The organism is Paenibacillus sp. Soil724D2 (assembly GCF_001427935.1).
GTDB lineage: Bacteria > Bacillota > Bacilli > Paenibacillales > NBRC-103111 > Paenibacillus_E.
Genome location: NZ_LMRY01000019.1, coordinates 1 through 57,671 on the forward strand (window position 1 = coordinate 1; position 57,671 = coordinate 57,671).

Genomic DNA, 57,671 nt, shown 5'->3' on the forward strand with positions numbered 1-57,671 from the left:
AATCCGCATGCTCATGATTGAAGAACATCGGAAAGCCGTATGAGGGAAAACTTCATGTACGGTTTGATGAGGAGGGGCTGAATATTCAGCCCTTTACTCTAGTTCATGTATGGGGTAGGATGCTTCAACGGATATGAATGATACAACGTATCAGGTAATTCGTGGGAATGTTGCTGAATGGAGGGGGAAGGCATCTGTTAGAGACTACGAATTCCGATCTGTTCTTCGCTTACCATCCATAATCGTTTTGTGGTGTCCAGGTTCTGAGCGGGATCAGACGGAATTGTTGTTTGCATGTCGGTGTAGTAATAACCATTATGACCAGTCATTTCGTCCGAGTCTGCTAACCACACCAAAGTTTCGGCACCTTTCTCCGGACTGCGAGAGAACATTTTCATCACGGCCATCGTCATACGGGCTAAAAGTCCGTTGTTCTGATTGAAGTTCGTAGAAACTAGACCTGGATCAAAGCAGTAGGCGCTGACTCCGGTCCCCTCTAGCCGCCTAGCCAATTCAGCGGTGAACTGGATATTGGCGAGCTTAGTCTCAGCGTAGCGAAATGTAGGACCACCAATAAAATTGTGGGGAAAGCTATAAAGGTGTTCCGCAGTGAGATCATCAAAGTTGATACCCTTCTTGGCCATCTTGTGACCATGAGATGCAGTTGTGATAACTCGGGCATGCTCGCTTTCCTTCATGCGATCAAGGAGAAGTGTAGTCAGAAGGAAAGGCGCCAGATGGTTTACAGCCCAAGTCATCTCCATACCATCGTCGGTTAATTGCCTCGTTTCGAACAAAGCGCCGGCATTATTGACCAGAACGTCCACTTTCGGGCATTTGGCCAAAATATCAGCCGCTACTTGACGTATAGACTTTTGTGAAGCCATATCAGCCAAGAATACGTCCACAGTGGTTTTTCCACCGGTAGATGCCATTATTTGGGCCGCTACTTCATTTGCTTTAGCTTGATTACGAGCTACGATTCCTAAGTTTGCCCCCCGAGCTGCGAGCTCTTTGGCCGCGGCCAATCCAATACCGCTTGTTGCCCCAGTAATTACTACATATTTGCCTTGTACTGTCCATTTACTATTCGTTATCATTTTCGTCATTTATATTCCACCTCTCGATTAATGAATGAATCGTTCATTTATTAAATATCATAATTTATACCCTGTGTATTGTCAATAGGGAATCAACTAACTACAGAAAAAGTTAAACATATTGCGATTCTTGACGCTAAGACTGATGCTTATATCAAAAACTTTGGCAACCAAGGCTTGTCACCGGAATCATCTTACGTGCTACGTCAAGAAGAATTCGTACTCGTTAACGCGTACGGAAACCGCGACGATGGCGAACTTCAAGACACAGACTCCGGCTTTACGAATATAACCCATGTTTATTCTACTGGACTTTTTGCGGGATGGATTTGCCATGCTGAATGATTTATCGCAGATGAACGATTGTATGGGATTAATGCTTGTCTTTTAGAAAAATTAGAGTTATTATGGATTCGTAAAATCGTTAATGGAGGTGCTGAATGAAATATTCTCAGGCGACCGACTATGCGCTTCATGCAATGCTTTATTTGGTAACGGCAGCTCCTGATAAGCCTGTTGGCGTGCAATTGCTTGCTGAAAAATTGGGCGTTTCGCAGACCTATTTGTCCAAGATGATGACCAAGCTTGTCAAGGCAGGATTGATTCAGTCCACGCCCGGCGCAAACGGTGGATATCGCCTCAGACGGAAACAGGAAGATATCTCCTTTCTCGATATCATCCATGCGATTGAAGGGACCGCTTCCTTGTTCGAATGCAGCCTGAATCACGGAAGTGAATGTCTGATCCAGCAGGTTGTGATCGACGCCGAACGTCAGATGGAGCAGTATCTGGAGAATAAAAAAATAGCGGATTTGTCGAAATTAATCAAGTGAAGAAGGCTTGGAATAAACCTGTTTAACGAACAGGTACGAAATCGCTGATACGGAAAGTGAGGACATATCAACAATCAAACGGCAGAGATGTCGTTTTTTATTTATATCTGTATAATAGAAATAACTTGAATTGATTGCGAAGAAAGAGGTTGTGGAATGTCTTCAGAAAACCCGAAAATCAATATACTCGGAGACTTTTTAAAATCCCGCCGGGAACGGATCAAGCCGGATCATGTCAGCACTGTCGGTCGCTTTGGAACAAGAAGAACGCCGGGATTACGCAGAGAAGAGGTTGCTCATCTTGCGGGTGTAAGCATCACCTGGTATACCTGGCTGGAACAAGGCAGGGCCGTCACCGCCTCAAGAGAAGTGATCGAGAGCGTAGGTAAAGCTTTACAACTATCTTCAGAAGAACATCTTCATTTGCTTCGTTTGGCAAATTATAGCGGTGAGGGGGAACCTTACCCGAACGCTAAGGAAGTAGATCCAGGGCTTCAGAACATTATCGACCAATTGAGCTATCCTGCAATCATCGCAAATAATCGAACTGAGGTGTTGGCCTTCAATCAGATGGCTTCTGAAATCATTGCGGATTTCCATGCGATTCCCGCAGAGAATCGCGTGATGTCACGGTTGGTATTTACCGATCCAAACCTGCGAAAGCAGTTGGCAAACTGGAAGGAATTTGCTGATTATACGATAGGGGTATTTCGTATGTATTTTGACCAAAAGGCCGGCGATCTTTGGTATGAAGATTTCGTGCGGCGGATGTGCGAGGAAAGCGAGGAGTTTCTAACGTTATGGCGTTTGCATGATGTGCATATTAAGAAAGCTATACTTTATACGTTTGATCATCTCGTCGCAGGGAGATTAAACTTTCAATTAAACACCTTTTCTAATATTAACGGCAACGAAAACCTACACTGCTGTGTATTTACACCCATTGCAGGTACCGACACTGAGCAAAAATTAGTACATATTCGCAAATAAGCCTGTTAGTCTGGATACCTGTATAACTGCAAACAGGTTGCCTCCTTGGTCGTCGAATATAATAGACTTATTCTCAATCAAGGAGGTTTCACAAATTGAAAGCTATCATAATTGACCGACCAGAAGGACCTGCAAATTTGCAGCTGCGAGAGAAGCCTGATCTGCAACCGGCCCCCGGTATGCTGACCATTGACGTTGCTTATGCTGGAGTAGGTTATTTCGAAGTTTTGCTTAGTCGTGGCGAATTCATTACCGCTTTTCCGATGCCGCTTACTCCAGGTTTGGAAGTGTCGGGATATGTACGCGCCATTGGAGAAGGAGTAGAGGGCTTCTACATTGGTCAACCCGTTGCCTCGATGACACTGCATGATCTTAACGGCTTTGCATCAATGGCGAATGTACGGCCAGATCTGACGGTTCCGTTAGATCAATTAGGAGCTGACCTCGACTTAGCGACAGCTGCAGCTTCCATTGTAAATCTGACAACCGCTTATTTGGCTATAAAAGATGTTTATCGAATGAAAACGGGTGACAACATACTCGTTCATGCAGCGGTTGGCGGGCTGGGCAGTTTTCTGGGGCAAATGGCGAATCGTCTGGGAGCAGGCAAGGTACTCGGAACCGTCGGAAGTGCTGAGAAAGTAAAGTTGGCCGAATCCCTCGGGTACGACGAATTATTTATTCGTTCCGATTTTGTGGAGCAAACCCTACGAGCAACCGGACGAAAAGGTGTTCATGCTGTCTTTGATCCTGTCGGAGGGAATATGCGCAAACAAAGCTTAGAGGTGCTTCGTCCGTTAGGGCAGCTGGTTGTAGTTGGAAACGCAAGCGGAGAAGAGGATGTTATGCATTCTTATAATCAAATTTGGTTTTCCAACAAACAGTTTGCTGGTTTTACATTAGGCGGATACAGCGACAGTAATCCTGTGGAGACAGGGAAAGCAGCCCGAGAAGCGTTAGGAATGCTGGCAAGAAAAGAAATACATGCGGAGATTCAAGGCGTGTATCCTTTGGAAAATGCCGCAGAAGCACTTGCTCTATTGGAAGAAAAGAACACGGTTGGAAAACTGGTTTTGCAAATATAAACCTGACCGCTGTCTCATTGAGAGACGTGCTGGTCGAGAAAACTTTTCTAAATGATTAAGAATTTCGAGGGGAATCCGTTCAGTCGGGAGAGTGCATCGCCGGAAGCGATGAGGTCAGGGGCTCAATCCCCGTCAAGCGGGCGAGGAGCAATTTTTTGCGGAGAACGGCGAAGGTATTCTGAATTTCACGAAGATTTCGAAGGTAGCGGAGGCAGTTGGGACTCAGTGACTTGTCGTGGAGCAGGATCAAAGCCGCCGAGATCCGTTCGAAAGCTTAGCGATAAGCTATAGGAATTTGCAACATTTTGACCTCATCATCGATGCCACAAATTAGGAACGGCAAGGTAGTACTCGACTACAATGGTACTTTAAAAGGCGCTGAAAAAGCGTCTTTTTTGAATTCTGTAGGAACAAACACATTATTACATTGCAGGTTGTGGAGACGTCGTTTTTTAATAAGATTCTTGTGATTGGGCGATGTCAATGTACGATGTCAATAACCTATTTAAATTGTATTAACGAAACTTGCCTTGTCGAAAGTAAAACACACCCATACAATTAACTTATCCTATATGAGAACGAGTGGATATATGAAAACATTAAAGAGATTGTACATACAATGATGATATACATAATTATAGGAGGTACTATTCTAATGATGAATCAAGTGAAGACGTGGTTAGAGCAAAATGAAAAGTCGATTCAATGGCTTACTAACGAGATTGGAGCGAGCAATTCATTGATGGGGAAAATTCTTAACGGAGAAAATGACTTGTCGCCGGAGCAAATGGTTCAAATCGCACGGGTAATAGGCATCACATTGGACGAATTAACTGCTGAAACGGATTCAGACATATCCACTTCGCAGATAAACACTAACAGGATGCATGACAACGAGTTGGAGATTGACGCATCACTCGTTAAGCGGTTACTCGCTGCGCAATTTCCGCAATGGGCAGAGTTACCGCTCAAACGGGTTAATTCAAGCGGGACGGATAACGCGATTTTCCGGCTCGGGGAGGATATGGCCGTACGAATGCCTCGCATTGAGGGGGCCACTGGACAGGCTGAGAGGGAACAGTTGTGGTTGCCAAAACTTGCACCACATCTACCCCTTGCCATTCCTTCCCCACTCGCGATAGGAGTGCCCGCCGAGGGCTATCCTTGGCAATGGGCTGTGTATCGGTGGTTCAATGGCGAGGACGCGATCATCGGTCGCATCGACGATCTAGGCCAAGCGGCGACCGTGATGGCTCAATTCGTAGCAGCCATGCAGCGGATCGATCTCGCCGATGTTACGCCCCCAGCATCTTCCCGAGGCATGTCGCTGGAAAAGAGAGATAACGTCGTCCGCAAAGCAATCGCAGAACTGCAAGACATGATCGATCAAGATACGGCAACCTTAGCGTGGGAAGCAGCCTTGAAAGCGCCAGAGTGGGATGGGCCGGCAGTCTGGATTCACGGAGACATCCATGCAGGAAACTTGTTGATCGAACAAGGGCGGATAAGTACCGTTATCGACTTTGGATGTATGGGTTTGGGTGATCCCGCATGGGACATGCTGTTTGCATGGAGCATCCTTAACGCAGAAACACGGGTAATATTCCGTAGAGAGCTGCGGCCTGATGACGCAACCTGGGCTCGTGGTCGCGGTTATGCGCTGTCAATGGGATTGATTGCCCTCCCTTACTACCAGGACACCAACCCAGTGTTCGCTGGCGTCGCAAGGCGTATAATCGATGAAGTTCTCACCGATTACCTGAAAGGTGCATGAGAGCGACCAATAAAAGGGATTTCTCCGGTTCCAAATTAAAAGCAGCCTCTGTGAAGAAGCTGCTTATTTGTATGGCAATATTCAGTGGTAATCACTCTAAACAATAATGTTATGCTTATCCGGCAGTTTCATCAAGGTCTTCGTTGTAAGCCATTATCCCTCGTTTAAAATAATGAAGCTTTTCGTCTGAGGTAGTTTCCATTAAATTGGTGATCAGCAGTTCAACACTTTCTTTGTAGTTTTGGCTATTGTACAGAGCCATGGCGAGAAATACTTGAATTGCCCGATTTTCTGGAAATTCCCTAACGCCTCTGCGCAACGTCTCAACTGCTTCTTTGTAGTACCCCAAGTAGCGGTATGTACTCCCCAGACCCATTAGGCATCTTTCTAGGTCAGGACCAGATAGCCCCAACTTAAGAGCCCGCTCATAGTATGGAATAGCCTCACGTCCAAGGCCGGAATTGTCATGCACTATTCCGGTTTGGTAGTTGATTTCCGCATCATCCGGGTAATCGGAAAGTAATGCTAATAACTGCTCGCGAACCTCTCTTAAGATCGCTTGATCTTGCTTGGCTCGCCCTTCTTCACGCCGTTTAATTATTTTGCTCAATTCGTTTCTTGTCATATTTTCACCATTCCCAAGTTTGGCAGTTTTTTTAGGATGAGACTATCTTAACATTAACATACAATGTCGAATATTAAATTCCCTTGTTCCGACCGGAACAAGGGAATTTTTTAACTATATTACGATTTATTGCAGAGACGCAGCCAAACGGATCAAGACGTCAGCCTGGTGGTTCGTCAGGCTTTTGTCGGTTTGCGCTTGCACTTCATTGATAAAAGCATCGTAATTACTGTGCTCAAGCTTTTTCACAAGCGAGTTCGTAACACCTTCTGCTCCCGGTCCTGTCACAAATGCACGGGTTACGTTCGCAAGGGAACTAACGGTCGTCTGCACCGTGTATGTAAACGATGCAGATGCTGCGTTGCCGGCGGCATCCTGAACGTCGATGGTTACGACGTGCGAGCCAAGACCGAGCTCATAGGCCGGAGCATCGACAAGGAGTGCGGTGCACGGATTATAGACGAGGCCCGAAACCGTATCGGAAGCGGTACATTTTATTTGAACGGTTTGGTCTACGGAGAAAGTGGACCCGCCGCCTATTTGAATCACTGGGGCTGAACGGTCGATGCGAATTTCCATGTTTTTCGCTATTTCCACGTTGCCGGCGGCATCCTCGGATCGGTAAAGAAGGGTGGTCACGCCGTCTGCCCCAACGGTAACAGGCCCGCCGTACGGCTGCCAGCTTGCGCCGTTGTCGGTACTGTATTGCGTTGAACTGACGCCGGTCAGGTCGTCCGTCGCCGTAAGCTTCACCGTCGCCTCCGAAACGTACCAGCCGTTACGCATCGTTCCTTCACCGGTTGCCGTCGTCACAGGTGCTGTCACATCAAGTACGTTCGTTATCGCAATCGCGTTGCTCGCCGCACTTTCGTTGTGGATTCGGTCCACAGCGGTAATGACATAAGTATACCGCGCACCGTCAACGGCAGTCCGGTCGACGAATGATCCCTTCGAGCCCTCCTGCTTGCGGACGGTAGCGACGATCTTCGACGCATCCTGCAAGCTTCCTGCCGTATCGCCCTCGAAACGGTAAACGACATAGTAGGCCGCGTCTGCTGTACCATTCGCCCAAGTCAGCTCAACGCCGGATGGTTTACTGATGGCGGAAGCGAGAACAGGGGAGCTTGGCGCTTGATGGTCGAGCCAAGGCATCGCAGGGACAAGTGCCGGGTAGCGGTAGAGATCGGTTTTTAACCGGTCCGTAAAGCCCAGCGGATTCGCCGGCAGCCATTTGGCACTGAAGAAGATGCTTCCTTTGACGTTGCCGAAATTGCGATTATAGCTTACTTGGTCCGGCATTTCGTTCGGGTTCAGCCAACCCGGATCATTTGAGCCGATGCGGTAGGTGGCCTGGCCGCTGTAAAGGTGAACGTTTTTACCGGCAACCGCGCCGTTCCACCATTCGATCAGCTTGTCGTACGCGGCCGGCGAATAGCCCATGTACCAATAGATTTGCGGTGTGATGTAATCGATCCACTGCTGATCAACCCATTTTTTGGAGTCCGCATAGATGGCGTCGTAGCTGCTGAGACCATTCGTATCGGAACCTGCTGGATCTTCGCCTTTATTTTTCCAGATGCCGAACGGACTGATACCGAATTTGACATAGCTTTTCTCCCGCTTGATTCTGGCGCCTATCTCCTGTACGAACGAATTGACGTTGTTACGTCTCCAGTCCGCCTTGTTTGCAAAGCCCGCGCCGTATTTCTGGAAAGCCTCCTGGTCGGGGAAGTCGACACCGCTGACCGGGTACGGATAGAAATAATCGTCAAAATGAACCGCGTCGATATCGTAATTTTTCACGACTTCCATAATGCCGTCCATGATGAACTGCTTCGCTTCCGGAATTCCCGGGTTGAAATATAACTTCCCGCCATACGAAACGACCCAGTCCGGATGCTGGCGTGCAGGGTGATCCGGCACCAGATTGTCTAAACGGTCCTGCAGGCTGATCCGGTACGGATTGAACCAAGCGTGGAACTCCATATTTCGCTTGTGCACTTCCTCCAACATGAACGCAAGCGGGTTATAGCCGGGATCTTTTCCTTGCACGCCCGTCAGCCATTCCGACCAAGGACCGAATTGGGAAGGGTAAAAGGAATCCGCAGTCGGCTTTACCTGCACGATGACTGCGTTGATACCCGTAGTTTGCAGGGGCTCCAGCAGCTTTGTGAAATCGCGCTTTTGCTGCTCCGGGTCCGTTACACCTTTGTCCGGCCAGTCTATATTATCGACTGTAGCGATCCATGCTGCTCTGAGCTCGGACTTTGGAAAGGCGGCCACTTTGTTCACCACCAAGTAGAAATCGCTTGTTTTCCCGCCATACGTTGCGGTAATCCGGGAGGTGCCGAAATTCAGCGCCGTGACAACACCGCTTGCACTCACCGCAGCGACCGCCGGGTTGCTGCTCGTATACGTAACGCCTCTAATCAGTTCGACTTGCTCCGGAAGCCATGTGTAGGTGCCAAGCACCTTCGCCTGTAAGGTATCGCTAACCGTCATCGTATGGAGCTCGGTAAGCTTGATGCTCTGCAATACCGGTACAGGGGCGTTTACATTCAGCGTATAAGCCGTTGAGACGCCTTTATAGGACATTGTGATCGTTGTCGTTCCGGGTTTTACGGCTTTCACCACGCCATCGGCATCGACGGTTGCAACATCAGGAGCACTGCTTTCAAACGTTGCTCCGCTCAGTACGCTAACGGGTTCGGTCATGTCCGTGTACACTGCGTACAGGCGTATTTTGTTCGTAGAGCCCGATTCCAGCTTCTCTAAGGAAGATTGCTCTAATCTAGAAGGCACGGCTGTGCTCGTTGAGACGGTCAGCACATAAGATGCTTCAGGAGCCGTCCCATAGGAGGCATAGATCGTGGCTGTGCCTGGCTGCAGTGCCCGGACTGTGCCGTTTGTGTCGACTATTGCGACCTGCTCGTTGCTACTGCGGAAGGATAGCCCGCTTGTAACAGGGACAGGCTCCACTGCGTTCTGGTAAGTCGCGAATACTTGCGCCTTCTTCGATTCCCCAACCTGAAGAAAAGGTAGATCTACCAAATCGAGCCCATAAACGGTCGAATCTGTGTAAAACGCCGTCAACTGGTCCAAATAAAGCGCACCTTTGTTTTTGTTGTTATCTTTTGTCTCCGCGACATAGATTTGATTCAGCTTAATCGGAGCTCTCAACGAGCTCGGAACGGATACTGTGATGTACTTCCAGCCGGTCCAGTTCAGTCCATTGCTGGTGGTGAAGTCAAGCGCGGAGACAGTTCCCGCCGAATCTTTGACTTGAACGCGCAGCCAATGGTTATTGCCGTCGCCGTACACCCAGAGGCCGAGTCTCTTCGGAAGTCCCTGCAGCGTTCTGCCTGTTGTGCCGTCCGCATCCTTGAAGTTGACGTAAGCCGCCGACGTTCCGGTCGTGCCTGTAAAATCGTAGGACAATTTTACAGTATGATAGCCGTAATAAATCGTTTCCGGTCGGCTGATAAGACCGATGCTTGCCGTCGCCCTCGCCGAGGAAGAGAAGAGATTAGCCGTTTGCTCAAAGCCTTCCACACCGACGGCAGCCTGCACGCCGGCTAACGCCTGCACATCTGCGCTCAAAGCAGCTTCCGTGTCCGCGCTAGCAATAGGTACACTAAACATGATTGTGCTCAAGAACAATAATAAGGCCATGGTAAAAGGGATTGATGCTGCACCGCTTTGAAAAGATTTCTTCAATGGGATTCACTTCCTTCTCGGAATGTATTCGCTTACATGAAAGCCGAATAAACGCTGGCCTCCTTTCTTCCTTTCTCTTGGCAAATGTTATAAAAAATTTCGGCTGCTTTTAGCATACAAAATAATATTTCAACATTCAATAACATATGTGAAATTTTATTTTATAAAACAAAAGTTTTTTCGGTGAGTTTAATCCGGCTTCCACAAAGAAGGCATCTCCAGAAGCAGCGTCAAGATGAATGGGGTGTGGGAGGGCAGTTATGAGTGGTAGGAAATAACTTTATGAGCAAGCTAAAGCTATCGTTCATGTTTATGGAAAATTGTGGTATTATCAAATGGTGTCTTCATTATGTTGAAAATTAAGGAGGATTGAAATCAACTTGAAAAAATCGATTATAACTCTTATTGGAGCTTCCCTTCTACTCAGTACTAGCGCAGGTGTTTATGCAGGTGCAAATTTGGAGGAAATCCAAGCTTATTTAAACAATGACCTAAAAGTAAAAGTAAATGGGAAACAGGTACAATTGTTAGATGCAGATGGAAATGTAGTTACTCCTATTACCTTTAACGGAAACACATACTTACCAGCCAGAGCCATTGCAAATTCTTTAAATGTCGCTGTCGATTATGATGCTGCAACTAGCAGCGTATTATTTGGTGAAAAAGTTGAGGGCACTCCTATTAACGCCGATCAAGTCTTTTATCAAGCTGTCAAAGATCCTAAATTAACACAATACAAAAGCAAGGATTATATCGAAGTTATTAGACAGATAGGGACATCAGACTCTAACTTCACGTTGAAACCTAAGAAAAAGTTCCAATCCCTTTACTTGCAAGTAGCTGCTATTGGAACTGATGTCGATATTAAAATTATAGATAGAGACTCAAGATTATTAAAACAAGATACTGTAACGGTTAATGATGGTTTGAAAGTAATAGAAGCTAATATCGCAGGACTAGATGAAGTTACTGTGCTCTATGCAACCGACAAGGATACAGCAGAAACTGGTGTTTTTATACCACTAACAACCTCATATTATAAGTAATCAATAAATAAGAATGCCTCTTAAAACGAGGCGTTTATTGTTTCTAAATCTATTTCTTAGTGTAAAAAGAAGATTAACATTGGAGTTGTTTTAAAGGTATAAAACTATTAAGTTTTAATAATCACAAGTAAATTATCCAGTATATTAGGAGGGAACTTATGTTCAGCGTTACACCCATTGCATATATCAGAAACAGTAGAGAAGTAATAGAAGATGATTATTGGGGCAATGTTGTATCCACTATTGAACTCACAAGCGAATTTAGCGAAGAAAGCGTAAAGGGGATCGAGGATTTTTCCCATCTAGAAGTCATTTTCTATTTTAATCAAGTGAAAGATGATAATATTCAATTCGATGCCAGACACCCTCGGAATAATAAAGAGTACCCTAAAGTAGGGATTTTTGCACAGCGGGGTAAAAATAGGCCGAACAAACTGGGGTTAACTACAGTAGAGGTTTTAAAGCGCGAGGGAAAAAATATTTACATAAAAGGTCTTGATGCAATAAACGGGACACCCGTGTTGGACTTGAAGCCTGTAATGAAGGAATTTGCCCCGAAAGGAGAGATCAAGCAACCATACTGGGTATCAGACCTTATGAAAGAATACTGGGAATAATCAAAGCTTAAACCTGCTGCACTCACTAGTCAGTGGTCGAATTGACATTAGGTTATTAATCCCGATTTCATTGGAGAGTAATGATGATAATATAGATTTTGATCAACATAAAAAAGACTACATTCACCAGTAGGAGGATAGGTGATTGGAGTCTTTTTGCACTTGATCCTACATCAAAGAATTAACGTTGAAAGCCTTGCAGTTGTTGTTCAGCCATTTGTACCAATCTTTTTGTAATACCGCCACCGATAGAGCCTGCGTCGCGTGTAGCGAGATTTCCATTGTAACCATCTGGTTGTAGAGGTATTCCTAATTGTTGAGCTACTTCAAATTTCATTTGATTTAAAGCCGCTCTTGCTTGAGGAACAACTAATGTGTTATTGTTTGCCATGGAAAAAATCACTCCTTTTTTTGGTGTACTCTTATAATGTGGAGTGGAAGGAACTATTATACATTCACATTTATTGCGGTTATGAAAAGGCAAAGTATCGAAAACATGTACATTAACGAATTTTGTTGAGCTAATGGAGAATATATGAATATGTAAGTAGCTAAAGGAGGCCTGTATGTATGAAGTCTCATACATCTGACCGTATTAAAATCCCGCCAGGATTTTGGGCAGGATTGCGTCAAATAGGGATTGCCGCCCACGACGTAGCTCGCAAAGCACGACTGCCGCTCACCATTATTACTGAACCAGTAGTCACCACTGCCCAATATTTCGCGATCTGGCAGGCTTATTCCGATCTCATTGGTGATACTGCCAAAGGAATCATCAAGCTTGCGACCGTCTTTGAAACAGCGAAGTACCCACCGACCGTCTTAGCGACTTACCACGCTCGTGACTACCGCGACGCTATAAACCGAATGGCTCGGTATAAACAACTGTGTCCCCCCGAAAGCTTACGTATTACCGAGGAGGGAGAGCACTGTATAATCGAACTGGAATGGCTGAATACTGAGCAACCCGTTCCGTCGTTGCTTGTTGGTATCACGCTGGCATTTCTTCTGGAGCTTGGCCGCCGGGGCACAGGTCAACCTTTGACGGCGCGGTTCGTCGAATTTTCGCACGCAATGGGAGATGTACAAGCCCTTGAAGATTATTTCGGATGCCGTGTCCGGATTGGTGCAAATTGTAACCGGTTGACGCTACATCGAAGCGATTTGGACCGCCCCTTTGTCTCGTACAATGAAGAGTTGCTGGAGATCCTGACTCCCGTTCTGGACCGATCGCTCGATGAACAGCAGCGCAGCCGCTCATTACCCGAGATGGTCAAATGGATCATGAAACGCAGCCTCACAGGAGGGCGCCCCGACATTCAGGCTGTCGCAAAGGAGCTCAGTATGAGCGATCGTACCTTGCAGCGCCGGCTTACTGACGAAAACACGAGCTTCAAGCATCTGTTGACACAAGCTAGACATGAGCAAGCACGAGAGTACCTGGCAGACCCCTCGCTCGATATTAAAGAAGTTTAAATTAAAAGGAGAAATTTATGATGGATATGGGATTAAACAATAAAACAGCCTTAGTTACAGGATCAACGAAAGGGATAGGTAAAGCAATTGCCATTGAACTTGCCAAAGAAGGTGTTCATGTACTAATTAATGGACGAAATTATGAAGAGGTGGAACGAACTGTAAATGAAATGAAGTCAGATTTCCCGGCTACTTCTCCTCAAAATGCAACAGCCGATATTGTGGATATTGGGCAAAGAGAAGCTTTATTTGATAAATACCCCAATATTGATATTTTAGTTAACAATATGGGTATTTATGAAATTAAGCAATATGATGACGTTGACGATGAAGTATGGGAAAAATACTTCCGTACTAATGTTCTTTCTGCAAATGGATTATCTAAATTTTATTTACCTAAAATGTTGAAAAATGATTATGGCCGCATTATCTTTATTGCGAGTGAAGAAGCAATTATGCCTTCAGGACTAATGCCTCAGTATTGTATGACAAAATCAATGCTATTATCTTTGTCAAAAAGCTTATCTAAATTAACAATAGGAACAGAAGTTACAGTCAATACGATCATGCCTGGACCAACACTTTCTGAAAATGTGCATCAAATAATTGCGGGTATGTACCCTAATGAAGATATGACTTTTTCAGAAAAAGAGAAAGAATTTATGACTACAAACCTGCCTCAATCTGAAATACAGCGATTTATCAAGCCTATTGAAATAGGTAGACTAACTGCATTTGTATGTAGTCCTTATGCATCCGCATTTAAAGGTTCTCCAATCCGTATGGATGGGGGAATGGTACCGACTATTTTTTAGTATTTAGTGGGCAAGTACCAAAAAGGGACTATATTTAGAACGTACGTTCTGATAGAATGATAAAAGTCACTGAAATCAGAAAGGAATGATACTCATGAACGCTATAGAAGTAATATTATTGAATTTTGAAGAAGTTCGACGTAGAAGTATAAAAGTGTGGGAAAGTATTCCTGAGAAAAGTCTAGAATGGAAACCAGACCTCAACGCTTTGAGTATTAAAGATAAGATCCGTCATGTTTTGGACAGTGAGCATTATTATCACCTTGCATTGCTTAATAAAGGAAGCTTGAGTTCTTACGATTCACCATTTGAAAAGCGGATATTTACAACAGTTAAAGATGAGCTAACTTTTGCTCAAACATATAGAAACCAATTTATAAATACGGTTAAATCGTTTTCTGAAGAAGATCTATCCAATGTAGAGATTAATCGAAGCGATGTGGGGTATGTTCGAACTTTAGGAGATATGTTGATGAGAATTGCTTACCACGAATCTGTTCACACTGGTCAACTATTGGATTATATGAGAACAGCAGGAATTGAACGTCCAAAGGTGTGGGACTAGGTTCTCGGCCTCACAAGCTAAAAAACAATATAAAAAAAGTATTTTCTTCCTTTGTCGATTTCACCATTGTTCACTCGTTGTATTCATAGAAGGACAATTTTGTGTTTCTATAGTTTTGTAATCAATAGTGAGTCAGTTAAAAGGAGAGATGGACGATGACAAGAACAATTTCTAAAGGCCGACTATGGACGGCAAGAGTGATGAGCGGAATAGCGATTTTGTTTATGCTGCTTGACAGTATCATGAAATTATTTAAACCTGCGTTTGTTGTTGATTCTACCGTATCACTTGGTTACCAGGAACATCATATTTTTTTGATTGGCATACTCGGACTTCTTTCTACTATTCTATATGCATTACCTCGTACAACGATCTTAGGTGCAATAATGTTGACCGGATATTTTGGCGGTGTGATTGCGACACAGGTTCGACTAGATGCCCCACTTTTTTCTACGATCCTTTTTCCCTGTTATCTTGCAGTGTTGGTTTGGGGAGGCCTTTGGTTGAGGAATGAGCAAGTGCGCAAATTGTTTTCTTTGCAAAAATAGTTGAGATACTTTTAGTGAAATCAAGTTGGAGCGAAACATTCGTCATTTATTTTGTATCATAATTAGTAGCGTTCACTCTATTGGGTGAACGTTTATTATTTTTGTGGGAATGCTGGAAGTGATTGTATAATAATAATAACTCACCAGATTTATTTATTGTCTCAGGTACAATGGATAGATGTAAACATTATCTGGAGTCAGGAATTTATAAAGTATTTAAGGCAATTGATGAAATTAACGAGCAAACTATTGGCTTTTTATCTTTGTGTGAAAGTTACTCTCTATATGCTCTTCCAGAGTTCGATAGAGCTGTATCGTTTTACGAAAATAATAATTTCGAAATTACCGGAGGAAGGAAAATGAAATTAACAATGGAGTGAGTTCATGTGGCTTAATAAGTGTAGAGAAGAGGGTGTTAGGGATGATTTTAATAACTGAATCGAATTTCCTAGAAGATTATTTGGTAGAAACGGAAGAAAGCCTATGAATTTGTTCGTGATGAAATATCTCATTCTGTAGTTTATACATAGCGTCTATTTTAGGCAATGTTTAGGAGGATTCGTGTGTTTAAGAAAATCCAAGGGAACGCTAGAGGCTGCTTAATATATGAACCGATGTTTATTTTACCGTACAGTATGCTTACAACGTATGCGACAGTATATATGTTTCAATTGGGAGTCAGTGAGAGACAAATCGGTTTAATTACTTCGGTGGGACTGATTATGCAGATCTTTACTTCTTTCATCAGTGGATACCTTACGGACCGGATGGGTAGGCGCCGGGCGCTTCTCTATTACGATCTTGTAAGTTGGAGTGCCGCCGCACTTATCTGGGCTGTATCGCAAAATTTCTGGTATTTTCTGATTGCCGCGGTATTTAACAGTTTCCTTAGGGTACCCAATACAGCATGGTACTGTTTGTTGGTGGAAGATACCGCTCAAAATGATCGATCTAATGTATTTAGAATTCTGCAACTCATCGGGGTGATCGGGGGATTGTTCGCTCCGCTAGGTGGACTGATGGTTAATCATTTCACACTTATCCCTGCAATGCGCATGATGTACGCCATTTTCTGCGTTAGCTTAACGGTGATGTTCTTCGCCCGAAACTTCGCCACTCATGAGACGGAGATTGGAATCCGAAAAAGAAAAGAGAGCGCATCTTATAATCTGAAGGACACCTTTCAAGCTTATATCGATACAGTTAAGACCATCCTGTCAAACCGGGCGTTGATGATTGTCTTTGGTGTATACATTTCCTTTAACTTTCAAGTAACTTTGCAAAATACATATCTCTCGATTTATCTTGTTGAAGCTTTGAATATTAGCGACGCACTCATTTCAATATTTCCAGCGGTATCTTCCTTAGCAATGCTCGCATTAATGTTCCTCGTTGTTCCGCGCTTAAAAGAGAATAAGGCACAAGGTTACATGATATGGGGATTTTCACTTGCAATCGTGTCAAAAATTATATTAATTGCCGTTGCCCCTGGGCAAATTACTCAGGTGATAATCAGTACAATGCTTGCCGCTGCTGGCAGCATTATTTCAAGTCCCTATCTGGAGGCGGTTGTAGCAAATTCCATAGATGACGAACAACGTGCCAAAATGTTTTCGATTCTGCAAGTTCTTGTCTTACTATGCATCTCTCCATCTGGCATAATCGGGGGGTGGACGTATACCATCGATCCCAGGCTGCCTTTCATCTTGATTATCATATCTTCCATCGTAAGCATCGTTTTGATGATCATGTTAATGCGTAGGGAAGCCAAAACATTGGTTGATCATTTAGATGTTCATACTGGGTGACTCCATGTAGGGATGTTAGCAACCTTAATAACGGAGTAGATGCAAAACATACTCGTTGACTTAAACAGCTGATGAAGTACCAAAAGATGAAGTTATTTAAACATAAATGAGTAAAGTTCAAATACGGTATTTAATACAATTTGAAAATGTGAATCAATTAATGGTTGGTGAATTAGATATTACTTGTCATACACCGCTGATTCAACCAACTCTACTTCTTTCTCTTTCGTCCGCTGTTCGGATAAGGGAGATTAACAGTCTCACGATCAAAAAAAATGCAATTAAGGTTACAAAAGAGTGCATCCAGGTCCAAGTATAGTACTTAATTAATTCGGTATATCTTTCTAAAATGAACTCCACTGTTGTCATTAGAGCACTATACAAAACAGCCTGTGCCAATACCCCGACAAGCTTCGATTGTTTCGTTGTTAGGTTGAAAAGAACATTTAACGTTGGAAATGCAAGATAATCGAACAAAACCGCTGATGAGAAGTATTGACTGAGAAATCGGACGGGATGTTCATAATAATGCTGTTCAATTAGAATTACGGGAATAAAACTGCTAAAAAATACGGTAATTAGATATACGATTAAAGAATCTCTGATAAGTGATTTCTTTAAGATTATGAGTAAAATAATTAAAGAAACAACAAAAACAAACCATTGAATAACTTGATTAAACATTTGGCTACCTCATTTCAAAAATATCACCTAATGAAAAAAAGATTCATGAACTATATATTTCCAAGAAGGGGAATGTTAATACGTGCACGAAGGGGTTATTAATCACTAACGATTTTGGGAATTACAACCAGTAGTGACGTAAAATATAGATGATAAGCGAATAACTATGCGTATAAGGGGGGGACGCCAATGGTTATCATCGGAAACCGCTATACGCTCAATCAACCGCTCAAGAGGATGGCGAACGGGTTGTGGATAAGTGGGATGGATCTGACCTTCAAACGCGATGTTCTTCTATATACTTGCCAAGAGACAGACGAATCAGCGCATCAGGAAACCTTAGGATGGATGAGAAAAGCATCCCAGTTGTCCGACGAGCACTTCATGCATATTCTCGACGCAGGTTCAGAAGACGGAACGTTGTTCGCTATTGTTCAAGCGTTAACGGGAAGTCCTTTGTCTGATCGACTGAGTGTCTTGGAGATTACGGGTCACAAGGCGCTTACGTATGTGTACGAGCTGGCCAAGGGCATTAGAGAAACTCGCCTCAATCGACTGCTTGAATGTTCGGTTGACGCGGAAAATTTATGGATTGAAGATAATGGCCGGTTGCGAATCATGAATTATTGGACGGAAGGGAAGAACGGACGACGCGGTGTGCCGGGGCTGGCTTTGCTTCTGTACCAGCTGTGTGCCAAAACGGATATTCCGACATCCTCTATTCGTGCATACGCATTCGATCTGAATCGGTCGTTTGCGGATTTCTCGGATGAAACTCGGGAACGTGCCGTAGATTTGGCCTGCAAGGCGTATGAAGGGACATGCACGCTTGCTGATTTTCAACAGGAACTGGAAGTAATACTCGGTATCAAAAACGAGAGGAAGACGCAACTTCTTACATCGGCATTACCGGCTAAAGATATGAAGTCATCAAACGGACGGAAGCGGAAAACCACCGTACATGAGTTTGTAGCGCCTAAAACCGGGGTGCGGAGGGCTGAGAAGCAAAAGGCAGAGGAGCATGAGCCCAGGGAGCTTCAGGCGCGCATAATTAAGGCTACTGACCGCAAAATAACGAAACTCAGCGAGCTGTTCCGCGAATCGATTCAGCTGCGCAAGTGGCATCTGCTTTCTACGGCCGTCTTCGGAGTATTCGTTCTACTGCTCTGGCTGTCACTGAGTCCAGACCCTAAGCCGCAGACAATTCCGACGCCCGCTTCTACAAAGACATCAATGAATCGTACCGAGGCTTCTAAGCCTGCAGCATCGGCATCCGGGATGCCGGCTCAAACAGGTGCGCCGACGCGGACGCCTATTGACGCCGAAGTTCAGCCGGCAGTCAATGACGAAGTACAAGCCAAGGCGGGCGTCGTTCCTGATTTGGTCACTTATACAAGGGAGGATGCCGAGAAGATGGCAATTGCCTCCGGGCTTCGATACCAGTTTTTCCTGGAATCGAATGTTGCCGCGGTTAAGGGAGTCGTGTTTAAGCAAGACCTAACTCCCGGCACTGTCGTCAAAAATGGCGACCGCATCACGTTCTGGGTGAGCAAAGGGAAATAAATAGGAGACGGTTGTAGGTTCTTCGAGTGTTGCGACTAATTCACACCGCCGCATTGGGTGAAATATCCATCATCTCCAATCAAGCTGCGGTGCATATTTTTTAAAACATTGCTGTCACGATATTTGAATAATAAAATAAGGGCTGCCCCCAAACAAGTTCATAAGCTTGAGTGGGCGGCCTTTTTGCTTATTTCCATAATGGGCGGCCTTTCTTGTGGATACGTTGCCAAATAGTTCCCTTTCAGAACAGTATGAATATACTGAATGAAGCATCGGCCTGCTGGAAGGGGAGACAGAATGAAGCGAAAGTCTTGGCACGTCTTGAAGCCTCGAGTCTATAAGCTAACACCCCGCATAATAGCAACTATTCCTGTAAAAAGCCCGGTCTCCAACATCGTCGTTAATCCAGTGACGAATCGCGTGTACTTTTTACAAGGCGAAAACGATTTGAGTGTTCTGGATGGGAACACAAACAAAATCATAGCAACATTGAAAACGGGACAATTGCCTTTCCAAATGGCAGTCAATACGAGAACGAACCGTATTTATCTTGTTAACTTCTTTGATGGTACTGTTTCCGTTATTAACGGCCGCACGAATCGGATCATCACAACAGTAAAAGTGGGAGAACGCTGTGATGAAATCGCGCTTAATTCCCGAACGAATCTGATCTATATAGCGACCATATCCTTATCGTCTAAAAAGGCCGATGTTGCAGTTCTAAACGGGAGTACCAACAAGATCCAACAAAGAATCCCTTTTATTGGACGTCCTTCAGAAATTACAATTGATGAAAGAACGAACCGAATTTATGTGACGAACACCAGCAAAGATACAGTATCAGTTATTGACGGAAGTACGAATAACATTCTGACATCTGTCAAAGTGGGGCGAAATCCAGTCATAGCTCCCGCCTTAAATACGAGGACAAACCGCCTTTATATTGCAAACAACCTAAGCCGATTCTGTTCTGTATTGGACCTGCGAACGAATCGAATACACAATATACAACTCGGCAGACTTCAAAGTGAAATTACACTTAACCCTGTGACGAACCGAATCTATGTATCAAGCGCGCAAATATCAATAAAGGGGCGGTTGTTTGTCATTGATGGCAGACTTGATCGTGTGATCAGAACCTTAACTATTCCTTCTTCAACAAATATGCTGATCAACCCGCGTACGAACCATTTATTCATTTCGGAGTTTCGGGAGACCGGAGCATCTCCGCTTAATGTCTATAACGGCAGCACTCTGAAGCGTATCGCAATTCTTCGCCTCACCAAGAGATCAGGTGCCACGGTGCTAAACCCGCGAACAAACCGAATCTATTCAGGCGGCGAATCTAACATTACCGTTATTCAGGATTAATCCATCACTTTTTATACGAAAAAGCAAAAAAACAACCCCCGCGATATCCGATATCGGTGGGGGTTGTTTTTTCGCTAATCTTCTAGTCACCTCTATTAATATTGGGTTTCATCTTTACTCGGATCATAGGTAACGAGAAATATTCCACTCACTTGATCGAACAAATTAATAAATACTTGTTGGGCATCCTTGTACGGCATGGGTTGACTAATGATTTTTCCATTAGAGAGTTGTACAACGAATTTCATTTGATCAGATGTGCACAATTTTTTCGCCTCCTACTAATCAATCAATGTCGGATCATTTCGATTGATTGTTCATACGTTATGTATCCTGATTAGATTAATTCTATCGGAACAGTAATTAATAACAATCCCCCATTCGGGGTAGATTTTGGGGGATCTTATCTGAATAATTCTAAAAATGGTAATGATTCTTAGAAAAAGAAAGAGTCTCAAGAGTAGTCTTTTGATCTTACGGAAAACGATAGTGCCATGACAACAGGCTGCCAGCATTATTGGCAGCCTGTTTAGGTTACGGGAAACTATGCGGATAGTAACCATTTATGGTAAAATTGCTATGTTTAGCAACAATGGGGGTTTTTCTCATTGTTGGAGTTAGTCATGTGAATTTTGCCAGTAAACTTATTTGGCTTCTCGGAGCAGATCCTGTTCTGACATAATTGTTACCCTTGCCGCGTCTATTCCATTTTCCGCCAATAACAGCCGCATCCTTCAATCAAATACATCGGGTCATTAATTCCGTGTATATTTCTGAAGTTGTTGACAGCGGCAGCGCAATTCGGCAGACAATAGTCATCAATGATAATAAATCCGCCTTTGGATACTCTCGGGTACAGATTATACAAGCAATCCATGGTCGAACCGTACATATCTCCGTCAAATCTCAACACCGCTATCTTATTAATCGGAGCGGAAGGTAAAGTGTCTTTAAACCACCCCTTTAGAAATCGGACTTGACCATCCAAGAGATCATATTTTCGAAAATTTTCTGTTACCTCTTCCAAAGAAACTTTCAAAAAATCAAAAGTATGGTGAATATCGCCGCTATCTTGCGCACATTCCGGTCTGGGCAATCCTTCGAAAGAGTCGACCACCCACACACTTCTATCCTGGATCCCGTTAACTTTGAGAAAACCTCGCATAAAAATGCAAGCTCCGCCTCTCCAGACCCCGGTTTCTACAAAATCGCCCTCTATATTGTCATTCAATACGGTCTGCATGCATTGCTGCAAATTTTCCATGCGAACTCTGCCGATCATGCTATGAGCGACAGGAGGCCAGTCAAAACCAATACGGCGCACATCACGGTTGGGATGAAAACGTTTAACAACCTCCAAATCCTGGGCACGCAGTTGAATCATTAATTCAGCAGGAAGATGAAGTTGTATATCCGGTGTCAAAGGCTGATATCGTTCGGCATCTTCATGCCAGATCTCAAATAAAATCGCTTTTTTTAGGAGTTCCAAATACATATCTTTAGTCAGATTGTAAAGCGTATGTTCGACTTTTTGTCCAGAATTCCCTAACGCCTGATTGTCTTCCACCGGTAACTCCCACCTTTCGACTAATGAATCATCTTATTCAATGTATGATTCATTCCTCCGATAGATTGGACGAATATTCCTCCACAACTCACCATTTTCAATCTTGCAAGTTTCAAACGGGGCGTACTGTTTTGCTCATACAAAAAAACCTCCAAGTTATCATGAAGGTTTCTTACGCAACATTGCTGGTTATAGGGTGACTCTTTTGAAATTCGGAAACGGCTTGTCCGCTTCAGGCAACGATGAAAGGCTTACCAACTCGGCAACTTTCATCATGTTTTCCCATATCGGCCATACTTTCGGAGATGTATGCGCTTTGTCCTTGGCTTCCTCGGACAACCATTCGAATATTTCAATCAGCGTACCGTCTACAGACTGCAGCGTTACTGGCGTAAAATCCGTGATTCGGGACGTGTCCTTTGACAATCTCGGCTAGTTCGCCTTCTTTACCCGGATGGGGGCGGTACATCGCCATGGTAAACATACTGGAATTAGACATGTGAAGCCTCCATTGAAAAGAAATATATTTCACTTGTGAGATTAAGTATATCAAATTGTTCGTCTCGCCGCGACTATAGTACAACCTATAAGAAAGCTGTGAAGTAAAACAATTTTTGAATGACATATGTATGTGAAGGTTTAGATATCTGTATTTGAGATGCCCGACATCATTATTCTGTATTATGCAGGATAATAGAATCATTGTATATTGAATGAGCAGATTAGAAGATCTGATATTTTTTTAAATACAAACTACCTATTAATAGGTAGATAACAAAGGAGAATGGTGAAATGAATATTCAAGATAAAGTAGTAGTGATTACAGGTGGAAGCAGCGGTATTGGAAAAGCAGCAGCAATTGAACTGGTGAAACAAGGAGCCAATGTAGTCATCAATGGCCGCCGCGAACAAGCGTTGGTTGATGCTGCAAATGAAATCGATTCGACAGGCGCGCATGTAGCTTATGTTGCCGGCGACATCTCAGATCCCCAAGTAGCAGAACGCTTAATCGGCGAAGCACTTTCGCGCTTTGGACGTATTGACACGCTGGTGAACAATGCCGGCATTTTTATAGCGAAACCATTCACAGACTACACTGAAGCGGATTTTGAATCGGTACTGTCCATCAATATGGCAGGATTTTTCCAAGTTACTCAGCGTGCGGTGAGCGAGATGTTGAAGGCGGGTTCCGGCCACATCGTCAACATCACGGCAAGTGGAACCACAGAGCAGCCCCTTAAAGCCGTACCATCCGTACTTGCCGCACTGACCAAAGGAGGCTTGAACGCGGCAACAAAATCGCTGGCGATCGAGTATGCGGACAAGGGTATTCGCGTGAACGCAGTCGCGCCAGGCATCACCAAAACGCCAATGCATTCGGTAGAGACACACGACTTTTTGGCTAAATTGCACCCAATGAGCCGAATGGGCGAGGCTCAGGATATCGTTAACGCCATTGTGTATCTAGAATCCGCACAATTCGTGACTGGAGAGATTCTTCATGTCGATGGCGGTCAAAATGCCGGACAGTGGTAAGCCGTAAGTAATCTTTGGAATACGGACAAATACTGAAAATGGCTGGAGCTGAGCTATTCGCCTCACTAACACTTTGATATTACTGGCAAAGTTAAGTAGTAAACAAACATTTTTTTATAAATGGAGGAGGAAAGAGATGCTATATGAGCTGCGAGTATATGATGTAAATCCAGGTAAGATGAAGGTTATCCAAGACAGGTTCAGAGATCATGTTATTCAATTATTTATGAATCATGGTATGAAAGTGACGCATTTCTGGGAAGATTCAGATGAAGCGAATAACCGTCTTTATTATGTTGTTGAGCATGCCAATATGGAAATGCGTAACCTTAACTATGATCGTTTCCGCAACGATCCTGAATGGATTGAAGTAAAACGAATCTCAGAACTTGATGGACCCTTAGTTAAGAAGCAAGAAAGTATATTTATGCAAAACGTATCATTTTTCGCTAACAAATGAAAATCATACAGGAACCTGTTTGTAAATTAAAAATGATTTCTAAAAACAATAATGAAATGGAGCAAATAAAATGAAAACTTTAGTAATCGTTACTCACCCGAACATCGACGCATCCAACTGGAATAAAGCATGGGTGGAGGAATTGCAAAAGCATGACGATATCACGATTCATGAATTATATAAAGTGTACCCAGACGAAAATATTGATGTTGCTAGAGAGCAGCAATTGATTGAAGCGCACGACCGGATTATTTTTCAATATCCGCTTTATTGGTACAGCACACCGCCATTACTCAAAAAATGGTTTGATTCTGTCTTGCTATACGGCTGGGCTTATGGTCCGGATGGCACAAAAACAGCGGGTAAAGAAATCGGTGTTGCGATCTCGACCTATGGTACGGAAGAGTCGTATCAAGCAACTGGGTTCAATCGCTTTACCCTTCGAGAAATATTACGACCTATAGAAGCACTTGCTCATTTTATTAGTGCCTCTTATCTGCCTCACTTTTCACTGAACGACACTTCTATCGTTACGGATGAACGATTAGCACAGAGCAGCATCGATTACGTGAATCATATTAAAACGGTAAAGCCAGTTGTGGTGGACTAATGAAAGACTTGATCATTGATGTTTATATGGATACGATGTGTCCCTGGTGTCGTATGGGAACTAGCAGTCTGCGAACTGCTTTGAAACAATTGCCAGAAGGCACTAAGGCAACTGTTCGTTGGCATGCTTTTCAGATTAATCCTGGTATTCGTCCTGAAGGAGAAGATTATCGTCAGGTTATGATTGGCAGATTAGGCGGGGTTCCTCAATTCGAAGCAAGAATGAAGCAGTATAATGAAACCGGTGCACATTTCAACCTTATATATAACATGGATAGTGTGAAATATACACCGAATACTACCTTATCCCATCAGTTAATAGCTATTACGCCAGAGAACTTACAAGAACAATTGATCGAGAAAATATATACGGCTTATTTTGAAAATGGGATCGATATCGGTAATGTGGATGAACTTGTGGAAATAGCAAGAGCAAACGGGATCACTGACGATGCTGGTGAGCTCAAAAGGCGGCTTATTAAAGGCGATGGGATCGAAAAGGTGGAATTAGCACAGCGCAATGCGGAGAAGCTAGGTATCAGAGGGGTGCCTTATTTTGTTATCAACGAGAAGGTCAGCTTATCTGGTCTACAATCTCCTAATGATTTTATAAAAGCGTTTGAAAATAGTTAAGCTGCACGGTACAAGTTAATCTTGGATCAAGGAGAATGATAAAATGAAATTTCAAGGTAAAGTAGCAGTAATTACAGGTGGAAGCAGCGGTATTGGAAAAGCAGTGGCAATTGAATTGGTGAAACGAGGAGCCAATGTAGTCATCAGTGGGCGCCGCGAACAAGCGCTGGTAGAGGCTGCAAAAGAGATGGATCCGACAGGCGCGCGTGTCGCATATGTTGCCGGTGATATTTCAGATCCCCAAATAGCTGAACGCTTAATCGGCGAAGCACTTTCGCGTTTTGGACGTATCGACACACTGGTGAACAGTGCCGGTATTTTTATAGGGAAATCATTCACGGACTTCACTGAAGAGGATTTTGAATCGATACTGTCCATCAATGTGGTAGGATTCTTCCAAGTTACTCAGCGTGCGCTGACCGAGATGTTGAAGGCGGGTTCCGGTCATATCGTCAACATCACAGCAAGCGGAGGCGCAGAGCAGTCTCTTAAAGTCATGCCAGCCGTACTTACCGCATTGACCAAAGGGGGCTTGAATGCGGCAACGAAATCGCTGGCGATTGAGTATGCGGACAAGGGCATTCGTGTGAACGCAGTCGCACCAGGGGTTATTAAGACGCCGATGCATTCGGTTGAGACACACGACTTTTTGGCTAAATTGCACCCATTGGGCCGAATGGGCGAGGTTCAGGATATTGTTAATGCCATTGTGTATCTAGAATCCGCACAATTCGTGACTGGAGAGATTCTTCATGTCGATGGCGGTCAAAATGCCGGACAGTGGTAAGCCGTAAATAATCTTTGGAATGGGGACAAATACTGAATTAAGAAAAGGAGGATGGCGTTTATGCTGTATGAACTGCGGATTTACCAAGTTGTTCCCGGCCGCATGCAAGCGATACTGGATCGATTTCGGGATGATACGATAAGAATTTTTGCTAAGCATGACATGAAGGTAACTAATTTTTGGATAGATGTGGACGAATCAAAGGATCGGTTGTATTACGTACTTGAGCATCAGGACGCGGCATCCCGTGAACAGAACTTCCAAGCTTTTCTGGATGATTCAGAATGGCTGGAGCTTAAGGAAAGAACTGAACGAAACGGCCCCCTACATGAGAAAATCGATATTATCTATATGAAAAAAGCACCTTTCTTCCAAATCGATTAAAAGCCAAAACACTATCCTACAAGGATGAGGGATGGAAGTGAGGGGAGGAAGATGAATATGAAACTTGACACAGAACTTTGTCGCATTTTCAATATTCGCTACCCAATCTTCTTAGCTGGCATGGCAGGTGGACCTGGAACGGTCAGCTTGACTGCGGCCGTATCCAATGCGGGTGGGCTTGGCACACTAGGAGCCGCATATATGGAGCCCGAAGCGATCCGCAGTGCGATTCGAGACATTCGTAAGTTAACGAACGCTCCCTTTGGAGTGAATTTATTTGCTATTCAGGCTACCGATGACAATAGGAGAACTGAAGAAGTTCAACGGGAACTGAATGATATGCGAAATAAATTCGGGCTACCGCTGGTCGCGGGAGAAGCCGTGCGAACGCCAGATCATTTCGAGCAACAATTCACCGTTGTGTTGGAGGAAAAGGTCCCGGTTGTCAGCACGGCGTTTGGCGTTCTTCCTGCACATATGACTGAGCAAGCCAAAGCGGCCGGCATTCGAATTGTCACAATGGTGACGACGGTCAATGAAGCGCTCCTTGCTGAACAGGCGGGATGCGACGCTATTGTGGCTCAGGGCAGCGAGGCCGGGGGGCACCGTGGGACATTTGACATCTCCAATCGTCCCATGGGGGCTAATATTGGCACAATGGCCCTAGTACCGCAAATTGTTGACCGTGTTCATGTTCCGGTCATTGCGGCAGGAGGGATTATGGATGGCCGCGGGCTTGTCGCCGCCCTTGCACTTGGGGCACAGGGTGTGCAGATGGGAACGCGCTTCCTGACTGCGGTTGAATCAGGAGCGCATATCTCGTATCGGCAAAAACTGCTTGCCAGCACCGAGGAGAGCACAGTGATCACGAACGTGTTTTCCGGTCGTCCGGCCAGAGGGGTTACTAACGAATTTATCGAAACTTGGGAGAAGAGCCGAGTAGAGCCGCTTCCGTTCCCTACTCAAAATACTGCGACAAGGGATATTAGAAATGCTGCTGCCAAGCAAAATAATCCCGATTATATGTCTTTGTGGGCAGGACAAGGTTTGCGGATGCTTACTTCTGGCCAAAGTGCAGAGAGTATCGTGCAGGAAACTATCATTCAGGCGCAAACGATTCTTTTAAGACAATAATAACTAAACATATCATTCCGAATAGGGGAGAATTATTATGCCGATCGTTACGATCCAAGTGACCCGTGAGGGTACCACACCAGATAGTCAGTCTGTCACAGCCGAAGAAAAGGCGGCGCTCATCAAAGGGGTCAGCGAGGTTCTGCTCAATGTTCTGAACAAGCCGTTAGAATCTACCTTCGTAGTTATCGAAGAGGTTGATACCGAGAATTGGGGTTGGGGCGGACTACCTGTGTTGGAATATCGCCAGCAGCTTGCTGCTAAGATGAAGTAATCACTTTAATATCTTTTTTATCGAACCCAGTGCCGACACGGCACTGGGTTTGGTTTTTATAAGGGGCGTCTTTATTCATCGTATATGTCTTACTCTATTTGGAATAATAGCAGTGACTGTGTCAATCAGGAGGAGTTTTCATGAGATGGTTTATAAGAGGTAAAGATACATTCAATAATTATGAAAACCTTCCCTCAATGAAAAGCAATAACCTGGAGGAAGACAATAATCATGAGTTTACATCGGATATCGAGCAAAACGAAAAGATTTTAAGAGAAACATTCCAGGATTGTTCTGACTTGGAATACCGAAGGATCGAAGGTAATCATAACCTTCAAGGGCTCATTGTTTACATAGATAACTTGATTGATACAAAAATGCTTGATGAGCATGTAATTAAACCAATGCTCACGAGCATAACAAATGATAAATTTCCGAAGGAAGCAGGAGATCTTAAAAGTGAGATGATCTCCGTTGGAACCACGAACAGCTCTACAAAAGTATCGGAAACCATTCGTAACCTATTAGAGGGTTATGCCGCCATTCTAATTACAGGTAGCAGCAATGTGATAACGGTCTCAATTCCCGGTTCATCCAAAAGAAGTATTGAAGAAGCTTCATCCGAGCCGGTTATACGCGGCCCAAGGGACGGCTTCATTGAGCAGATTTCAACAAATATAAGTCTGATACGTACCAGACTCAAAACATCCAAATTAAAGGTAGAATATATTACCCTAGGAGAGCTGTCCAAGACTCGAATTGCCATTACGTACCTAAAAGGTATTGTGCGGGAAACATTAGTTGACGAGGTTAGAACAAGATTGAATTCCATACAAGTGGACGGTGTACTCGAATCGGCGTATATCGAAGAATTTATTGAGGATCAACCGTATTCACCATTTCCCCAAGTTCACAGCACAGAACGTCCAGATGTGGTGGCTGCTGAATTACTTGAAGGAAAAGTTGCCATTCTTGTGGATACTACCCCATTTGTCCTTATTGTTCCGATGACGTTCTGGACAGGACTTCAGGCAAGTGAAGATTACTATAGTCGTTGGCCAGTCGCTACCTTTGTTCGATGGATTCGATTCCTCTTTATCAATTTAGCGATATTTGCACCTCCGCTGTATGTAGCTATTACGACCTTCCATCAGGAAATGATACCCACTAATCTTGTGTTGAGTATTGCTGCCTCGAGGGAAGCCGTTCCCTTTCCCGCGGTGATTGAAGCTTTACTTATGGAAGTCATATTTGAAGCCCTGCGGGAAGCCGGAAATCGTCTGCCTAAACAGATAGGCCCAACCATAAGTATCGTTGGAGGTTTAGTTATTGGCCAGTCATCGGTTCAAGCGGGATTAATATCTGCTCCAGTCGTCATTATCGTGTCCATCACTGGCATTTCGGCGTTTACGATTCCTCGCTATAGCTTTGGAAATGGGATCCGATTACTTCGTTTTCCAATGTTATTCTTAGCGGGGACACTGGGCCTCTACGGTATTGTTCTAGGATTGATAGGCATTATATTACACGTGACTTCCCTTCGTTCCTTCGGGGTTCTTTATTTTTCTCCAGTCTCTCCATTTAAGTTGACCGGCTTGAAGGATGTTTTGATAAGGATACCGATTTGGGCGAAATTTCGATCGGGGGTTAAGCGATGAGAAGACTAAAATATATGATTCTTCTCGTATTTGTCTTTATTAGCGGTTGTTGGGATCGTATGGAAATGAATGATCTTGCATTTGTCACGGGTACTGCGATGGACCTGACGGACGACGGCAACATGCTCTGTTCCCTTCAAATCGCAACGCCATCTACGGAAGGAGGAATGAGTGGCGGAGGGGGCGGCAGCAAAGATAAATTTTACGTTATATCCGCAGAGGGAAAAAGTGGAAATGAAATTCATCAAAAACTTCAGAAGAAAAGCTCACGCCATTTGTTCTACTCTCATCGCAGCATTGTGTTTATTAGTGAACGTTTAGCTAAGCATGGAATTCAAGGTGTATTGGATATCTTTACGCACGACCCAAGAAATCGCTTAAAGACTTATATCATGGTTGTTAAAGGGAATGAAGGGCAGAATATTTTGCAAATAAATTATCCTTTAAAGCAAGTGCCTATTGAAGCAGTGAGGGAAATGGAAAATTCGGGAGATGATTTAGCAGTAACATTGAAGGATTTTTTTATTTCATCTGAAAGTGAGGGGGTTCATCCCGTCGTGGGGGTAATTGAATCCGAAATCCACTCCAAAGATCCACATAAGCAACTATTTAGATTAGCGGGCGCCGGCGTTTTTAAAGATTTAAAACTTTCCGGTTTATTAGATATAAATGAAACATTGGGTCTGATGTGGATGACGGACAAGCTAAAGTTCGGTCGAATCACGGCAAATTTACCCAAAGGTAATGGGGAAGTTGGGATGATGATAACCCATGCTGACCGCAAGATCATTACGCAGACTGGGCATGATTCTGTACAATTTAAAATTCAACTGGAAGCTCAAGGAAGTTTGGTCGAGAATAATTCCGGTCTGGATATTAACGAACCAAAGAATTTGAAGCTAATAACAAAAGCGCTGGAAGATGCATCCAAGAAACTAGTCCAAGATGTTATATTTAAAATCCAAAAGAAATATAAAGTGGATAGCGTGGGCTTTGGCCAAGAAATTTATAAGCATAACCCTGAAAAGTGGGCATTTTTGAAAAACCAATGGGATACTCGGTTTCCAGAGGCAGATATATCGGTTGAAGTTAACCTGATAATTAAAGGAGAGGGAATGGTACATTCTTCCTTCGAGAAGGAGTCCGAATAATAATGGTCCTGCAAATATCAACTTTTGTTATTTTCACGTTGGGTTGGTCTTACTATAAAGTTCAGATGTTTCTAAATAAAAAACAGCCTAAAGTAGCTGTTATATATAGTTGTTTGATGGGATTATGTATGATTCTAGGTTCTTTATTACTTGCCCATGTTCATATTAACACAACAGCTCCTGTGAGATTCATTTTTGAGCCCATCGGAAAAATCTTTTTAAAACAATGAAATCTAAACAACTGACTTCTTCCAGCGCCTCTTTATCGTATCAATCATTAGAAGTGTAAGGGGTAAAATGAATTGTGTGAAAATGGCATAACTTGGATAAGAATATTTAAGAAGAGTAGTCAAATCGGTGGAATAAAATTTAAAAACCGAAACCGATCCTATCGCTCCCAAAAGTGTTACAGGGAATACAAAGTCCCTGTAATTTCTAATATTAAAAAAATGGCTTACACTTAGACATATAATAAAGCAGATGAGAGCATCTTTTACAAAGCAACCCATAACCCATATAGCCACCCCTAAAGCTTCCAAGCGTTCAAAACTTCCTGTTATACCTATATACCGAATTACTTCTAACACTGGAAAAGTCAAATTATCGGTTATCGGCCCAAAGATCATAATCAGAGGTATAATAGCAATGAAGAGAATACCTGTGATAAGCAACAATGCGATGAACGAAACTTTGGTTGCTTTCTTCGGTTGATTCAAATAAGGAAGAAGCCACCCCAAAATAAAAAATTGACTTAAGTAAGCTGTTGGGAAAATGGACGCCTGAAGGAGTGGAACCATTCCTTGACTCATCACAGGAAGGATGCGCTCCGAATCAGATTCTGCGAGCATGAGTATCAAGAGTGGAAGCAACAAAACAAAGATGAGTAAGGAAATATACTCATTAGATCTTGCGATAGATTCGATACCCATATAGGCTGCTAAACCGCATAAGAGTGCCAACGTTAGACTGACAACGATACCAGGAGTTCTCATGAGCAGAACGGTATTAATAAACTGTATGTGCTGATTAAGAACGACGAAATCATAACTAATCCAGTAATAAATAAAATAACAACCTAAGCATTTTGCAGGCCATTTCCCTATGATTTGAGAGCTGTACTGTATAATCGAAAGACCAGGGTAGCGATTCGACAATATGATCATCACCCAAATCGTTAATGACCCGATCAAGACAGCAGGAAAAATCGTTATCCATGCATCTTGCTTGGAGGACTTCGACTCCAAACCTGGTATGATAAGAATGACGATAGGGGCTATAAAGGAGAAAATTAACAAACATAATTGAGTTCCCGATATTTTTTCAGCAGGCTTCATTTGCGTTTCTCCTTCAGATCAGATTCTCTCCAAGTATTCCCTTCTTAACCACATGTATACAGGTGGTTAAGAAGGGAATACCTCTTCTAGATCAAATCCACCTACATAAAAAATAGAAAGCCTGATCTGCTCAAGCTTTCTAATATAAGAAAATGTCTACTCTAACCCCAATTCTCGGTGTTCAACCCTCGATAACTGCGAAGATAAATTCTAACGGCTTGTTCAGAACGTTGAGCAGAGCTCGCTAGCCCCTTCAATGAGCGCCAACCTTTCTTCCGCCGTGACAGACTGAGGATCTGGTGCGGTGCCCTCATTCAGTACTTTAGCTAAAATGGGCTCGAATCTCCGATAAGAAGGCTGATAATGCGGGCGTGATTAAAGCGTCTTTGCGCCTGATGAACACGGTTGTGACGATGGCATGCTTGCCGGGGATCTCATGGCAGCGGATTCGGCCTTGCTTTTCCGACTCGGCTATGATTGAACGCGGTAGAAGAGCAATGCCGAGGCCGGCACCTACACAACCAATAATCGTTTCAATCGATCCGAATTCCATCAGCTTAACGGGCAATATACCTTCATCATGGAGCAGCTGATTTAATTTTGCCCGGTAGGAACAGCCGTTGTGGAATACGAGGAGCGTAGCCAGCTGCATATCATGGAGGGAATTAACAGGCGGATGGGAGACCGAGGTGACAAGAACCAGCTCCTCATCAATGACGTTTTCCTGAACCAAATCGGGATGTTCGACGGGACCGGTCACGAATGCTCCGTTCTGCTCATAATGAAGAACGGCATGAATGTGCTGCTCCGAAGTACCGGTAATTAAAGAGAAGTCGACCGCCGGATATTCGGTATGATACTTGGTAAGCAGCGTAGGCAGTCGAACGGCGGCTGTTGTTTCCAGAGACCCGATATGAAGCGGTCCTGCGGGAACGGAGGAGTCTCCGACGGCCAATCTGGCTTCTTGAATGACATGCAATATTTTCTCTGCATAGGAAACAAGGATTTGTCCGGAAGGGGTAAGCGTAATACCCCGATTGTGGCGGTAAAAAAGCTGAGTCTGCAAATCGGTCTCCAGCTGTTGAATCTTATGGGTGACGTTGGATTGGGCAAAGTTTAATTTATGAGCCGCTTTAGAAATGCTGCCTTCGTGCGCCGTGGTAAAAAACACTTTGAGCAATTGAATATCCATATAAACCTCCTGTATATTTAGATTTAGATATCTGAATTTAAGATATTTAATATCACTATTCTGTATTATACATGATAACTGGAATCATTGTATGATGAACGAATGAATGAATGAACAGATGAAAGTAGAGATAGGAGGGAAAGTGATTGGAGAGAAGGACTTTGATCGTTTTGCTCGGAGGCATAGCAGCATTGATGGTGGCTATGGGAATCGGAAGGTTCGCCTTTACTCCTATCCTCCCGATGATGATAGATCACCATCTGCTCTCCGCCGCGGGTGCGGGTTATCTGGCTTCAAGCAATTATTTGGGGTATTTGATTGGTGCGTTTGTCCTGACTTTGGTCCAGGTTAGAAGCCGATCCATGCTGCTGTTCTCCGGGTTAATCGTATGTATTGCTACCACATGGGGAATGGGCCTGTTCCACAGCCTAGATGCCTGGCTTGTACTCCGGTTTTTGTCGGGCCTTGCCAGCGCAATCGTATTTGTCATCGCCTCTAGCATCGTACTGGATCGTTTATCGGCGCTCCAAGCCGGAATATTCTACGGAGGCGTGGGAGCGGGCATTCTGCTGACCGGACTTTCAGTTCCGCTGCTTGCCCGAAACAGCGATTGGACCGAAGTATGGAAGGGACTGGGACTGATCAGTCTGATCTTAGGTCTGGCAGCCTGGTATTCATTGCGGGAGAGGCATATTGTCACGCAGACGTTAAGCCCATCTCATGACCACGCCCATCATTCTTCGGCCTTTCGGCGGGTCTTGATATGTTTGATGATTTCCTACGGCTTTGAAGGCTTGGGTTACATTGTTACCGGGACCTATCTTGTAGCTTTCGCCAAGTCGGTTTCTAACATCCCCAATATTGCATCAATTAGTTGGATACTGGTTGGTATTGCCGCGACACCTTCGTGCGTCGGTTGGTCAATGCTTGCCTCTCGATGGGGAAAAAAGTGGACATTGACCGTTGCCATGCTGCTGCAATCCATTGGCATTGCGATTCCGGTTCTTATTCCTTCTTCAACCGCTGTATTCGCAGGTGCCATTCTGTTCGGCGTAACCTTTATGGGGATAACGACGCTGTCCGTCGCTTTTGCCAAGGATTTATACCCAAAAAACAACCGAAAGATTATAGGTTTACTGACCACCTTTTTTGGCTTGGGGCAAATTATCGGGCCGCTTATTGGAGGTCTTCTGATATCGGAAAATGGCAGCTACCTCACCGCTTTAATCGGAGCGGCTTTCATCGTCTTCTTGGGGGCGCTTAGCTTGCCTTTGGGTATTGGCCGAACCGACCAGCAGCTCAAACAAGCTAAATGATAAAGGTTTGAGGTTTGAAACGGCTAGAATTAATGAAGGATTCTCTCGTCCTTGAACTAACCAAATTTTCCGGCTTTTTGAAGTACTCAAGGTTGACAACGCTATCTACTAAAAGGTAGAATTAAAATATGACTAAAAATAAAAATACAGCAGAGGCTATTTTGGATACTGCTCAGTCGATTGTTCAGGATGTCGGGTTTAACGGATTTAGCTATGCACACATTGCAGAAAAAGTAGGGATACGCACTGCCAGTATTCATTACCATTTCCCAAACAAGGAGGATTTAGGAGAAGCGCTGATTTCGCGGTATCACAGAGATTTCATGTCTGCAATTGCTCAAATCGATACCGAAACACAGAACAATTTGGAAAAGCTACGCAAGTTCACTTTACTTTACAGTGGCCCTGTTCAAGATTATTGTACTTGTCTGGGCGTGATGATTTCTACTGACTTGGCTACTTTATCAGGCAAGTCACGTGAAGGGCTAACTCAGCTTTTCACCGCTAATTTAGATTGGCTAGAGCGAGTGTTGGATCAGGGGCGGCGTGAGGGGCATTTAAATTTTGAAGCTGCCGCGGATGTGGAAGCCCATCAATTCCTTGCTTCGCTTCAAGGTGCGCAATTACTTGCAAGAAGTTTTCGGGATATAAGTAGGTTTGACATGATTGCCGAAGGATTAATATCCGCTTTAACTTAAAAAAGAAGGCGGTTATTTTTTGTGATTGATTTACCTTTTGATAGGTAGGAGATTTTACGGCAATGAAGCTACTCTCAAGGTGGACAGCGAAATACTTAAAGTTTTGATACATCATACAATTAAAAGGAAAGGAGCTGACGCGTCAGCTCCTTTCCTTTTAGTTGTACACCGTTTCTATTTGTGTTTCTTTTATAAGGCACCCATAGACCTCTTGTATGTATAGGTATCCGATTTTGAGATACTCGATATCATTATTTGGATTAGTCATATGAATTCAGAACAACGGAAGATGCCTAAAATTGAGTTGGAAAACCTTATTTTGAGAATAAAAACTTACATTTTGTCACTTATTGTGGCTGGAGAGTCTCTAAACCGTATCTTACATGAAATTGAAGAAAAAGGGAGGATCTACGTCTCAGGTTATTGGGAAACCATACGGTATGCACACGGCCGAATGGGGCAATCTCGGACCGGAACAGATGGAAATCGTCGCCGCTCTAAACGATCTAACCGATGTAGCCATCCAACGGAAAGAAAAGGACAGAGAAATCAATTCGCGGTGTTTTCAGTTCGTCATTCCATATAATTCGGGCGGGCATGACTTTTGGCATAGAGTGTGAGATTTATCATGCTTTGGCGACCATATGTTCTGCCTTTTTCTTTGTAAATACATGACCTTCAACAGATTTGCTTCCGTTCTTTTCTTGTTAAAATCCAAGTGTAAGAAAAATAAAGAAGGATAAGCGAAAAACAAACGCAGTAGAGGGGAGGAAAGATCCCCAATAGTACACGGAGGTGAAGGAGAAATTGAAATTAAAGAAAAGTAACTTAGTTGTGTTAACTAGTGTCCTATTAGTCTTTATTGTTTATTCCTTTTACATGTCGTTTCACAAAAAAGAAATAGCGAAGGCGCAAGAGCTTATAACTACAGTTAATGAAAATTCGAGCACGCCTTACGAAACCGCTATTTTTGCTGGTGGTTGTTTCTGGCATATGGAAGAGGCCTTTGAAAAGCTTGACGGTGTCTTGCGTGTTGAAAGTGGCTATACAGGAGGACATAAGGAAAATCCCACCTATGCAGAAGTGGGTTCTGAAACTACAGGACATCTCGAGTCAGTGGAAGTTCGTTATAACCCGAATCAGATTACGTATGACAACCTCCTTCAAGTTTTCTGGCGAAACGTTGATCCTACCGATGCAGACGGTCAATTCGTTGATCGTGGCAATGAATATCAATCCGCTGTATTTTACAATAGTAATGAACAGAAAGAGTTGGCTGAGGCATCCAGAGATGCATTAGCAGCATCAAAAAGGTTTGATAAACCGATTGTAACTAAGATTTCATCTGCATCAACGTTTTACAAAGCCGAAATGGAACATCAGGATTATTACAAAAAAAGCCCAATCAGCTACAAGGTAAGTGAACTTGGATCTGGTCGTGATAAATTTTTGGATAAAACTTGGGGCAAGGATCGGGAAGTGAAAATTACAGCAAAAACAGTTTTTAATTTTAATAAGGAGGAAAAGCTGAAAATGCTGACTAAGCGCCAATACGATGTAACTCAGAATGGTATTGATGAGCCGCCGTTTAATAACGAATATTGGGATAACAAAGAAGAAGGTATTTACGTAGATGTTGTCTCAGGCGAGCCTTTGTTCAGCTCGAAGGATAAATTTGATGCAGGCACGGGCTGGCCTAGTTTTACAAAACCTTTGGAGCCAAACAATATTATATTAAAAGAAAGCTCTGGTTTTCTTTCGTTGACTACCCAGGTCAGAAGCCGTAATGCGGACTCCTTTCTAGGCGATGTGTTCAAAGACGGACCCAAACCAACGGGATTGCGGTACTGTATGAACTCTGCGGCCTTACAATTTATACCGAAAAATGAACTTGAACAAAGAGGATATGGCGCTTATGCTGAGTTTGTTTAATAAACAGTAACTGCGGTATCATTTGAAATTTCATGGTTAAAATAAAAAAAATGTAAAATTAAGGAGATCAGAAAAATGAGAAGAGATTTTGTATTCCACCTTTATAATGTTGAGCACGATAACTTTCTTAACCTGCTTGCTAAATGTCCAGAGGACAAACGCATGGTCGTCCCTGAAGGGTTTAATACCAGTCTTTATTGGCATTTAGGGCACGTACTTCAGGTTACTGAATTCCATGTGTTTGTTCTTGGTGCACAACCAACGAGCCTTCCGCAAAAGTACCAAGATATTTTCTCTTATGGAACGAAAGCTACGGAATGGAAAGAAGAGCAAATGGCACAGCTGCCTGCATGGGATGAGATGATCGATCTATTGAAAGAACAACGTGAACATCTTTACAATACGTTCAAAGACAGACTGGAAGAGCCTGTACCAGAGAACTTCAAAAAAGCCGAAAATTTCGGAGAGCTGATGCTCACGACTGCGGCGCATTTATCCAATCATAATGGCGTTGTCGCCGCAATGCTGCAAATGCTGCAACAAAAATAATAAGTAAAACAAAAACAGCAGTCCAAATTCTATATTTGACTGCTGTTTTTGATAAATAAACAAAGTATAGAAGACACATGAGGAGATTAGAATGAAACCACGATCATGGCTATTATTGTTCATCGTAGTAATTGGGGGTTTATTGTGGCTCAACTATAAGGTTCTGCATCTTGGTCCAGATGACATAAGATCTTGGATTTTATCATTCGGCTGGGCTGCGCCAGTACTGTTCATCTTCATTTACGCGGTACGTCCTTTGATTTTGTTTCCCGCGTCCGTTCTTTCACTGACTGGCGGATTGGCTTTCGGTCCAATGTGGGGAACCGTGTATACGATCGTTGGCGCAACGATGGGGGCGGTGTTATCCTTTTGGTTAGCTCGATTCTTGGGTAATAAATTGGTTTCCACGAGGTCGAAGGAGAAATGGGGCAAACTTGAAAAGCAACTGCAGCAGAAGGGTTTTATCTATATTTTGCTTCTGCGACTGATTCCCCTATTTCCGTTTGATCTTATTAGTTACGGAGCTGGCGTGGCCAAGGTGAATTTTTCGGCATTTTTATTCGGTACGCTTCTGGGAATCATTCCAGGAACGTTTGCTTATAGTTTTCTGGGCTCGAGTTTTCTGCACGAAAAGAAATCATACATCGTCATTGCTGTGATTGTTTTCGTGCTTGTGACACTGATCCCGCTTGTTTTCAAGAAACGAGTGGTTAGCTCATAAGGAGGAGGAGCGCATATTTTGAAAAGCTATGATCTCATTGTCATCGGCGGTGGATCCGGTGGACTAACCGTTGCGGCAGGTGCAGTTGGCTTTGGGGTAAAGGTGGCTTTGATCGAAAAAGAGCCTGAGCCTGGAGGAGACTGTTTGCACACGGGCTGCGTGCCTTCCAAAGCGTTGATTACCGCGGCAAAGGAGCTATACACGGCCAAGAAAGCTGCAGACGCTTATGGATTGGAATTGCAGGGTAAAGCAGATTATCTTGAAGCTTACCAAAGAGTCCAAGCTGCTAAAGCAACCATTCAACATCATGATAGTTCAGACCGGTTCCGCAGCATGGGCGTGGATGTGTTTCAGGGACATGGTCAATTCCGGGATAAGCACCATATCGAAATCGATGGCGGCGAAGTGCTTTATGGCAAACGCATTGTCATTGCCACAGGTTCTAGAGCGGCCATTCCGCCTATTAATGGTTTGCAAGATGTAGATTTTCTGACCAATGAAAGTGTTTTTGATATGAAAGCTTTACCCGAAAGCCTTGTTGTTATTGGGGCAGGGCCGGTTGGATTGGAATTGTCTCAAGCTTTCGCCCGCCTAGGTGCCAAAGTAACCGTACTCGTGAGAGGATCGCAAATACTAAACAAAGAAGACGCGGATCTCGTTCCCTACGCACAAGCTGCGTTGGAAAAAGAAATGTCATTCCTGTTAAAAACGAGTGTGAACAAGGTTGAAGCAATACCTGATGGGAGAAAGCGGATATTTATAGAGCGTGACGGTGAAAAGCTTCAATTGGAGACAGATGCCATATTGATTGCGACCGGTCGAAAGCCGAACACCGATCGTCTTGGACTTTCACGTATCGGCATTCAAATGGACCATGATCATATCGCGGTAAAGAAAACATTGCAGACAAGTATTCCGCACATTTACGCCGTCGGAGATGTGATTAAGCCGTTTCCTTTCACGCATGCTGCAGGAATGGAGGGTAAGATCGTCGTAGGAAACGCGGTATTTGGTCTGAAACGAAAAGCAAGCTACGATAACGTTCCATGGGTTACCTATACGGATCCGGAAATCTTTCATTTAGGAATGACGGAGGATGAAGCTCGCAACCACGCTGGGGATGACATTCGGATTTACAAAGTGACCTTGGATCAGGTGGATCGATTTATAACAGATAGGAATACAGAAGGCATTGTTAAGGTGATTACGGATCGGAAAGGAAGGATCTTGGGCGCTCATGCTGCTGGGAATGGAGCGGGGGACTGGATGCAGCAAGCTGTTTTTGCGAAACGCTTCGGCCACAAGCTTCCCGATATTTCGCAAGTGGTGCATCCGTACCCTGCCCGCTCCGAAGCTTTATTGAAGACAGCTGATCAATATTGGCGCGATAAGTTATTTCAAGGTGGTATCGCAGGGCGATTGATTAAGGCCTATATAAAATGGTTTCGATAATACGGGGGGCTTCGTTTGAGAAATATACGTTACGTTCAAGTCATTCTCTTAGTATGCATCATAAGCTTGATCATAGCCGCCTGCTCGGGTAAAGATTCCACGGATAAAGGAAAGGCTGCTGGTGTTTCGCTTCTTTCAGGCAATTGGGATCAAGTGTTGGCCGAAGCCAAGGGACAAACCGTGAATTGGTATATGTGGGGTGGGAGCGATGCGATTAATGAATTTGTAGACCAGAAATACGGGACTTTATTGAAGGATCAGTATGGAATCACATTGCGCCGTGTGCCAATCAGCGATACCGCGGAAGCGGTTAATAAGGTACTAAACGAAAAGCAGGCTGGCAAAAACCAAGATGGCAGTGTGGATCTGATTTGGATAAATGGCGAAAACTTCGCCACCCTAAAGCAAGCAGAAGCCTTATTTGGCCCTTTTGCAACTAAGCTTCCGAATGCAAAGTACGTCGATTATAATAATCCTGCTGTCGTGAAGGACTTCGGTCTGGATACGGAAGGATACGAATCCGTCTGGGGCAGTGCGCAATTTCAATTCGTGTATGATGCCAAACGGATTAAACCAAGCGACCTGCCGCGAAACTATAAAGAATTGAAGTTATGGGTAGAGAAGCATCCCGGACGATTCACCTACAATGCACCCCCTGACTTTACTGGCACGCGCTTTGTGAAGCAATTGTTCTACGAATCAAGCGGAGGGTATCAAAACTGGTCAAAACCTTTCGTTCAGCAAGAGTTTGATACCGAAGCATCGAAAGTGTGGGATTACTTAAACGAGTTAAATCCGTCATTGTGGCGAAAAGGGGAAACATACCCCAAAACGATCGCTGAACTAATGACACTTTTCAATAACAACGAAGTGGACTTTGCCTTTACACAGGATGTCGGCGGTATCGCGACGGATATCGGCAAAGGGAAATTACCCAAGACCGCACGTCCATACGTCTTCGACACAGGCACAATCGGCGATTATCATTATGTCGCGATCCCCTACAATGCCGCACACAAAGCTGCTGCTATGGTCGTGGCCGATGTGATTCTTGAACCAAAAACGCAATTCGAAAAAGCGGACCCGGCAAGCGGCTGGGGAGACGGCATTGGGATTGATCCATCGAAATTGGAAGATGAACACAAAAAGCTTTATGGTGAGCTTAAAGCCAAAACCGGCGAAACAGCCATACCTGCAGATGTGCTATTGAAGCACAAGCTACCTGATCTGCAGGCTGCTTATACACCCGCATTGGAAGAGGGCTGGAAGAACCATGTTTTATTCCAAAAGTAAACCAGTAAGGCTGCTAATCTTAGGAGGCATGCTTTTTCCAGCCCTTTTATTTGTGGCGGGAACGTTCTTTGCCGGGCTGTTCATTAGTGGGGTCCAAAGCTTGGATTACTTCCCTCTAATCGGAAAAACAACGTTATCGCTAGATGTATACATTGAGCTATTTCATTCCACCATATTTTATCGTTCACTCTTTTTTTCATTGGGGATCTCCCTGGTTTCCACAGCTATTGCAGCTTTTATTGCCGTTTTACTAGCACTTTGGATCGGGCGGTATGTAAGACAAGGAGGGGGGCTTCATTTCTTGCTGCAGTTCAATCTGCCGGTCCCGCATGTTGTAGGCGCAATTGCCGTATTGATGCTCTTTGGGCAAAGTGGATTGATCTCCCGGTTGGCTTACTGGACAGGTATGATTCAGCAGCCTTCGCAGTTTCCGGTATTGGTTGCCGATCAGAATGGTATTGGAATCGTGCTTGAATATGTGTGGAAGGAAGTTCCGTTTATTGCGGTGTCCGTGCTTAGTATTCTAAAGTCCTGGGTCGTTCCCTATGAAAAGCAGCTGCAGCTGCTCGGAGCAAATGCATGGCAAAGATGGAGGCTCGTCACTTTTCCGTTCATGCTGCCTGCTTTGCTGGCCTCCTCGATTATCGTATTTGCCTATACATTCGGATCGTTTGAAGTTCCTTATGTCTTGGGTTCTGTGAGCAAGCCAACATTGCCGATCCTGGCCTATCAAGCTTATCTCAATCCTGATCTTAGGTATCGGCCTACGGCCATGGCAATCAATATGGTGATTACGATAATCAGTATGATTCTTATCATTTTATATATGAAATGGGGAGAAGGCTTTGCGGCGAAAAAGAATTAATCACGGTAACGGTTTCGCCGTCTTGCATGCCTTCCTGATCTTATTGTTTTTTCTCCCCTTTATACCTCTACTGGCTTGGTCATTCGCGCAGCAATGGAGATTTCCCGATCTGGTTCCAACTGCTTCGCTGCGTGCTTGGCATTATGTATGTTCAACGCACTCACAAGTGAGGGATGCGATGATCAATAGCTTGGGATTGGCTGCTGCTACAAGTTTGGTGTCTCAAGTAGTGGCGTATCCAGCAGCTCGAGCCCTGGGACTTTATGTGAAGAGATGGAACAAAACGATTCGGTTCTTGCTCATAGCTCCCATATTGATTCCCGGCATTTCCATTGCGATAGGCGTGCATGTCTTGTTTCTTCGTTTGGGATTGTCTGATCAGTGGCTTGGGGTGCTGCTGTCACACTTGATTCCGGCTATTCCGTATTCCATTTATTTGTTGTATGGATTTTATACCGGATACGACATCGGATATGAAAAGCAGGTTCGTTTACTTGGGGCGAGCAGACTGCAGACGTTCAGGCTGGTCGAGCTGCCGCTTCTGCGTTCGGTCTTGTCGCTTAGTATCTTATTTAGTTTTTTGATTTCCTGGAGCCAATATTTGTTTACAGTTTTCATTGGCGGCGGCCATCTGATTACACTTCCGATGCTGCTTTTCAGTACATTATCTAGTGGCGATTACTCGCTCATGGGCGCACTATGCATGATGTTTGTCCTTCCGGCGCTCATCATCGTCATTTTCAGTTCAATAGAAGTAAAGAAGGATCTCTACAAAGGAAAGGAGGCGAATCGTGTTGACCCGATGGTCTGAGCCATTTTTACAAGTAACTGATGTGACATACCAATACGATCATATGAAGTCCTTTTCCCTGGCCAAGCAGTCTTTTACCCTGGAGAAAGGCAAATTGCTTGTCATACTCGGTCCGTCAGGCAGCGGAAAATCAACGTTACTTCAGCTTATTGCAGGCTTATTAAGACCGAACCAGGGAACGATCATAATGGGGGGAAAACCGATTCACCAGCTTCCTCCTGAGAAAAGGAATCTGTCCATGATTTTTCAAAAACCTTATTTGCTTCCCTTTCTGACGGTCGGAGCGAATGTGGAGATCGGACTTAAGTTAAAAGGGGTGCCTTCCAGTGAACGAAGAGTTAAATCGGAAGAAATTTTGCATCAAGTTGGTTTGACGGGATTTTATCAGCGTCCGCTTTCTTCCCTTTCTGGCGGACAAGAACAGCGTGTGGCGTTAGCAAGATCGCTTGTCATTGAACCGCAGCTTATGCTGCTAGACGAACCTTTCAGTCAACTGGATCCATTACTTCGTAGGCAAATGGGGCATTGGCTTGGTGACATGAAGCGAAAATGGGAGATTCCGATGATTATGGTCACACATGACAGAGAAGAAGCTTTGACACTTGGCGACCAGTTTTTGATCCTCCGGGATGGTGTAGCACAGCAGTCGGGAACGCTTGAAAACATCTATTACGAGCCTGCCAATCGATGGATGGCAGACTTCATGGGAATCGACAATGTTGTAGATGGAATCAAGAGGGGGACTAGGGTGACAACCTTTCTAGGTGATTTGGAGGTCCATCCTCATTGCGTAAACGTGCCAGATGGTCCGGTTCATATTGTTCTTCGATCGGAATGGCTCCAAATGGACTCTGCATCATCTATAGAAGCTACGATAGAAAGCAGCGCATTTCGCGGAGAATATACAGAAGTGAGGGCGCATGTAAACGGGGAGTCAGTCGTGATCAAGCAGCTTGGCTTTTCAAATTATGAACGAGGAACTAAAACAGGAGTTCGCTTGACAACCTCAAATGTCTGGTGTCTTCCGAAGGAGGTAATGTAATAAGTGCTGGATTCTTATGCACGTGACATCGTCCAACCGGCAATTGAAAAGGGAGCAAAAATCCTGCGATCAGCTGGTTTATCAGCGAATTCGATCACTTGGATCGCGATGTTGATAGGCGTAGGAAGTGGGGTCGTGTTTTATCTTGGTTTTCCCATAGCAGCGGTTGTTATTCTTTGGATATCCGGCTATCTCGATTCGGTGGATGGTACGCTTGCCAGAATGACCAAACCATCAAAATGGGGAAATATCTTGGATATCACGTTTGATCGGGTAGTGGAAGGTGCTTTGATCATTGCGATTTTACTCGTCCATCCCGATGCTTATTTGCCGATTGTGCTCAATTTAGCAGCAATCCTTGTTAATATTACGGCGTTTCTAGTAACAGGCAATGTCATTACAAATTCAGGAGCAAAAGGATTTCACTATAACCCGGGTATCTTGGAGAGAACGGAAGCGTTTATCTTTTTTTCTTTGATGATACTGTTTCCAAACGCGATCTGGGAGCTGGCGTGGTTGTTTTTAGTGCTGCTCCTTTTCACAACAATAAGGCATCTTCGAGATGTGTATGTGTGGCTTCAAAAGAATAATGTTGACTAATAGAGACTGTCGATTGATTCATTATGTCTCTCAACAAAACTCCAAAATTCGATTTTAGAGTCAATCAGCTTTCGTTAGGGCAAATGGGCTACAGTGGTTACCAATGTTGTATTTCCTACAACAATTCACACAACAAAAGGTTGTTTTGTAAGTTGAAGTTGCAGTTTGTACAACATTTTGAGCCCATTTGTTGCGAAATGGCCTGTATTGGACCAAATTGTTGTACTTGATGCAACAACTAATGGAAAAGGCGAAATTAAGGTAGTAATTGTTGCACTTTTTACAACATCATTCAACCGCGAATATGAAGTTGAAGTTGCAGTTTGTACAACATTTTGAGCCCATTTGTTGCGAAATGGCCTGTATTGGACCAAATTGTTGTACTTGATGCAACAACTAATGGAAAAGGCGAGATTTAGGTAGCAATTGTTGCACTTTTTACAACATCATTCAACCGCGAACATGGATTCATTCATTTAGCAACCTCAATTGATCATAGTTTACGATTGATCTCGATCTAAGACACCTCAATGCAGAGCAAGATTAGTTGAATGAATCGACGGTCTCTAATATGTATTTTTCATTGTGGGACACTTGGAGCTGCCTATTTGGATCCAGAAACGCTTCGCCATGCTATTCGGGAAATTCGTGAGTTAACAAATGCACCATTCGGTGTGAATCTATTTGCTATTCGCACTCCGATGATAATTCGCTTGACATGGAGTAAGCTCCATACGCTAAGATGCGGATGCGGTTGAAAACGAAACAGCTACGCTGAATCAGAGAGGAGGTAAACGATGGAGCCTACATTTTCAATCGCAGAGATTTCCCAAAAGTCAGGTTTCAGTTACGATACGATAAGGTACTATGTGAAAATCGGACTCCTGCCGTCCGCGAAGCGTAAAGAAAACGGGCACAGGGAATATGGCAGAGCCCATCTCGAACGTTTAATCTTCATTTCGCATTTAAAACGAACCGGCATGCCGCTAAAGGAAATTGAACGTTACATGTCCTTGGCATCCACTCATAATTACGAGAACTGTTATAGCGTACTTTATGAGCATAAACTCCATATCGAGTCGCAGATGGCGGAAATGAAGACAACTTTGGAAGTTGTGAATTACAAGCTGCTCCATTTTAAGGATCTAATGAAGCAATCAGGCTTAGGAGGAGATTGAAGTTGAATACAGATTACAATTATAAGATAACCCCTCAGGAACCGATTCGATCGGGTTTCGGGCCCCAAACGACAGCAAGGGAAGCGCTGGACGGACGTTTGCTGAGCGGGAAAATCGCTATCGTAACAGGCGGGTATTCCGGCGTCGGACTTGAGACAACCCGCGCTCTGGCGGAAGCAGGTGCGACGGTAATTGTACCCGCTCGTACGCCGGAGAAAGCCCGCGCTTCAATTGCTGATATCCCGCGTGTGGAGCTGGAGGAACTGGATCTTATGGACCCCGCTTCGATCGATGCATTTGCGAAGAGGTTTCTGGACTCTGGACGGCCTCTGGATATGCTCATCAATAACGCCGGCATTATGGCTCCCCCGCTGATGCGCGACGCGCGCGGCTACGAATCTCAATTCGCCACCAACCATTTGGGTCACTTCCAGCTGACGGCATTGTTGTGGCCGGCCTTGAAGCAGGCGCGAAGCGCGCGTGTTGTCTCGGTCAGCTCAACCGGAATCCGTTTCGGGGGCGTTGATTTTGAAGATCCAAACTTCGAACGGCGGGAGTACGACAAGTGGAAGGCCTACGGCCAGTCCAAGACGGCTAACGCGTTGTTTGCCGTCGGGCTGGACAAACGTGGTCAAGCGCAAGGGATCCGCGCCTTCTCTGTCCATCCTGGCAGGATCATGACCGACTTAGGGCGTTATTTATCGCCTGAAGAAAGCGCAATAGGCGGGATATATAAGACCACAGAGCAGGGAGCGGCAACGAGTGTATGGTGCGCGACGAGTCCTCTGTTGGAGGGGAAAGGCGGCGTTTACTGTTTAGATGTCGACATCGCTGAGGTCATTCCTACATTTGATCTACAAGGATTGGGCCAAGTGCTGACGGGCGTGCTTCCCTGGGCGTTCGATGCCAACTTGGCGGAGCAGCTATGGAAGCTCAGCGAAGAGATGACTGGCGTGAAGCTCAAAAGCTAAACTGACTATAAGGATAGCTTTATGTATACTTGCGACAATTCACAACCAAATGCCAGAGTAACACATCCGCTTCACCTACAATATGATGTGTCTAGAAACACAATCTAAAGAGGTGAGCCAATGGCAGTCGTAAAAGCCAGAAAGCAGGATATTGATATGTTGGCAAGGTTGCTTCGAGCTGAAGCTGAGACCGAAGGCGAAATGGGTATGGTCCTTGTTGGAAATGTTGGCATTAACCGAATAAGAGCGAATTGCTCCGATTTTAAAGGAATCCGGACAATCCCCCAAATGATCAACCAGGCGCATGCGTTCGAAGCGTTGCAACATGGTTTGTACTATCAAAACGCAAGAGAGAGGGAACGCCGTCTGGCGCAGCGGGCTGTGAATGGGGAGCGGAATTGGCCAGCCAAATTCTCCCTATGGTATTTCCGTCCAGGAACGTTCGAAAATCCTGGACCATGTCCGCCAACTTGGTATAATCAGCCGCTTGTAGGACGATGGAAGAAGCACTGTTTTTATCAACCGACCGCGAAAGAATGTGAAAGTGTATATACTACGTTTTAAATTTATAAACGAAAAGAGCCCGGGATTTCTTATGTGACAAATTTCCATCATGAGAAGAGTTTGGGGCTTTTTTGTCAAAGTTGCAGGCTTACTTTCAATTACGGTTGGTACAGTCATTCAATAATATTCAATGGGCATGGCTTTGGCATTGAGCATGGGATTTATCATGCTTTACAGTCCAATGTTATGCCTTTTTATTGTACAGTTCATGATATTTCACAGATTTGGCTTACGTTTACGCGACATCGAACTAACTTTAGAATATTTTTGGCGTAATATGGAAAAATAGATGAATCAGTGTTTTCTTTGGGGGTCTTGTAGTGAAATGGTTTAGGAAATGGGTGCACATTAAACCTGAGTATCCAAATATACCGGAAAATTATCAAATTGATGAAGAAAACCCCAGTTTAACCTCAAATTTAGAACAAAATGAATTGATTTTTAAAAAAATATTCCAAGACAGCTCTGACATCATATACCGTAAGATTCAGATAGCTGGGCAAATTCAATGGCTTGTGATATATCTTACTAGTTTGGTTGAAGAGAAGTTGATTGACGAACATATATTGAAACCATTGATATCTAAATCAAGCAAACAAGATGATTTGATATATAACGAAGTAAAAGTTCTGGATGATCAAATGATTTCCATTGGAACGACGTGTGTTACTTCCAAATTAAATGAAATTGTGAGTCATATAGTAAATGGTCATGCTGCCGTTCTTGCGATAGGGGACAGCAATGCGATGATTGCTAAGGTTAATGGCACGTCGCAACGAAGTCTTGAAGAACCTTCATCTGAACCTGTCATTCGCGGCCCAAGGGATGGATTTATCGAGAACATTTCAACGAATATTGGTCTAATACGAAAAAGAATTAAATCATCTCGACTAAAAATGGAATCCATTACGCTCGGGGAGCTTACTCAAACCCAAGTAGTCATTACTTATATCGTGGGTATTGTTTCGGAGTCTGTTGTTGAGGAAGTTCGAAAAAGGTTAACTCGGATTCAAATTGACGGGATACTAGATTCAGGCTATATAGAGGAATTTATTGAGGATTCACCTTTCTCACCTTTTCCACTTGTACACAGTACAGAACGACCAGATGTTGTAGCTGCAGAGCTATTGGAAGGGAAAATAGCCATTCTTGTTGATACCACCCCATTTGTATTAATTGTTCCCATGACATTCTGGAATGGACTCCAGGCCAGCGAGGATTACTATGTTCGCTGGCCCATTGCAACTTTTGTGCGATGGATTCGATTCCTTTTCATCAGTATCGCCATATTTGCTCCTCCCCTATATGTTGCGATTACGACTTTCCACCAGGAAATGATTCCGACTAATCTCGTGCTGAGTATTGCCTCGTCTAGGGAGCCTGTTCCTTTCCCGGCTGTGGTCGAAGCCTTTTTAATGGAAGTTATATTTGAGGCATTGAGGGAAGCAGGGATTCGATTACCCAAACAAATAGGGCAAGCCATAAGCATTGTTGGGGCATTGGTCATCGGCCAAGCGGCAGTGCAGGCGGGAATTATATCCGCTCCGGTCGTCATTATCGTATCGATTACTGGGATTGCAGCGTTTACGATACCACGATATAGTTTTGCAAATGGAATCCGCGTTCTTCGCTTTCCGATGCTATTCTTGGCGGGTATGCTTGGACTTTATGGCATTGTACTTGGTTTTCTGGGCATCTTGTTACATGTCACGGCGCTTCGTTCGTTCGGGGTCCCTTATTTCACCCCGGTAGCCCCGATGACCATCACGGATTTGAAGGATGTCATCATCCGGGCACCTATATGGGCTAAAACTCGTCGTCCACAGGCAACAGGATCTAACAATTCGGTCCGAGAACCCGCAGGTCAAAAACCAAGTCCAGAATCTGCGAGGAAAGGGAAAGGAAATTCAGAATGAAACCATTCCTTTACATCGGTTTACTATTCACAATATTGGCCACAAGCGGTTGTTGGGATCGTACGGAGATTAATGATCTTGCGTTCATTGCGGGTACGGCATTTGACTTAACGGACGATGGGGAATATATATTATCGCATCAAATTGTCATCCCTTCCTCCGCTCAGGGGGGACCAGGGAGTGGAGGAAGCCAGAAAGAGAAGTTTTTTGTTATATCGGCTGTTGGAAAAAATATTAATGAAGCGTTCTATAGGCTTCAGAAAAAAAGTTCACGCAGGTTGTTTACCGCACATCGCGTCGCTATTTTTATAGGTGAATCGTTATCCAAACACGGGATTCAAGATATTCTCGATGTTTACACCCACGAATCGAAGCAACGATTAAAAACCTATATCATGGTTGTAAAGGGGGCAGAAGGGCGGAGACTTCTGAAAGTTAATTACCCTTTTGAACAAGCTCCCAGCGAAGCAATCAAGGAAATGGAAGCTTTACGAAGCGAGATGGCGGTTACTTTGCGAGACTTTTTTTTAGCGTCATCAAGTGATGGGATCAGTCCCGTTTTGGGAGTCATCATGCCTGATGGTTTATCAGCAGGAGTGAAAGAAAACCATATATTTAAGCTAGCCGGAACAGCCATTTTCAAGGATTTCAAGTTAGTCGGATATCTTAACGAGAATGAAACAAATGGATTTCTTTGGGTCACAGGTAGAATGAAGAATGGTAGAATCAACGTCAGATTACCAGAAGGTGACGGAACAGTGGGGGTGGTTCTGGACAAAGCAAACCGGAAAATGACCTCAGAGATAAGTGGTGATAAGATCAAATTCAAGATTCAGCTGGAAGGGGAAGGAGCTATCTGGGAAAATAATACCCCGTTGGATATCAGTTTGCCAGAGAATCTTAGACTTGTACAGAAAGCATTAGAGAAAATAGTCGAGAAACAAGTCCTGGATACATTATCCAAAGTCCAGAAGCAGTACAAAGTAGATAGTGTGGGTTTCGGCCAAGAAATTTACCGAAATAACCCGAAACAATGGAAAGCGTTGAAAGAACAATGGAGTCAAAAGTTTCCGGAGGTAGACGTTTCCGTTGCAGTTAAGTTAAATATAATAGGAAGCGGGATGGCAGGTCCTCCATTACATTTGAAGGAAAAGGAGATCATAAAATGATCGTCCAAATCGTGGGATATGTATGTTTATTGGTTGTATGGTCTTTTGTTAGAATCCGATCCATGCTGAGTATGCACAAAAGCAAGGAAGCAGCGGTATTCGGCGTTATAATTGGAGTATCATCCATTACCGGTTCCTTATTAATTGCCCGTGTTGACATACCGAGCATGGTTGTCCCTTTCAAAATTATTTTTGAACCCATTGGAAGAATGCTTTTAAAGCAGTGAATGGTCCACTTTTCTTTTTATAGTGTCTATCATGAGAAGTGACAACGGTATGAGACTTTGTGTGATAAAACCCAGGCTCGGGTAGATGAAAGCAAGATAAGCTTGAAGCTCCGCACCACTTTTGAAAATGGAAGCCGATCCAATAATAGATAAAAGTGTTAGCGGAGCTACGATATCACGATAATTTCGGATCCCGAAAAGCTGGCTTACAGAAAGACATAATATAAACAACGAGACCGATACCTTCACAAAATTCCCCAACACCCACGTAGCAACAGCGATGGCCTCCAGACGTTCAAATGAACCTTCAATACCTACATATTGCATGAGACTTAAAAATGAATAGGTCAATTTACCTGTTAATGTACCGAGGACCATAATTGTAAGCAATACAATGATCAATACTAAAATAGAAAGGCTGAAATACGCAATCAACGAGACCTTGCGCGCCTTTTCCGGCTGATTCAAAAAAGGAAGGAGCCATCCCAATATAAACACTTGATTCATGAATGCTCCTGCTGGAATGACAGCTCCTTGCAATACTGGTAGTATTCCTTCTCCTAAAAAAGGCTTTAGCCGGACGGGATCTGCTTCCACAAGCGCTAGAATCAAGATCGGAATCAAAGAAACAACCAAGATCAATGGTGAAAGAAACTCATTACATCTTCCAATGACCTCAATCCCAGCAATAACGGCTATGCCGCATAGGATTAATAATGACAGACTTCCTACTATGCTCGGACTTTTTGGTAATAGAAGCGTTTTAATAAAAAAGGTATGCTGTATGGTCATAACAGAAATAGAATTAAACCAAATATAAATATAAAAAGCCCCCAAACATTTGCCTAACCATTTCCCGACGATTTTTGAACTGTATTGTATAATCGTCAAACCCGGATAACGATTGGCGAGTGTAATCAGCGCCCACAGAGTTAATAAACCTGTTGTAGTAGAAGGAATCACGGATATCCAACCATTCTGCTTTGCAATCATCACCATCCATCCGGGAATGGTTAAGACGATGGTGGAACCGATAAAAGTAAATAGTAATAAGCCTAGCTGATTTCCCGTGATTTTTTCTGTTGTCTCCATCTTCACACACTCTCTCTCCTTGCCTCACCGAGGTTGTTCCAAGTATTGACTTATCGTTATCCGCTTATACGCTTAATGAGAGAGAATACAATACAAAAGAACATCCCCAATGAAGTATAAATTAATTCTTTACCGATCGTTCTCAATATGGTAAGATCTAATCGAAAGGAGGAGTCAATTGAATGGCCAGAACCAAGGAATTTGATGAGGATGCGGTGTTGATCAAAGCCATGAGGTTATTCTGGGAACAGGGCTATGAGAAGACATCCATGATGGACCTAGTCTCACATATGGGGGTTCACAAGAGAAGCATGTATGACTCTTTTGGCGATAAGCATTCCTTGTATATCAAGGCGTTAAAGCGATATAGTGAAATGATAGAACAATCGGTTAAACGCATTATAAATGGCACCATTTCTGCGGAGGAAGCTATTAGGCTGTTGTTAGAAACAACAATCAGAAGGGATGATGATGAGCTCCCTAAAGGCTGCCTGATGGTAAATACCGCGGTTGAGTTAGCCCCGCATGATTCTGAGTCCAGAGCTTGGGTCAACCAAAGCTTGACTGATTTTGAACAATTAATACGTGAGCTCATTGAGGCAGGTCAACAATCAGGCGAACTTGACAAAACGCTCAATGCGGAATGGCTGTCGTGTTATTTTAATAATGCATTTACTGGGCTGCGGGTTTTGGCGAAGACGACAGATGACAGAGAGAAATTAATGCAAATAGTTGAAACAACAATGTCAGTTTTAAAGAGAAAGTAAATTTTTTTATATATTTGAGAATGATTGTTCTCAATAAAGAGAAACGGAACAGCGAAAACTATAAATCACAGAGGAGCAATTGATTATGAGAAAACTAAATGGGAAAGTTGCATTAATTACTGGGGGTAGTAGCGGTATTGGCTTGGCAACCGCAAAACTATTTGTGGCAGAAGGCGCAAAGGTCGTTATTACCGGCCGTAATCAAGTCGCGTTAAACGCGGCAGTGGAGGAGCTTGGCACCACCAACGTTCTTGCCGTGCAGGCTGATGCCGCCGATCCACAAAGCGCGGATAAAGCTGTGGCCGCAGCGGTTGAAAAATTTGGCCGTCTGGATGTGGTATTCGCTAATGCAGGTATCGGCGGTAATACGCCATTAGGCGGCACAGAATTTTCCGTCTTTGAGGAGATACTTAAGATTAACGTTACTGGGACTTTTTTCACTGTTCAAGCTGCTTTGCCTCATCTGAAGGCTGGTGCTTCGGTGATTTTAAACGGCTCGGTGCTTGCAAAGGCAGGAAGCCCGGGATGGTCGGCCTATGCGGCCAGCAAAGGGGCTGTAACCAGTATGGCGAGAGTGCTGGTTTCCGAATTGTCGCCGCGTGGCATTCGCGTGAACACCATCGTCCCTGGAGCGACGCGGACGCCAATTTGGGGGCAGCCTGAGGGGTTAGCACAATTTGAATCCACACTCACGCGCGCGGTTCCGCTGAACCGTTTGGGTGAACCGGAGGAAATCGCAAATGTTGCCTTATTCCTGGCCTCAGATGACTCTTCTTTTGTACAGGGTGCTGAAATTAGTGTAGATGGTGGCGCTGGCTCATCCCCGTTTGGCGCTCCAATTTATCGTCAAAAATAAGGTGTTAAAAATATTTATTTGCTAGATATATTAAGGGCTTTTCGACATTAAGGGAGTGGTTTATTGTCACGTTTCAATGACACTAAACTATTCCTTTTTTTCGTTAGTGCCAATAATGTCACCACTTTCGATTTAAATAATATCGGTATGGTTGAACTTCGATGAACTGGCGTGGGGGAGATTCTGATCCGATAAGCTTGACACTTACCTACTAGTAAGTTATATTCAGTTATGGAAAATCGAAAAACACAAAGCAAGTATACATTACCATTTTGAAAAAAAGGAGGATTTAGGAGCTGCCCAAGAGGTAAGTCAGCTTGAATTAAAGGTTTTAATAAGTATTCTTACAGTAGGGTATAATGAAGATATGGTTCAAAAATCAGAAGATGTCGAAGCAGTAGCTTATACCATACTGTCATGTATAAAAGGTGCTTTACAATATAAACGTACATTGGGAATGGATGTATTATCCCAAGTTCTGAATCAGATAAATCGTCTTATTAAAAGTTAAAAGGGGTTTATCTATAATGAAAACTTACCTACTAGTAAGTCAAATATAAATGAGAGAAGGATATTACTAAAATGAAAAGAATGCTTTGGGTTGTTCTTATGATGTCCTGCGGAGCTACTTTTATTTCCTCATTATTCCCTTTATATGGGGAGCATTATCGGCTGAGCAGTTTGGAAATCACCATTTTGTTTGCCGTTTATGCCGCTATCCTGCTGCCCACCTTGCTTGTCGTGGGAGCCAGAGGGAGCGCCTGGGGGTTGAAAAGGGTTCTTCGCTTTAGTATATGGATTTCCATTGCATCGACGTTACTCTTTATAGGAAGTTTCAACGTATGGATGCTCTATGGGGCAAGGATCTTGGAAGGCATCGCCTATGGCGCTTTTACAGGTACTGCCAGCGCTTTTTTATTAAAACAAACCTCTCACGATAAAGTGAGTACGGCAATCAAGTTATCAGGAGTAACGGTAAACATTGGTTTTGGCCTTGGCCCAGCCATTTCAGGTTTAATCATTCAATATGTGCAATTTCAGCCTCTTCGTTTGCCGTATTGGTTTCTGCTCGTCATGTTATTTAGTTCCTTAATATTTCTGGAAATGTTACCTAAGCACGAAGATTCCAAAGCACAGAAACCGGCTAAAACAAAGATTTCACTCGGTGTTCCCGACAATATTCGTTCCCACTTCTGGTCTTTTATCGGGCTTCCGATATTTACTCTTTTCACCTTAGGTGGAGTTGTGTTTTCTCTTATTCCATCTTTCGTCAAGAATGTTATTCACACCACCAATCTCTCTATTTCCGGGTTGTTAATATTGGTGCTTCTAGGCGGGGGGGCCTTGACGCAGTTCTTTCCTTGGCCGCGTAATCCCGTTATACGGATGCGTATAGGAATCCTGTTTCTTGCCATTGGATCGTGGATTGTTGCTTTTTCTGGTCAGACAGCGAGTTTATTATTGCTTTGGACCGGCATCCTCATTCAAGCAATTGGCGCTGGATGGACGTTTCAAGTTTCTTTAAGATTTGCCAGCCAGTTGCCGAAGCCGGAAGAACGTCCGCGAGTCATTTCGGCATTTTATTTCTGCGCATACTCAGGATTCATTGTTCCCCCTGTTGGCGTCGGAGTGCTGACTAAATTTTTTAGTTTGAACTTCTCGTTGGTTCTTATAAACTTGTTTGCTGCGCTAATCGTTATCTATGTGTTGATTTATTCAGTCAAATTTAATCGTTTTTATTCTAAAGGTACACAATAAGGTTAATTATTTTGAGTGATTGTTCATAATATAAAATTTAAGGAGACAGAAAAAATGAGAAAAGATTTTGTATTTCACCTATATAATGTTGAACATGATAATTTTATGAACCTGCTTGCTAAATGTCCAGAGGACCAACGCATGGTTATCCCTCAAGGTTTTAACACCAGCCTTTATTGGCATTTAGGGCATGTACTTCGAATTACTGAGGTTCATGTGTTTGGTCTTTCGCAACAAACCATGTCACTACCACAAAACTATAAAGATCTATTCCATTATGGAACGAAAGTTACGGACTGGAAAGAAGAGCAGCTGGCTCAACTGCCTGCATGGGATACCATGACTGCTCAGTTGAAAGAACAACGTGAACATATTTACAATGCGTTGAAAGACAGACTGGAAGAGCCAGTACCAGAGAATTTTAAAAAAGCCGAAAATTTCGGAGAGCTGATTCTTACGACTGCTGCGCATTTATCCAATCATAATGGCGTTGTAGCTGCAATGCTGCAAGTGCTGAAACAAAAATAATTAACAAAACAAGATACTAATTTAGAAGAGGCTATTATGGCCTGTCGGCCATCACCATGAATGAAAATCTACTTGGCCTGTGAATCTGGATGTTCCATATTGGAACTTTAGGTCACAGGTCGAGACTTTTTGGGTACGTAAGTTAATTTACTGTCTTTAAATTTGGACCTAGCAGAAGAACCGCTCACTTACAAACCGCAGCGGAACCATGGTAACTCCATCTTTGAGCGTTATAGGAACATCTAGATTATTTCAATACCTAATTCAATCTAACCGGAGAATGGAAAGTTCACAAGGTTTACCTGCTAACTACATGTGGTCGAAATCGAAAAAAAGGCTGGTTCGTTTCATCAACGAGCAGCCTTTTTATATGGAGCGCTTAATTTCGCGGCGCGGTCACTTCCCAATCCCGCTGTAACAGGATGTGTTCCCCGGCCTTGAATTGAATAGAGAGGTGATTTATCCCCGGTTTCAACGTAACGTCAAGTCCGATATCGGATAAGCCGAATTGATAGCTCAAATTGTAGAGGTGCTTCATTTGTGCAAGTTGAACAGGGGATTGGTTGTCTGCAGCTTCACGGTTGTTGACAATGATTTGCAATTGCGGGTCAATTGCCTTTTCATCCTTGTACAAGTCCTCATAAAGCAGCCCTGTGAGATGAAGCTTCGCTGTGTTTGCCTTCTCCGGCAGGTCAAAGCCGGAAATCTCATACTCCTTGGTGCTGAGCGTTACATTTTTATCTCCATAGGAAACCTTATCATAGTAGGCTGTGGTCACGCCGAACAAAATCCTGAGATGGGTTAAGCTTAGAAGGGGAGCCCCTTGTTTCGAATGTGAATCCGTAACCGGTGCTTCCGTGAGCTTGACGACATTTGCCAGCTTGCCGTCCCAGAATGTCTTGGCTGCCGGCTCGCCAGCTTTCAGTTGTACCGCATAGCCGTCCGCGTTCTTGAAGGTCCACCAGCCCGCGGAGTCAGGCCCAGATATCTCATAGTGAAATAGATTGGCCAAAAACGCTGAACGGAAAGCAGGTTCTCCCTTCAGCATACCGCCGATCGTATCAGACCCATAAGTAAATACACCGGATTCGTTCTGATAAAATACCCCTTGATAGGAGGTTTTCGAACGGATTTGGACGTCATTTTCGCGGTTTTTCAGTACGACACGGTCTTGATATGGATTCATTTGAATCCATCCTTGGCCTACAAAGGAATTAATTTTGTACCAGCGTGTGCCGTCAGGTGCAGTCCAAGCGGCGAGAGGGGAGACAGATTGAGGCCCGATTTGGCCATTGTCCAGCGATATTCTCGTATTCGGGAATTGATATATAGCGGTCACATGCGCCTTGAGCTCGAGGGAAGCAGTATCGTCCACGGTATCTTCGGGTTCGGCATAGGTCGGGCTGAACCAACCTTCGGCTTGATTGTTTTTGACATGATACCAGTTCTCAACGCTCCACGGCGTATCCAGATTGGTCGTGGTCTCCATCACGTTCAGATCACCGGCAGGAATCGTTGCTGCAATCTCGGCATTCGCATCCGGATAACCGAATAAAGGACTTGGATGCTTTCGTTTGAGGTTTTGCTTATCGGGCACTATCAGCATGCCTGGTGCAAACGCCCATTTTAAGCCTTGTATCGTTTCAAATTGGTAGGAGCTCCCGAGCAAGGAACGGAATTTCGCTGTTTGATGAACAAAAAGTGAAGTCAGATACCCCTCATATTGATACGAGATGTAATTCATATGCGGCGTGCTATTGTAATAAATATTCGGATAGAAAACCTGCTGATCCAGCGGCTGCAGATTCCCGATCTCATCCAAATGCAAATGAACCCACTGATCCCCTAGCCACGTTGTGTGGATTTTGATCCACCGCTGCGGGTTATAATCCCCTTCGGCTTGGCGAAACCAGGTCTTCTCCGCATCGACGACGGTAACTTCCTGCGGCGTTAGCACCGCGGTTTGACCTCCGGCTTCCGATGGCCGCGCGTATAACGGCGTTTCGGACATTAAGCGCAGGGTCGGCGGC

57 protein-coding genes and 2 pseudogenes (1 of these 59 running past the window's edge) are annotated in these 57,671 nt (G+C 44.0%); 46 read left to right on the top strand and 13 right to left on the bottom strand.

All coding sequences use genetic code 11. The features are described 5' to 3' along the window. Positions 1–197: 197 nt before the first annotated feature. Entirely contained in the window at positions 198–1,109 is a 912-nt protein-coding gene (locus ASG85_RS17385; protein WP_060647227.1) for an SDR family oxidoreductase, read from the bottom strand. Between the two features lie 431 nt (positions 1,110–1,540). Between ASG85_RS17385 and ASG85_RS17390 the strand changes: the two genes are divergently transcribed. From ASG85_RS17390 to ASG85_RS17405, 4 genes are all read left to right on the top strand, one after another. After that, the gene (locus ASG85_RS17390; protein ID WP_057302213.1) at positions 1,541–1,933 is read left to right on the top strand and encodes an RrF2 family transcriptional regulator; all 393 of its coding nucleotides are present in this window, start codon (positions 1,541–1,543) and stop codon (positions 1,931–1,933) included. A gap of 156 nt (positions 1,934–2,089) precedes the next feature. Continuing rightward, entirely contained in the window at positions 2,090–2,923 is an 834-nt protein-coding gene (locus ASG85_RS17395; protein WP_060647229.1) for a helix-turn-helix transcriptional regulator, read from the top strand. 95 nt (positions 2,924–3,018) lie between these two features. Beyond that, positions 3,019–4,008, top strand: coding sequence for a quinone oxidoreductase family protein (locus ASG85_RS17400; RefSeq protein ID WP_060647232.1), 990 nt, complete (start codon positions 3,019–3,021; stop codon positions 4,006–4,008). Positions 4,009–4,663: 655 nt separating this feature from the next. After that, on the top strand, positions 4,664–5,782 hold the full coding sequence (locus tag ASG85_RS17405; protein WP_200961687.1) for a phosphotransferase: 1,119 nt from the start codon (positions 4,664–4,666) through the stop codon (positions 5,780–5,782). Between the two features lie 115 nt (positions 5,783–5,897). Here the strand turns inward: ASG85_RS17405 and ASG85_RS17410 are convergent, their stop codons facing one another. Together ASG85_RS17410 and ASG85_RS17415 are read right to left on the bottom strand one after the other, a co-directional pair. Next, positions 5,898–6,407 carry a tetratricopeptide repeat protein gene (locus tag ASG85_RS17410; protein WP_060647234.1) on the bottom strand — a complete coding sequence of 170 codons (510 nt, stop codon included), beginning with the start codon at positions 6,405–6,407 and terminating at the stop codon, positions 5,898–5,900. Between the two features lie 126 nt (positions 6,408–6,533). Then, positions 6,534–10,124: a family 10 glycosylhydrolase gene (locus tag ASG85_RS17415; protein ID WP_060647236.1), complete on the bottom strand. Its 3,591-nt coding sequence runs from the start codon at positions 10,122–10,124 to the stop codon at positions 6,534–6,536. Positions 10,125–10,504: 380 nt separating this feature from the next. Between ASG85_RS17415 and ASG85_RS17420 the strand changes: the two genes are divergently transcribed. Both ASG85_RS17420 and tsaA read left to right on the top strand, forming a co-directional pair. After that, complete coding sequence (locus tag ASG85_RS17420; protein WP_235550155.1) at positions 10,505–11,170, top strand: stalk domain-containing protein; 666 nt, start codon at positions 10,505–10,507, stop codon at positions 11,168–11,170. Between the two features lie 158 nt (positions 11,171–11,328). Beyond that, positions 11,329–11,787: a tRNA (N6-threonylcarbamoyladenosine(37)-N6)-methyltransferase TrmO gene (gene tsaA / locus ASG85_RS17425; protein ID WP_057302208.1), complete on the top strand. Its 459-nt coding sequence runs from the start codon at positions 11,329–11,331 to the stop codon at positions 11,785–11,787. A 181-nt stretch (positions 11,788–11,968) separates the two neighbouring features. On the opposite strand, the gene ASG85_RS17430 is transcribed toward tsaA, so the two are convergent. Further along, positions 11,969–12,178 (bottom strand): alpha/beta-type small acid-soluble spore protein, encoded by a 210-nt coding sequence (locus ASG85_RS17430; RefSeq protein ID WP_057302207.1) that lies wholly within the window; start codon positions 12,176–12,178, stop codon positions 11,969–11,971. Positions 12,179–12,357: 179 nt separating this feature from the next. On the opposite strand from ASG85_RS17430, the gene ASG85_RS17435 reads away from it, so the two are divergent. From ASG85_RS17435 to ASG85_RS17460, 5 genes are all read left to right on the top strand, one after another. After that, entirely contained in the window at positions 12,358–13,263 is a 906-nt protein-coding gene (locus ASG85_RS17435; RefSeq protein WP_082588130.1) for an AraC family transcriptional regulator ligand-binding domain-containing protein, read from the top strand. A gap of 20 nt (positions 13,264–13,283) precedes the next feature. After that, entirely contained in the window at positions 13,284–14,078 is a 795-nt protein-coding gene (locus tag ASG85_RS17440; RefSeq protein ID WP_057302206.1) for an SDR family NAD(P)-dependent oxidoreductase, read from the top strand. A gap of 94 nt (positions 14,079–14,172) precedes the next feature. Then, the gene (locus tag ASG85_RS17445) at positions 14,173–14,643 is read left to right on the top strand and encodes a DinB family protein (RefSeq protein ID WP_057302205.1); all 471 of its coding nucleotides are present in this window, start codon (positions 14,173–14,175) and stop codon (positions 14,641–14,643) included. Positions 14,644–14,798: 155 nt separating this feature from the next. Continuing rightward, positions 14,799–15,191, top strand: coding sequence for a DoxX family protein (locus tag ASG85_RS17450; RefSeq protein WP_057302204.1), 393 nt, complete (start codon positions 14,799–14,801; stop codon positions 15,189–15,191). A 563-nt stretch (positions 15,192–15,754) separates the two neighbouring features. Beyond that, the gene (locus tag ASG85_RS17460; RefSeq protein ID WP_235550156.1) at positions 15,755–16,999 is read left to right on the top strand and encodes an MFS transporter; all 1,245 of its coding nucleotides are present in this window, start codon (positions 15,755–15,757) and stop codon (positions 16,997–16,999) included. Between the two features lie 201 nt (positions 17,000–17,200). Here ASG85_RS17460 and ASG85_RS39905 read toward each other — a convergent pair whose 3' ends face one another. Next, a complete protein-coding gene (locus ASG85_RS39905) occupies positions 17,201–17,683 on the bottom strand; it encodes a CBO0543 family protein (RefSeq protein ID WP_057302201.1) in 483 nt (160 codons plus the stop codon). Positions 17,684–17,872: 189 nt separating this feature from the next. On the opposite strand from ASG85_RS39905, the gene ASG85_RS17470 reads away from it, so the two are divergent. Both ASG85_RS17470 and ASG85_RS17475 read left to right on the top strand, forming a co-directional pair. Next, a complete protein-coding gene (locus ASG85_RS17470; RefSeq protein ID WP_060647242.1) occupies positions 17,873–19,246 on the top strand; it encodes a Stk1 family PASTA domain-containing Ser/Thr kinase in 1,374 nt (457 codons plus the stop codon). A 297-nt stretch (positions 19,247–19,543) separates the two neighbouring features. After that, positions 19,544–20,617 carry a YncE family protein gene (locus tag ASG85_RS17475; RefSeq protein WP_060647244.1) on the top strand — a complete coding sequence of 358 codons (1,074 nt, stop codon included), beginning with the start codon at positions 19,544–19,546 and terminating at the stop codon, positions 20,615–20,617. 95 nt (positions 20,618–20,712) lie between these two features. On the opposite strand, the gene ASG85_RS37955 is transcribed toward ASG85_RS17475, so the two are convergent. The 3 genes from ASG85_RS37955 to ASG85_RS17485 all read right to left on the bottom strand — a co-directional run bounded on the left by ASG85_RS37955 (position 20,713) and on the right by ASG85_RS17485 (position 22,610). Next, the gene (locus ASG85_RS37955; RefSeq protein WP_156396655.1) at positions 20,713–20,883 is read right to left on the bottom strand and encodes a hypothetical protein; all 171 of its coding nucleotides are present in this window, start codon (positions 20,881–20,883) and stop codon (positions 20,713–20,715) included. A 434-nt stretch (positions 20,884–21,317) separates the two neighbouring features. Then, positions 21,318–22,112: a TylF/MycF family methyltransferase gene (locus ASG85_RS17480; RefSeq protein ID WP_060647330.1), complete on the bottom strand. Its 795-nt coding sequence runs from the start codon at positions 22,110–22,112 to the stop codon at positions 21,318–21,320. Positions 22,113–22,373: 261 nt separating this feature from the next. Beyond that, positions 22,374–22,610 (bottom strand): hypothetical protein, encoded by a 237-nt coding sequence (locus tag ASG85_RS17485; RefSeq protein ID WP_235550157.1) that lies wholly within the window; start codon positions 22,608–22,610, stop codon positions 22,374–22,376. Between the two features lie 366 nt (positions 22,611–22,976). Between ASG85_RS17485 and ASG85_RS17490 the strand changes: the two genes are divergently transcribed. The 10 genes from ASG85_RS17490 (at position 22,977) to ASG85_RS17535 (ending at position 30,810) form a co-directional block, all read left to right on the top strand. Further along, positions 22,977–23,720 carry an SDR family NAD(P)-dependent oxidoreductase gene (locus ASG85_RS17490; RefSeq protein ID WP_060647246.1) on the top strand — a complete coding sequence of 248 codons (744 nt, stop codon included), beginning with the start codon at positions 22,977–22,979 and terminating at the stop codon, positions 23,718–23,720. 136 nt (positions 23,721–23,856) lie between these two features. Beyond that, positions 23,857–24,180: an NIPSNAP family protein gene (locus ASG85_RS17495; protein WP_060647247.1), complete on the top strand. Its 324-nt coding sequence runs from the start codon at positions 23,857–23,859 to the stop codon at positions 24,178–24,180. Positions 24,181–24,250: 70 nt separating this feature from the next. Further along, a complete protein-coding gene (locus tag ASG85_RS17500; protein WP_060647248.1) occupies positions 24,251–24,790 on the top strand; it encodes an NAD(P)H-dependent oxidoreductase in 540 nt (179 codons plus the stop codon). Beyond that, positions 24,790–25,422 (top strand): DsbA family oxidoreductase, encoded by a 633-nt coding sequence (locus tag ASG85_RS17505; RefSeq protein ID WP_060647249.1) that lies wholly within the window; start codon positions 24,790–24,792, stop codon positions 25,420–25,422. Before ASG85_RS17500 ends, ASG85_RS17505 begins: the two co-directional genes overlap by 1 nt. Positions 25,423–25,465: 43 nt before the next feature. After that, positions 25,466–26,209, top strand: coding sequence for an SDR family NAD(P)-dependent oxidoreductase (locus ASG85_RS17510; RefSeq protein WP_060647250.1), 744 nt, complete (start codon positions 25,466–25,468; stop codon positions 26,207–26,209). 60 nt (positions 26,210–26,269) lie between these two features. Further along, the gene (locus tag ASG85_RS17515) at positions 26,270–26,593 is read left to right on the top strand and encodes an NIPSNAP family protein (protein ID WP_060647251.1); all 324 of its coding nucleotides are present in this window, start codon (positions 26,270–26,272) and stop codon (positions 26,591–26,593) included. Between the two features lie 51 nt (positions 26,594–26,644). Beyond that, positions 26,645–27,727: an NAD(P)H-dependent flavin oxidoreductase gene (locus tag ASG85_RS17520; RefSeq protein ID WP_060647252.1), complete on the top strand. Its 1,083-nt coding sequence runs from the start codon at positions 26,645–26,647 to the stop codon at positions 27,725–27,727. 37 nt (positions 27,728–27,764) lie between these two features. Beyond that, on the top strand, positions 27,765–28,001 hold the full coding sequence (locus tag ASG85_RS17525; protein WP_060647253.1) for a tautomerase family protein: 237 nt from the start codon (positions 27,765–27,767) through the stop codon (positions 27,999–28,001). Positions 28,002–28,141: 140 nt separating this feature from the next. Further along, entirely contained in the window at positions 28,142–29,659 is a 1,518-nt protein-coding gene (locus ASG85_RS17530; RefSeq protein ID WP_060647257.1) for a spore germination protein, read from the top strand. Beyond that, positions 29,656–30,810, top strand: coding sequence for a Ger(x)C family spore germination protein (locus ASG85_RS17535; protein ID WP_057302189.1), 1,155 nt, complete (start codon positions 29,656–29,658; stop codon positions 30,808–30,810). The genes ASG85_RS17530 and ASG85_RS17535 overlap by 4 nt, the downstream gene beginning before the upstream one ends. Positions 30,811–31,043: 233 nt before the next feature. Here the strand turns inward: ASG85_RS17535 and ASG85_RS17545 are convergent, their stop codons facing one another. Then, a complete protein-coding gene (locus tag ASG85_RS17545; protein WP_060647258.1) occupies positions 31,044–32,144 on the bottom strand; it encodes a GerAB/ArcD/ProY family transporter in 1,101 nt (366 codons plus the stop codon). A gap of 322 nt (positions 32,145–32,466) precedes the next feature. Further along, positions 32,467–33,336, bottom strand: a complete 870-nt coding sequence (locus ASG85_RS17550; RefSeq protein WP_060647260.1) for a LysR family transcriptional regulator — start codon at positions 33,334–33,336, stop codon at positions 32,467–32,469. A gap of 146 nt (positions 33,337–33,482) precedes the next feature. Between ASG85_RS17550 and ASG85_RS17555 the strand changes: the two genes are divergently transcribed. The 19 genes and pseudogenes from ASG85_RS17555 (at position 33,483) to ASG85_RS17640 (ending at position 50,640) form a co-directional block, all read left to right on the top strand. Next, positions 33,483–34,652 carry a YbfB/YjiJ family MFS transporter gene (locus ASG85_RS17555; protein ID WP_060647261.1) on the top strand — a complete coding sequence of 390 codons (1,170 nt, stop codon included), beginning with the start codon at positions 33,483–33,485 and terminating at the stop codon, positions 34,650–34,652. A gap of 128 nt (positions 34,653–34,780) precedes the next feature. After that, positions 34,781–35,350, top strand: a complete 570-nt coding sequence (locus ASG85_RS17560; RefSeq protein WP_060647263.1) for a TetR/AcrR family transcriptional regulator — start codon at positions 34,781–34,783, stop codon at positions 35,348–35,350. Between the two features lie 440 nt (positions 35,351–35,790). Then, positions 35,791–35,970 (top strand): hypothetical protein, encoded by a 180-nt coding sequence (locus ASG85_RS17565; protein ID WP_235550158.1) that lies wholly within the window; start codon positions 35,791–35,793, stop codon positions 35,968–35,970. A gap of 187 nt (positions 35,971–36,157) precedes the next feature. After that, positions 36,158–37,282, top strand: a complete 1,125-nt coding sequence (gene msrA, locus ASG85_RS17570) for a peptide-methionine (S)-S-oxide reductase MsrA (protein ID WP_060647331.1) — start codon at positions 36,158–36,160, stop codon at positions 37,280–37,282. Between the two features lie 75 nt (positions 37,283–37,357). Beyond that, on the top strand, positions 37,358–37,831 hold the full coding sequence (locus ASG85_RS17575; RefSeq protein ID WP_060647267.1) for a DinB family protein: 474 nt from the start codon (positions 37,358–37,360) through the stop codon (positions 37,829–37,831). A gap of 91 nt (positions 37,832–37,922) precedes the next feature. Then, the gene (locus tag ASG85_RS17580) at positions 37,923–38,552 is read left to right on the top strand and encodes a TVP38/TMEM64 family protein (protein WP_060647269.1); all 630 of its coding nucleotides are present in this window, start codon (positions 37,923–37,925) and stop codon (positions 38,550–38,552) included. Between the two features lie 18 nt (positions 38,553–38,570). After that, the gene (locus ASG85_RS17585) at positions 38,571–40,004 is read left to right on the top strand and encodes a dihydrolipoyl dehydrogenase family protein (RefSeq protein WP_060647270.1); all 1,434 of its coding nucleotides are present in this window, start codon (positions 38,571–38,573) and stop codon (positions 40,002–40,004) included. 15 nt (positions 40,005–40,019) lie between these two features. After that, positions 40,020–41,297 (top strand): ABC transporter substrate-binding protein, encoded by a 1,278-nt coding sequence (locus ASG85_RS17590; RefSeq protein WP_060647272.1) that lies wholly within the window; start codon positions 40,020–40,022, stop codon positions 41,295–41,297. Beyond that, positions 41,278–42,162 (top strand): ABC transporter permease, encoded by an 885-nt coding sequence (locus tag ASG85_RS17595; RefSeq protein ID WP_060647274.1) that lies wholly within the window; start codon positions 41,278–41,280, stop codon positions 42,160–42,162. The genes ASG85_RS17590 and ASG85_RS17595 overlap by 20 nt, the downstream gene beginning before the upstream one ends. Continuing rightward, the gene (locus ASG85_RS17600; protein ID WP_060647276.1) at positions 42,143–42,973 is read left to right on the top strand and encodes an ABC transporter permease; all 831 of its coding nucleotides are present in this window, start codon (positions 42,143–42,145) and stop codon (positions 42,971–42,973) included. Before ASG85_RS17595 ends, ASG85_RS17600 begins: the two co-directional genes overlap by 20 nt. Then, positions 42,954–44,015, top strand: coding sequence for an ABC transporter ATP-binding protein (locus tag ASG85_RS17605; RefSeq protein WP_156396657.1), 1,062 nt, complete (start codon positions 42,954–42,956; stop codon positions 44,013–44,015). Before ASG85_RS17600 ends, ASG85_RS17605 begins: the two co-directional genes overlap by 20 nt. Before the next feature lie 3 nt (positions 44,016–44,018). Further along, complete coding sequence (locus tag ASG85_RS17610; RefSeq protein ID WP_060647280.1) at positions 44,019–44,615, top strand: CDP-alcohol phosphatidyltransferase family protein; 597 nt, start codon at positions 44,019–44,021, stop codon at positions 44,613–44,615. Positions 44,616–45,202: 587 nt separating this feature from the next. Then, a pseudogene (locus ASG85_RS39190) lies at positions 45,203–45,298 on the top strand (hypothetical protein); the annotation flags it as partial. Between the two features lie 114 nt (positions 45,299–45,412). Further along, a complete protein-coding gene (locus ASG85_RS17615) occupies positions 45,413–45,793 on the top strand; it encodes a MerR family transcriptional regulator (RefSeq protein WP_057302173.1) in 381 nt (126 codons plus the stop codon). A 98-nt stretch (positions 45,794–45,891) separates the two neighbouring features. Further along, complete coding sequence (locus ASG85_RS17620) at positions 45,892–46,764, top strand: SDR family NAD(P)-dependent oxidoreductase (RefSeq protein WP_321166597.1); 873 nt, start codon at positions 45,892–45,894, stop codon at positions 46,762–46,764. 120 nt (positions 46,765–46,884) lie between these two features. Continuing rightward, positions 46,885–47,328, top strand: a complete 444-nt coding sequence (locus tag ASG85_RS17625) for a cell wall hydrolase (protein ID WP_057302171.1) — start codon at positions 46,885–46,887, stop codon at positions 47,326–47,328. A gap of 320 nt (positions 47,329–47,648) precedes the next feature. Further along, positions 47,649–49,244, top strand: a complete 1,596-nt coding sequence (locus tag ASG85_RS17630) for a spore germination protein (protein ID WP_060647283.1) — start codon at positions 47,649–47,651, stop codon at positions 49,242–49,244. Further along, complete coding sequence (locus tag ASG85_RS17635) at positions 49,241–50,413, top strand: Ger(x)C family spore germination protein (RefSeq protein WP_060647284.1); 1,173 nt, start codon at positions 49,241–49,243, stop codon at positions 50,411–50,413. The genes ASG85_RS17630 and ASG85_RS17635 overlap by 4 nt, the downstream gene beginning before the upstream one ends. After that, the gene (locus ASG85_RS17640; protein ID WP_057302168.1) at positions 50,410–50,640 is read left to right on the top strand and encodes a hypothetical protein; all 231 of its coding nucleotides are present in this window, start codon (positions 50,410–50,412) and stop codon (positions 50,638–50,640) included. Before ASG85_RS17635 ends, ASG85_RS17640 begins: the two co-directional genes overlap by 4 nt. Here ASG85_RS17640 and ASG85_RS17645 read toward each other — a convergent pair. Further along, on the bottom strand, positions 50,629–51,732 hold the full coding sequence (locus ASG85_RS17645; RefSeq protein WP_235549171.1) for a GerAB/ArcD/ProY family transporter: 1,104 nt from the start codon (positions 51,730–51,732) through the stop codon (positions 50,629–50,631). The genes ASG85_RS17640 and ASG85_RS17645 overlap by 12 nt on opposite strands. Before the next feature lie 182 nt (positions 51,733–51,914). On the opposite strand from ASG85_RS17645, the gene ASG85_RS17650 reads away from it, so the two are divergent. The 4 genes from ASG85_RS17650 to ASG85_RS17665 all read left to right on the top strand — a co-directional run bounded on the left by ASG85_RS17650 (position 51,915) and on the right by ASG85_RS17665 (position 55,641). Further along, positions 51,915–52,499, top strand: coding sequence for a TetR/AcrR family transcriptional regulator (locus ASG85_RS17650; protein WP_057302166.1), 585 nt, complete (start codon positions 51,915–51,917; stop codon positions 52,497–52,499). A gap of 85 nt (positions 52,500–52,584) precedes the next feature. After that, positions 52,585–53,355, top strand: a complete 771-nt coding sequence (locus ASG85_RS17655; RefSeq protein WP_060647285.1) for an SDR family NAD(P)-dependent oxidoreductase — start codon at positions 52,585–52,587, stop codon at positions 53,353–53,355. Positions 53,356–53,937: 582 nt separating this feature from the next. After that, the gene (locus ASG85_RS17660; RefSeq protein WP_060647286.1) at positions 53,938–55,113 is read left to right on the top strand and encodes an MFS transporter; all 1,176 of its coding nucleotides are present in this window, start codon (positions 53,938–53,940) and stop codon (positions 55,111–55,113) included. A 54-nt stretch (positions 55,114–55,167) separates the two neighbouring features. After that, positions 55,168–55,641, top strand: coding sequence for a DinB family protein (locus ASG85_RS17665; protein WP_060647287.1), 474 nt, complete (start codon positions 55,168–55,170; stop codon positions 55,639–55,641). A 168-nt stretch (positions 55,642–55,809) separates the two neighbouring features. On the opposite strand, the pseudogene ASG85_RS39910 reads toward ASG85_RS17665, so the two are convergent. After that, positions 55,810–55,881, bottom strand: a pseudogene (locus ASG85_RS39910) (hypothetical protein); the annotation flags it as partial. A gap of 139 nt (positions 55,882–56,020) precedes the next feature. Further along, positions 56,021–57,671: the 3' portion of a hypothetical protein gene (locus ASG85_RS17670; RefSeq protein WP_060647288.1), read on the bottom strand. The gene runs 335 nt beyond the window's last position; 1,651 of the gene's 1,986 nt are visible here — the last part of the coding sequence; its start codon lies beyond the right edge, outside the window — the gene reads right to left on this strand; it ends in the stop codon at positions 56,021–56,023.

What these genes read in the sequence shown, in the direction of transcription:
- ASG85_RS17560 (WP_060647263.1), top strand. Translation starts at nt 34,781, where the DNA reads ATGACTAAAAATAAAAATACAGCAGAGGCTATTTTGGATACTGCTCAG.
- ASG85_RS17565 (WP_235550158.1), top strand. Translation starts at nt 35,791, where the DNA reads ATGCACACGGCCGAATGGGGCAATCTCGGACCGGAACAGATGGAAATC.
- tsaA (WP_057302208.1), top strand. Translation starts at nt 11,329, where the DNA reads ATGTTCAGCGTTACACCCATTGCATATATCAGAAACAGTAGAGAAGTA.
- ASG85_RS17510 (WP_060647250.1), top strand. Translation starts at nt 25,466, where the DNA reads ATGAAATTTCAAGGTAAAGTAGCAGTAATTACAGGTGGAAGCAGCGGT.
- ASG85_RS17650 (WP_057302166.1), top strand. Translation starts at nt 51,915, where the DNA reads ATGGCCAGAACCAAGGAATTTGATGAGGATGCGGTGTTGATCAAAGCC.
- ASG85_RS17410 (WP_060647234.1), bottom strand. Translation starts at nt 6,407, where the DNA reads ATGACAAGAAACGAATTGAGCAAAATAATTAAACGGCGTGAAGAAGGG.
- ASG85_RS17390 (WP_057302213.1), top strand. Translation starts at nt 1,541, where the DNA reads ATGAAATATTCTCAGGCGACCGACTATGCGCTTCATGCAATGCTTTAT.
- ASG85_RS39905 (WP_057302201.1), bottom strand. Translation starts at nt 17,683, where the DNA reads ATGTTTAATCAAGTTATTCAATGGTTTGTTTTTGTTGTTTCTTTAATT.
- ASG85_RS17435 (WP_082588130.1), top strand. Translation starts at nt 12,358, where the DNA reads ATGAAGTCTCATACATCTGACCGTATTAAAATCCCGCCAGGATTTTGG.
- ASG85_RS17645 (WP_235549171.1), bottom strand. Translation starts at nt 51,732, where the DNA reads ATGGAGACAACAGAAAAAATCACGGGAAATCAGCTAGGCTTATTACTA.
- ASG85_RS17660 (WP_060647286.1), top strand. Translation starts at nt 53,938, where the DNA reads ATGAAAAGAATGCTTTGGGTTGTTCTTATGATGTCCTGCGGAGCTACT.
- ASG85_RS17505 (WP_060647249.1), top strand. Translation starts at nt 24,790, where the DNA reads ATGAAAGACTTGATCATTGATGTTTATATGGATACGATGTGTCCCTGG.
- ASG85_RS17525 (WP_060647253.1), top strand. Translation starts at nt 27,765, where the DNA reads ATGCCGATCGTTACGATCCAAGTGACCCGTGAGGGTACCACACCAGAT.
- ASG85_RS17655 (WP_060647285.1), top strand. Translation starts at nt 52,585, where the DNA reads ATGAGAAAACTAAATGGGAAAGTTGCATTAATTACTGGGGGTAGTAGC.
- ASG85_RS17575 (WP_060647267.1), top strand. Translation starts at nt 37,358, where the DNA reads ATGAGAAGAGATTTTGTATTCCACCTTTATAATGTTGAGCACGATAAC.
- ASG85_RS17385 (WP_060647227.1), bottom strand. Translation starts at nt 1,109, where the DNA reads ATGACGAAAATGATAACGAATAGTAAATGGACAGTACAAGGCAAATAT.
- ASG85_RS17640 (WP_057302168.1), top strand. Translation starts at nt 50,410, where the DNA reads ATGATCGTCCAAATCGTGGGATATGTATGTTTATTGGTTGTATGGTCT.
- ASG85_RS17580 (WP_060647269.1), top strand. Translation starts at nt 37,923, where the DNA reads ATGAAACCACGATCATGGCTATTATTGTTCATCGTAGTAATTGGGGGT.
- ASG85_RS17635 (WP_060647284.1), top strand. Translation starts at nt 49,241, where the DNA reads ATGAAACCATTCCTTTACATCGGTTTACTATTCACAATATTGGCCACA.
- ASG85_RS17515 (WP_060647251.1), top strand. Translation starts at nt 26,270, where the DNA reads ATGCTGTATGAACTGCGGATTTACCAAGTTGTTCCCGGCCGCATGCAA.
- ASG85_RS17480 (WP_060647330.1), bottom strand. Translation starts at nt 22,112, where the DNA reads ATGTATTTGGAACTCCTAAAAAAAGCGATTTTATTTGAGATCTGGCAT.
- ASG85_RS17535 (WP_057302189.1), top strand. Translation starts at nt 29,656, where the DNA reads ATGAGAAGACTAAAATATATGATTCTTCTCGTATTTGTCTTTATTAGC.
- ASG85_RS17615 (WP_057302173.1), top strand. Translation starts at nt 45,413, where the DNA reads ATGGAGCCTACATTTTCAATCGCAGAGATTTCCCAAAAGTCAGGTTTC.
- ASG85_RS17665 (WP_060647287.1), top strand. Translation starts at nt 55,168, where the DNA reads ATGAGAAAAGATTTTGTATTTCACCTATATAATGTTGAACATGATAAT.
- ASG85_RS17430 (WP_057302207.1), bottom strand. Translation starts at nt 12,178, where the DNA reads ATGGCAAACAATAACACATTAGTTGTTCCTCAAGCAAGAGCGGCTTTA.
- ASG85_RS17405 (WP_200961687.1), top strand. Translation starts at nt 4,664, where the DNA reads ATGATGAATCAAGTGAAGACGTGGTTAGAGCAAAATGAAAAGTCGATT.
- ASG85_RS17495 (WP_060647247.1), top strand. Translation starts at nt 23,857, where the DNA reads ATGCTATATGAGCTGCGAGTATATGATGTAAATCCAGGTAAGATGAAG.
- ASG85_RS17445 (WP_057302205.1), top strand. Translation starts at nt 14,173, where the DNA reads ATGAACGCTATAGAAGTAATATTATTGAATTTTGAAGAAGTTCGACGT.
- ASG85_RS17530 (WP_060647257.1), top strand. Translation starts at nt 28,142, where the DNA reads ATGAGATGGTTTATAAGAGGTAAAGATACATTCAATAATTATGAAAAC.
- ASG85_RS17395 (WP_060647229.1), top strand. Translation starts at nt 2,090, where the DNA reads ATGTCTTCAGAAAACCCGAAAATCAATATACTCGGAGACTTTTTAAAA.
- ASG85_RS17450 (WP_057302204.1), top strand. Translation starts at nt 14,799, where the DNA reads ATGACAAGAACAATTTCTAAAGGCCGACTATGGACGGCAAGAGTGATG.
- ASG85_RS17545 (WP_060647258.1), bottom strand. Translation starts at nt 32,144, where the DNA reads ATGAAGCCTGCTGAAAAAATATCGGGAACTCAATTATGTTTGTTAATT.
- ASG85_RS17550 (WP_060647260.1), bottom strand. Translation starts at nt 33,336, where the DNA reads ATGGATATTCAATTGCTCAAAGTGTTTTTTACCACGGCGCACGAAGGC.
- ASG85_RS17490 (WP_060647246.1), top strand. Translation starts at nt 22,977, where the DNA reads ATGAATATTCAAGATAAAGTAGTAGTGATTACAGGTGGAAGCAGCGGT.
- ASG85_RS17470 (WP_060647242.1), top strand. Translation starts at nt 17,873, where the DNA reads ATGGTTATCATCGGAAACCGCTATACGCTCAATCAACCGCTCAAGAGG.
- ASG85_RS17625 (WP_057302171.1), top strand. Translation starts at nt 46,885, where the DNA reads ATGGCAGTCGTAAAAGCCAGAAAGCAGGATATTGATATGTTGGCAAGG.
- ASG85_RS17520 (WP_060647252.1), top strand. Translation starts at nt 26,645, where the DNA reads ATGAATATGAAACTTGACACAGAACTTTGTCGCATTTTCAATATTCGC.
- ASG85_RS17595 (WP_060647274.1), top strand. Translation starts at nt 41,278, where the DNA reads ATGTTTTATTCCAAAAGTAAACCAGTAAGGCTGCTAATCTTAGGAGGC.
- ASG85_RS17440 (WP_057302206.1), top strand. Translation starts at nt 13,284, where the DNA reads ATGGATATGGGATTAAACAATAAAACAGCCTTAGTTACAGGATCAACG.
- ASG85_RS17475 (WP_060647244.1), top strand. Translation starts at nt 19,544, where the DNA reads ATGAAGCGAAAGTCTTGGCACGTCTTGAAGCCTCGAGTCTATAAGCTA.
- ASG85_RS17500 (WP_060647248.1), top strand. Translation starts at nt 24,251, where the DNA reads ATGAAAACTTTAGTAATCGTTACTCACCCGAACATCGACGCATCCAAC.